We start from the raw sequence: 57,671 nt of genomic DNA on the forward strand, positions 1-57,671 counted from the left end.
CTCTTTTGACACAAGCGGCTTCAGCCGCGACGAACGCAGCGGCAGGCTTTGACGGGTTCGGACACGATCAGGGCCGACACCCCGCTCGCAACACCTCTGCGCGTTGGCCACACATTCCGCTTGTAACGACCACGCACCCGCTACCCGCTACCCGCTACCCGCTCAGAACTCCAGGTTGTCGATCAACCTGGTGCGGCCCAGTCGCGCGGCGATCAGCGCCACGCGCGGGCCCGCGTCGTCCTGCGGCTCGCTCAGGTCCGGCATGCGCAGCACGGTGTAGTCCACATCGAAACCGGCCGCCTGCAACTGCGCGGTCGCCGCCGCCTCCACCTCGGCGCGCGGGCGCCCGGCGCTGTGCCCTTCGCGCATCGCCAGCAGCGTCTGCCGGATCTGCGCCGCGCGCGGCCGCTCCTCGGCCGACAGGTACTGATTGCGCGAGCTCATCGCCAGGCCGTCGGCCTCGCGCACGATGCTGCCGCCGAGGATCTCGATCGGGAACGCCAGGTCGGCCACCATCTGCCGGATCACCGCCAACTGCTGGTAATCCTTCTTGCCGAACGCGGCCAGGTCCGGCTGCACCTGGTTGAACAGGCGCGCGACCACGGTGCAGACGCCGTCGAAATGGCCCGGCCGGCAGGCGCCCTCCAGCACTTCGCTGACGCCCGGGGTGTGCATGCGCAGCGCCAGCTCCACGCCCAGCGGATACATGCTCTCCACCGTCGGCAGCCACAGCACGTCGCAGCCGGCGCCTTCCAGGCCGCTGGTGTCGGCCTCGGGCGTGCGCGGGTAGCGGGTGAAATCCTCGTTCGGGCCGAACTGGGTCGGATTGACGAACACGCTGGAGACCACCCGGTCGGCGTACTGCCGCGCCAGCATCACCAGCGAGAAATGCCCGGCGTGCAGGTTGCCCATGGTCGGCACGAAGGCCACGCGCAGGCCCTGCCGCTTCCAGCCGGAAACGACGGCGCGCAGCCGCGCCAGGTCGGTGATGGTCTCGATCATTTGGCGTAGGCGTGTTCGGCGTCGGGGAAGGTGCCGGCGCGCACGGCATCGGCATAGGCGCGCGTGGCGCCGGCGATGGAGCCGCCTTCGGCCAGGAAGTCCTTGACGAAGCGCGGGCGGCGATGGCCGCTGTCCAGGCCCAGGAAGTCGTGCAGCACCAGCACCTGGCCATCGCAGTCGGGGCCGGCGCCGATGCCGATGGTGGGGATCTCGATCTCGGCGGTGATCCGCGCCGCCAGCGGCGACGGCACGCACTCCAGCACCAGCAGCGCGGCGCCGGCCGCGGCCACCGCCTTGGCGTCGGCCAGCAGCTTGGCCGCGGCGGCCTCCTCGCGGCCCTGGATCTTGTAGCCGCCGAAGGTCAGCACCGACTGCGGGGTCAGGCCCAGGTGCGAGCACACCGGGATGTCGCGTTCGCTGAGGAAGCGGATCACCTCCAGCTTGTGCCCGGCACCCTCCAGCTTGACCATCTCCGCGCCGGCCTGCAGCAGGCGGGTCGACGCATCCAGGGCCCGCTCGGGGGTGGCATCGGACTGGAACGGCAGGTCGGCCACCAGCAGCGCCCGCTGCAGCACCCGCGCCACCGCGGCGGTGTGATAGACGATGTCGTCCACGGTCACCGGCAGGGTCGAGTCGTGGCCCTGCACCACCATGCCCAGCGAATCGCCGATCAGGATCAGGTCCACGCCGTTGGCGTCGAAGGTGCGCGCGAAGCCGGCGTCGTAGGCGGTCAGCATCACCAGCTTCTGCTGGCGGCGCTTGGCCTCGGCCAGGGCGGGGACGGTCCAGGGCTTGCTGTCGGCGTGGCTGCTCATTAGCTCATGCGGTACGGTGATAAGCCTTGCATTATCTACCGATTGGCGCGATTCCGTCGGTTTCGATGCGGTCGCGTATGTCACGCACCGTTCCATGGCCGGGAATCGTCGCCTCCGCGGCGATCTCGGCCAGCGGCAGCAGGGCGAATGCGCGCTCGTGCAGGTGGGGATGCGGCACCTGCAGCCCGGGCAGGTCGATCACCGCGTCGGCGTACAGCAGCAGGTCCAGGTCCAGAGTGCGCGGACCCCAGCGTTCCCCGGGCGTGCGTTGGCGGCCATGGCGGGCTTCCAGCGCCAGCAGCGCCTGCAGCAGGTCCAGCGGCGCCAGCGTGGTCGCCACCAGCGCGGCGGCGTTGATGAAGTCCGGCTGCGCCTGGTTGCCCCAGGCCGGGCTGCGGTACAACTGCGAGGCGCGCAGCAGGCGCGTGTGCGGCAGCGTGTCCAGCGCGGCGATGGCCGCGCGCAGGGTCGCCGCCGCCTCGCCGAGGTTGCCGCCCAGGCCGATGCAGGCCTGCACCGGCGCGGGCACGTCCATCGCGCTCACTCGGCCGGGGCGGCGGCATCCGGACGCCGGCGCCGGCGCCGGCGGCGCTTGGGGGTTTCCTCGCTGTCGGCCGGGGCCATCGCCACCTCGTCGCCGACGTAGTCGATCTCCGGATCGAAGCCGCGCGGCGGCGGCGCGTAGCCGGGCTGCTGCTGCAGCTCGCGCCAGTAGGCGATGTCGGCCGCGTGCTCGTCCGAAGCGGATTGGCGCACGATCAGGAAATCGAACGCGGCGCGGAAGCGCGGATGCGACAGCGTGCGCACCACCCGCTTCTTCTGGCGCGAGGTGAAGCGCGACTGCAGCAGCCAGATCTCCTGCATCGGCAGCGAGAAGCGCCGCGGCAACGCCACCGTGCTCAACTGGTGCAGGGTCACCCGGTCGGCGGCGCGGCGCTGCGCCTCCTCCTGCTGCATGCCCTGCTTCTGCAGCGCCATCAGCGCGCGGCAGTAGGCCGGCCACAGCAGCAGCGCGAACAGGAACGCCGGCGACACCGGCTCGTCGTTGGCCACGCGCGTATCGGTGTTGCGCAGGCCCTCGATCAGCATCCGCCGCAACGCGCCGCTGCGGTTGGCCTTGAGCGCCGCGGCGCTTTCCGGAAACAGCGCCGCGAACAGGCCGTAGCGCTCCAGGCCTTCGAAGCTGGCCACGCCGTTGCCGGACAGGAACAACTTGAGCACTTCCTCGAACAGCCGCGCCGGCGCGGCCTCGGCCAGCAACCCGGCCAGGCGCGGGATCGGTTCGGCGGTCGCCGCTTCGATCTCGAAGTCCAGCTTGGCGGCCAGACGCACCGCGCGCAGCATGCGCACCGGGTCTTCGCGGTAGCGCTGCTCGGGGTCGCCGATCAGGCGCATCAGCCGCGCCTGCACGTCGGCGAAGCCGCCGGTGTAGTCGCGCACCGAGAAGTCCTCGATGGCGTAGTACAGCGCGTTGCAGGTGAAGTCGCGGCGCACCGCGTCGTCCTCGATGCTGCCGTAGACGTTGTCGCGGACCAGGCGGCCGTTGTCCAGCTCGCGGTCGCCGCTGCCGTCGTCGACGTTGGCGCGGAAGGTCGCGACCTCGATGATCTCGCGGCCGTAGACCACGTGCGCCAGGCGGAAGCGGCGACCGATCAGGCGGCAGTTGCGGAACAGCTGCTTGACCTGCTCGGGGGTGGCGTCGGTGGCGACGTCGAAGTCCTTGGGGCGCAGGTCGACCAGCAGGTCGCGCACCGCGCCGCCGACCAGGTAGGCACCGAAGCCGGCTTCGCGCAGCCGGTACAGCACGCGCAGCGCATTGGGGCTGATGTCCTTGCGCGAGACGTTGTGCTGGTCGCGCGGGATCGTTTGCAGGGTGAACGGCAATGGAACTGGCGGATTGATGATGGCGCTTCCGTATCGAGTTGCGGGATTGCCGACAGGCGGCGAAGCCCCATATACTAGCGCTCTGCAATCGACGCGACCAATACGCTCCCTTCGTCTAGTGGTTAGGACGTGGCCCTCTCAAGGCTAAAACAGGGGTTCGAGTCCCCTAGGGAGCGCCACCATCGGGTCGCCTGCAGCGAGTAAAGCAAGAAAGCCCCGCGCATGCGGGGCTTTTGCGTTGTGGGGCCGCCATCGCGCGCTGCCGCTGGATGGGAACGCCGCAGGCCGGAGGCCGAGCCGGAGCACGGCCCGACATGCCCCCCCCCGGGAGTCGCGGCGCCCCCGGAGCCCGCTCCACCGCGAACCCCGGGCAGGCGCCCCGCCCCGCCGACCCTGTCTCCAGGCCCGGCGGGTGCGCAGGACGCGCTCAGCCTTGCATCTGTTCCAGTTCGCGGCCCTTGGTCTCGTAGACGTACTTGAGCACGAAGAACACCGAGATGAAGGCAGCCACGGTGTAGATGCCGTAGGCGCCGGCCAGGCCGATGCTGGTGAGCAGGATCGGGAACGAGACGGTGATGAGGAAGTTGGAGGTCCACTGCGCCGCGCCCGCCACCGCCAGGCCGGAGCCGCGGATCTGGTTGGGGAACATCTCGCCCAGCATCACCCACATCACCGGGCCCCAGGACATGTTGAAGAAGATCACGTAGACATTGGCCGCGATCAGCGCCAGCCGGCCCATGCCCGGCGACATCGCCAGCTTGCCGGCGGCGTCCAGCGAGGCGCTGGCGAAGGCCAGCGTGACCAGCGCCAGCGACACCGCCATGCCGGCCGAGCCGACCCACAGCAGCGGCTTGCGCCCGATCTTGTCGATCAACATCACCGTGACCAGGCAGGCGCCGATGCTCAGCCCGCCGGACAGCACGTTGATCAGCAGCGAGTCGCTTTCCGAGAAGCCCACCGCCTGCCACAGCACCGCGCCGTAGTAGAACACCACGTTGATGCCGACCAGTTGCTGGAAAGTGGCCAGGCCGATGCCGATCCACACGATCGGGCGCACCTTGCCGGTGACCTTGCTGACCAGGTCCGACAGCTTGGGCTTGTGCTGGTCGGCGGCCAGCGAGGCGGAGATCTCGGTCAGCTTGGCCTGCGCCTCGCGCGGGCCGTACAGCCTGGTCAGCACCGCCAGCGCGTCCTCGCGACGGCCCTTGACCACCAGGTAGCGCGGACTCTCCGGGATCGCCAGCAACAGCAGCAGGAACAGCAGCGACGGGAACGCCTGCATCCAGAACATCCAGCGCCACGCGGCCTGGCCCAGCCACAGCGGCTCGGTCGAGGCGCTGGCCAGCTTGACCAGCACGTAGTTGCTCAGGAACGCGGTGAACAGCCCGCTGATGATGGCGATCTGCTGCACCGTGGCCAGGCGCCCGCGATAGCGCGCCGGCGCGACCTCGGCGATGTAGGCCGGCGACATCACGCTGGCCGCGCCGACCGCGAACCCGCCCATCACCCGGGCGAAGATGAAGATGCCGGAATTGTGCGCGGCGCCGGCGCCCAGCGCCGACAGCAGGAACAGCACCGCGGAGATGATCAGCACCGCGCGCCGGCCCAGGCGGTCGGCCAGCCAGCCGGCGAAGAAGGCGCCGACCGCGCAGCCCAGCAGCATCGAGGCGACCTCGAAGCCGGTGCCGGCGGCGCTGGAGTGGAAGGTCTGCTTGAGGCCGTCGACGGTGCCGTTGATCACGCCGCTGTCGAAGCCGAACAGGAAGCCGCCGATGGTGGCGACGCAACTGATGAGGATGATGAGGCGCGTGTTCTCGCCTGCGCCATCGGCGCGGTCTAGGGAGACGCTGGACATGGAGTCACCTGGTGTCGTGCGGAAAGGAAGGCGGCCATCGGAGGAGGACAGCACGGCCGGCGGCAACGCGGCCGCCGGCCGTCGCGCGCCTCAGCGGATCAGGTATTGGTTGATCAGGTTCTCGTAGGCTTCCTGGCGGCCGCTGCGTTGCTGGGGTTCGCCGTTGCCCGCCGCGTACTTGGCCAGGTCGGCCAGGGTGCTGGTGCCGTTGGCGAAGGCCGCGCCGGCGCCGCTGTCGAAGCTGGCGTAGCGCTCGGCGCGCCACTGCTCCAGCGGCGAGGCCGTCAGCAGCGCGTGCGCCACTTCCAGGCCGCGCGCGAATGCGTCCATGCCGCCGATGTGCGCCAGGAACAGATCCTGCGGATCGGACGACTCGCGCCGCACCTTGGCGTCGAAGTTCAGCCCGCCCGGCGCCAGCCCGCCCTGCCGCAGCACCACCAGCATCGCCCCCACCGTGTCGTACAGGTCGGTCGGGAACTGGTCGGTGTCCCAGCCGTTCTGCGGGTTGCCGCGGTTGGCGTCGATGCTGCCCAGCAGCCCGGCATCGCTGGCCACCTGCAGGTCGTGCTCGAAGCTGTGCCCGGACAGCGTGGCGTGGTTGGCCTCGATGTTGAGCTTGAAGTCCTGGTCCAGGCCATGCTGGCGCAGGAAGCCGATAACGGTGGCGCTGTCGAAGTCGTACTGATGCTTCATCGGCTCCATCGGCTTGGGCTCGATCAGGAAGTTGCCCTTGAAGCCGATGCTGCGGCCGTAGTCGCGGGCGATGGTCAGAAAGCGCGCCATGTGGTCCTGCTCGCGCTTCATCTGCGTGTTGTGCAGGCTGGCGTAGCCTTCGCGGCCGCCCCAGAACACGTAGTTCTCACCGCCCAGCGCCACCGTCGCGTCCAGCGCGGCCTTGACCTGCACCGCGGCGCGCGCGACCACGTCGAAGTCCGGGTTGGTCGAGGCGCCGTTCATGTAGCGCGGATGCGAGAACAGGTTGGCCGTGCCCCACAGCAGCTTGATGCCGGTGTCGGCCTGGCGCTGCTTGGCGATGCCGACCATGTGCTGCAGGTTCTTCTCGTACTGGCCGACGTCGTCGGCGTCCGGCGCCAGGTCGATATCGTGGAAGCAGTAGTACGGCACGCCGAGCTTGGTGAAGAACTCGAACGCCGCGTCGGCCTTGGCCTCGGCGCGGCCCAGCGCGTCGCTGCCGGCATCCCACGGATAGGCGCGCGTGCCCGGGCCGAACGGATCGGCGCCGTTGCCGCAGAAGCTGTGCCAGTACGCCACCGCGAAGCGCAGGTGCTCGGCCATGGTCTTGTCGCCGATGCGCTTGTTCGCGTCGTAGACCTTGAACGCCAGCGGGTTGTCCGAGGCCTTGCCTTCGAACGGAATGCGGCCGATGCCCGGGAAGTATTCCTTGGCGCCGATGTAGACGGAGTTGCTCATGAAGAATCCTGCTCTGCGTTTGCGGGGGAAAGTGGGGGATCAGCCGGCGTAGAGCGGGCCGATGGCATGCAAGTGGTTCAGGAAGGTCTGGTAGTGCGCCTGGTACTGCGCCCCACGTTGCCGATCCGGCTGCGCGGACAGCGCGGCGTCGTCCTGCTGGTGCTGCAGCACCACCTCGGCCAGGCTGGCGCGGTCGCCCCGCGCGTGGCCGTCGGCCCACAGCGCCTGCAGCGCGGCGCCGAACGCGGCGCCCTCGGCCTGCGCCGGCACATGCACCGGCAAGCCGAACAGGTCGGCGATCAGTTGCCGCCAGCCCGCGCTCTTGCTGCCGCCGCCGGTGACGTAGATGGAATCGAACACCAGCCCGGCATCGACGAAGGCGTCGAAGCCATTGCGCAGGCTGTAGGTCGCGCCTTCCATCGCCGCGCGGTAGAAGTGCGCCGGGGTGGTGTTGTGCAGGTCCATGCCGGTCATGCAGCCGCGCGCGGCCGGCAGGTTCGGGGTGCGTTCGCCGTTGAAGAACGGCAGCAGCACCAGTCCGCCGGCGCCGGGCGCAGTGGCGTCCAGCAGCGCCTCGCCCTCGCCGGTCTTGATCCCGAACAGGCGCGAGATGGTCTCGGTGGCCACGGTGCAGTTCATCGTGCAGATCAGCGGCAGCCAGCCGCCGCTGGAGGAGCAGAACGCGGCCCAGCGCGCGGCGTCGTCCACCACCGGCCGGTCGGCGTACGCGAACAGCGTGCCGGAGGTGCCCAGGCTCATCGTCAGCCGCCCCGGCACCACGTTGCCGGTGCCGATCGCGGCCATCATGTTGTCGCCGCCGCCGGTGGCCACGCGCACGTCGCGCGGCAGGCCCAGGGTCTGCGCCGCGGCCGCTGACAGGACGAAGGTGGTCTCGGTCGGCACCAGCGGCGGCAGCGCCGCGGCCAGGTCGCGCTGCGGATCGATCGCCTGCAGCAGCGGCGCCGACCACTGCCGGGTGCGCACGTCCAGCCAGCCGCTGCCGGAGGCGTCGCCGACTTCGGTATAACGCTCGCCGGTGAGCCAGAAATTGACGTAGTCGTGCGGCAGCAGCACCGAGGTCATGCTGGCGTACGCCGCACCGCGATGCTTGCGCGTCCACGGCAGCTTGGAGGCGGTGTAGCCGGCCAGGATCGGGTTGCCGGCCAGTTCCACGCAGCGCTGCTCGCCGCCAACCGCCTGCATGATCTCCTCGCATTCGCGCTGGGTGCTGGTGTCGCACCACAGCTTGACCGGCGCGGTCACCTGCCCGTGCGCATCCACCGGCACGAAGCCGTGCTGCTGCCCGGACACCGAGATCGCGCGCACCTGCGCGCGCTGCTCCGCAGTCAGTGCGGCGAAGCAGGCGACGATGCCGTCGATCCACCACTGCGCCTGCTGCTCGCGGGTGCCGTCGTCGCGGCTGATCAGTTCCAGCGCATGGCCGTGCGTGGCGACCACGCGGCGGCTGTCCGCATCGTAGGCCAGCAGCTTGACGCTCTGCGTGCCCACGTCCAGGCCGATGTACAGACTCATTGCCGCACCAGCCGATCGTCGCGCAAACCCAGGTCCATCGTCGCTCCAGGAGAAAGGTCGGCAGTCACGGACTGCCCGCCGTAAACCAAAGTGTAGTGCCCGCCCCGCTCGCTGCTCAGCCGCGCATGCCGCAGGCGACCGTCGCGCCAGGACAGGTCCACGCCGGCCGCGCCGCGCACGCGCAGGCCGCGCACCTGCCCGTGCGGCCAGGCCTGCGGCAGCGCCGGCAACAGCCAGATGCTGTCGCCCCAACTCTGCAGCAGCATTTCGGTGATGCCCGCGGTGCCGCCGAAGTTGCCGTCGATCTGGAACGGCGGATGCGCGTCGAACAGGTTGGGATAGGTGCGCTCGGGCGACAGCAGCATCGCCAGAATGCGATGCGCATGCTCGCCATCGCGCAACCGCGCCCACAGGTTCAGGCGCCATCCTAGCCCCCAACCGGTAGCGCTATCACCCCGGCGCTGCAACGAGCGCCGCGCGGCTTCGGCGAGCGCCGGCGTGTCACGCAGGTTGATCTGGCTGGAGGGGTGCAAGGCGTAAAGATGCGAGACGTGACGATGATGCGGTTCCGGCGCCTGCAGGTCCCAGTCCTGCTGCCATTCCTGCAGTTGCCCGGCAGCGCCGATCCGGTCCGGCGGCAGTTGCGCGCGCAGTGCGGCCAGGCGTTCGCCCAAGGCCGCATCCACGCCCAGCAGCCGGCCCATTTTGATGCACTGCGCAAAAATATCGCGCAACAACTGTGCATCCATCGCCGGGCCGGCGCACACCGCGGCGCCGAAGGGATGCCGGTTCTCCGGCGACAGCGACGGGTTGGTCACCATCGCCCCGCTGTGCGGGTCGCGCTGCAAGGTGGCGACGAAGAACTCGGCCGCGCCCTTGAACAACGGATAGATGCGCTGCAGGTAGGCGCGATCGCGGCCGTAGTCCCAGCGGTCCCACAGCTGCTGCAGCAGCCACACGCCGCCCATCGGCCACAGGCTCCACTTCGCGCCGTCGATCGGCCCGGCCTGGCGCCACAGGTCGGTGTTGTTGTGCACCACCCAGCCCGGCGCGGCGTACATGGCCCGCGCGGTGCGGGCACCGGTTTCGGCCAGATCGAACAGCATGGCTTCCAGCGGTTCCACGCACTCGTGCAAGGCGTTGGCCTCGCTGGGCCAGTAGTTCATCTGGGTGTTGACGTTGACCGTGTACTTGCTCTCCCACGGCGGCTGCATCAGGTCGTTCCAGATGCCCTGCAGGTTGGCCGGCTGGCTGCCCGGCCGCGAGCTGCAGATCAGCAGATAGCGCCCGTACTGGTGATAGAGCGCGGCCAGGGCCGGATCGTGGCCGCGGGAGAAGCCCTGCACGCGTTCGTCGGTGGGCAGTTGCGCGGCGGCGCTGCTGCCCAGGTCGATCGCGACCCGGCGGAACAGGCGCCGGTGCTCTGCCAGATGCCGCTCCAGCAGTTGCGGATAGGACAGCGCCGCTGCCTTGCGCAGCTGCGCGGCGCTGATCGCCAGCGGATCGCCGCTCACGTCGTCGTAGCGCCGGTAGCTGGTGGCCGCGGTCAGCAGCAGCACCACCTCGTCGGCGGCTTCGATGCGCAGGCGTCCGCGCTCGAAGCGGGTCTGGCCGCCGCGCACCCGCGGCAGCACGCGCAGGGCGAAGCGCAGTCCGCCCTCGATGCCGGCGAAGCCGGCGTTGCGGCCGGCGAACAGCAGCGCGCCCTGCTCCTCGCTCAGCTCGCCCGCCTGCGGGCTGTCGATGCCGATGCGCAGCGCGATGCGGCCCGGCATGTCGCAGGACAGGCGCACCACGATGCACTGCTCGGTCGGCGAGACGAACACCTCGCGCAGATGGGTCGCGCCGCCGGAGGCGAAGCGGGTCGTGGCCAGCGCGGTGTCCAGGTCCAGCTCGCGCCGGTAGCCATCGATGCCGTCGGCGCGGTCGTAGTCGAGCAGCAGGTCGGCCAGCGGCTGGTACGGCATCTGCTTGGGCGGACGCGACAGCAGCTTGGCGTCGGCCAGCGCCTCGGCCTCGGCGTAGCGGCCGGCGAAGATCAGTGCGCGCACCTGCGGCAGCGCCGCCAACGCGTCCGGCGAGGTCGCATCGTAGGGCTGGCCGGCATACAGGGTGTCTTCGTTCAACTGCAGGCGTTCGTGGGCGATGCCGCCCCACACCATCGCGCCGAGCCGGCCATTGCCGACCGGCAAGGCCTCCACCCATTGCGTGGCCGGCCGCCGGTACCACAGGGTCAACGCGGCCGGATCGGCGACGGGCGCGGCGTCGCTGGCAGGCGCCGCGGCGGCGGTGCGCGCCGCGACCGGGGGCGCGAGCCCGGCCACCATGCCGGCGCCGATCGCCTTGCACAGCGCGCGGCGGGTCAGTTCGATGCTCATTCGCCCGATTCCGCCCTACGCGACTGGCGTGCACCCAGGGCCGTGCGGCGAACGGCTCCTGCCGCCGCGCAACAGCGCATGTGCGCAGCGAGGCGCGAGGGCACCGAATCGCCCACGCGATCGCGACGCGGCGTCGCGCGCGCTGCGTCGCCCTCACCGCCCACGGCGCCACGCCGTCCAGCCATCACCTGGCCTTGGCGCCCTTGCCGCGCTTGGCGCCCTTCGCCGCCTTGCGCGCCACGCTCAGGGCCTTGCCGCTGTACTGCACGGTGGTGTCGGCCTTGGGCTCCAGCGCACCGGTCTCCGCGCGCACGCCGTCGACGAAACGCACATTGATGGTGCGCTTGGCCTGCATGCCCGGCCAGCTGCCTTCGCGCGCGCCGATGCTCAGCACGCCCTTGGCCTCGTCCCAGCGCAGCGGGATGCGGCTGAACTCGCCCTTCTCGTAGCCGTAGCCCTTGCCGTCGTCCTCGTACAGCGAGAACTGGCCGTCGGCGCCGGTGTAGACGACCACGGTCAGCGGCGCGTTCGGCACTTCGTCCACGTACTGCTGCACGGTGGTGGTGGGCACGATGGCGCCGGCGCGCACGAACAGCGGCATGCGCTCCAGCGGCGCGGCGGCCTCGATGCTCTGCCCGCCTTCGTAGCGCTTGCCGCTGTTGAAGTCGATCCACGAGGTGCCGGCCGGCAGGTAGACCTGGCGCGAGGTGGCGCCGAAGCGGGTCACCGGCGCGACCAGGAACGCCGGCCCGAACAGGTACTCGTCGTTGAGGTCGGCGACCTTGGGATCGTGCGGGAAGTCCATCGGCAGGCCGCGCATCATGCTGCCGTCGCGATGGTAGGTGTCGCCGGCCAGGGTGTAGACGTACGGCAGCAGGGCATAGCGCAGGCGGCTGTAGTAGGCCATGCTGGCGTAGTACGGCGTGCCTTCCGGGGCGATGTTCCAGATCTCGCGGAACGGGAACTGGCCGTGCGAGCGGAACAGCGGCACGAACGCGCCGAACTGGAACCAGCGCGTGTTGAGCTCGCGCCATTCGGCCTGGTGCGCCGGATCCTGGTCCTCGTAGCGCTTCTCCACCGCGAAACCGCCGATGTCGAAGGTCCAGTTCGGCAGGCCGGACATGGAGACGTTGACGCCGGCGGAGATCTGGTCGCGCATGTCGTCCCAGCGCGAGACGATGTCCCCGCTCCACACCGCCACCGCATTGCGCTGCGTACCCGCATAGCCCTTGCGCGAGAGGATGAACACGCGCTTGCCGTCGGCGGCACGGTCGCCCGCGTAGACCCCATGGGTGTGCGGCAACGGATAGGAATTGAAGAACTCGGTGGACGGACCCAGCGCGGTCGGCGTGGTGCGCGCCTTGCGCTCGCCGATGTCAAGGTTGGAGTGCACGTCCGGCTCGTCGGCGTCCATCCACCAGGCGTCGATGCCGCGGCGGTTGAGCTTCTCGTCGATCTGCCGCCAGTAGATCGCCTGCGCCTGCGCCGAGTACGGATCGTAGAAGGAATTCTTGTAGCCCTTGCCGATCCAGTCCAGCTCGCCGACTGCGACGTTGCGCTTGTACATGTGCCCGGCGGCGTCGAGTTCCTTGTAGTTGGCGGTGGTCGGGTAGAACTTGGGCCACACCGAAATCATGATCTGCGCGTGCAGGTCGTGCACCGACTTGATCATGCCGTCGGGATCGGGGAAATGCGCCGGGTCGAACTCGTGCGAGCCCCACGCGTTCTCCGGCCAGTACGACCAGTCGAGCACGATATTGTCGATCGGCAGCTTGCGCTTGCGGTACTCGGCCAGCACGCCGACCAGCTCGTCCTGGCTCTTGTAGCGCTCGCGGCTCTGCCAGAAGCCATAGGCCCACTTCGGCAGCAGCACCGCCTTGCCGGTCAGTTCGCGGTAGCCGGCGATGACCTGGTCGGCGTCGGCGCCGGCCACGACGTAGTAATCGATCATCTGCCCGGCCTCGGACCACAGCGACAGTTCCTTGGCTTCGGCCGCCGGCAGCGGGTCGCGGTGCAGCAGCGCGATGTAGCTCGGGTCGATCAGGTCCCACTCGACCTTGATCTTGTGCCGCTGGCCCGGCTGCAGCGCGAGGGTGAATTCGTTGTGCCAGGGGTTCCAGTTCTGGCGCCAGCGGTCGACCACCAGCTTGCCGTCCACCCACAGCTTGGCGTACTCGCTGGCGTACAGCGAGAAGCTGTGCTCGCCGCCGCTCCTGGCCTCGATCTCGCCTTCCCAGCTCACCTGCATGCGGCTCTTGTCGCTGGGCTTGGCCTTGGCCGGGAACTTGGCCAGATCCTTGATGTACTGGTAGTTGAGTTCCTTCTCGCGGCGCTCGACCACCTGCTTGCCGTTGACCGAATAGCGCGCGGTCAGCGCGCCCGGCTTGCCCTTGGCGTCGTACAGCTTCAGCGAGGCCGGCAGCGGCTGCAGGCCGCGCGGGTCGCCCATGCGGGTGATGGAGTTGTTGTCCCAGAGGATGCCGTAGTTGCGGCTGGACACCAGGTACGGCACCGCCATGTCGATATTGCTCTGCAGCAGCTCGACGTTGCGCCCCTTCTGGTTCATCCAGCCCTGCTGGTGCTGGCCGAAGCCGTAGAAGGCCTCGTCGTCGGGCGAGGCGAAGCGCTGGCGGGTGCTCAGGTAGGACTTGCCCTCCACCTTGAGCGGCGAGAAGCTGCGCCCGCCCGCCACTTCCGACAGCAAGGGCTTGCCCGCCGCATCGGCGAAGCTGACATGGCCATCGACGGTGGACACCTGCGCGGTGAGCTTGGCGGTCTTGACCCGCACCGTGTCGCCCTGCGTCTCGAACTGGTAGGCGGTGTCGCCCTGCACCGGCACCCGCATCAGGCTGGGCGTGCGCTTGAAATCGCCGTCCGGGTCTGCGCTGACGCGGATGATGCCGCTGTCCACCACCTGCAGCCGCACCGCCGCCGCGCCCTTGGCGCTGGGCTGCACGGTGACGCCATCGGCGTCCTTCTTCACTTCCTGCGCGTGGGCGCCGACGGCGAGCAGCGCCAGCGACAAGGCCAGCAGACGCGGCAGCGGTTTCATCGCCAGGCGCACGGGACGGTTCGAGGTGTGCATGTTCTCTCCCTTTTGTAGCCGGTGGGGCGCCGCGCGCGGGCGGCGCCGGAATCTCAGTAGGTGGCCAGCGTGATCTTCAGCAATTGCGGCATGTCGGCGAAGTTGACGCCGTAGTCGGTCTGGTCGCCGTTCCAGTTGCGCTGGAACCGCCACTGCGCGCCATCGTAGAAGCCTTCCTCGACGCGGTCGTAGACCATGTTGGCGGTCGCCGCGCTGGCCGGATGCAAGGTGACGCGCGCGTGGTAACCGGTGACCAGGAACTCGTCCGGCCCCAGTTCGGCGATCAGTGCCGCGCCGATCGGCTCGGGGTTGCCGGGCGGCTCGCCCTTGAACCAGAACTGCGGCACGCCGTAGGTGATGGTCGCGCTCCAGCGTTCGTTGAGGCGCAGTTCCTGCACCGGCTGGCCGGGCTCTTCGGCGGTGCCGTGCAGCTTGCCTTCGGAGGCGGCCTTGGCGAACGGGCGCATGCCCATCGCCACCGCCTTGAAGCCCAGCGCGAACGGCGCCAGGGTCGCCTCGTCCACCTTCTTGGCGCCCAGCGGCCAGTTGGAATAGCCGCTGTAGTCGATGCCGAAGGTGGACCAGCCGATGCCGTCGTGGCCCAGCGTGGGATACAGGTAGCGCGCGTATTCCGGGCGGTTGCCGGTCTCGGCGACGAACAGCGCGTTGTCCGCGCGCGCGTAGCGCTCCAGCACCGTGGTGTACATGCGGTACTCGGGCATGTAGATGTCCGGCGCCAGCAGGTCGATGTGCGGCGCGGCCGCCTTCCACACGTCCAGGACGTTGTCGGTGGGGCCGCCGCTGGCGTACTGGCCGGGCTGGCCGGGATTGAACGGGCCGCGCAGCGCCGCGTTGACGTACATCGGCAGCGGATACTCGGCCTTGCCGGCCTGGGCGACCTGGTCGATGAAGCGGCCGATGTGCCAGGCGTGGAAGAACTCGTCGGCATCGGCGCCGAACACCTGCGCCCAGGTGCCCGGTTGCTTGCCGAGCTTCTGCAGCAGCGCCGCCGGCACCGGGCCGTCGAATGCCCGCTGCGCCAGCGGCGAGAAGTCGCGCACGCTGCCGTAGGTGCCCGGCTCGTTTTCCGGCTGCACCATGATCACGGTGCGCTGCGGATCGGCCTGCTTGAGGTGCTTCATGAAGGCGACGAAGGCCTTGCGATCGGCCTCCAGCGTCGCCGGCGCCAACGGCGACAGCGAACCGAGCGTCTTGCCGTCGCGGGTCAGCACCCGCGGGAAGCGCGCGTTGTCGGTCTTGAGCCAATGCGGCGTGTAGGCCGGGCCGTTGTTCTTCCAGGTGCCGAACCACAGCAGCACCAGCCGCACCTTGCGTTCGCGCGCCTGCGCCAGCAGCGTGTCGACGAAGGAGAAATCGAACGTGCCCTCCTCCGGCTCGACCTGCTCCCAGGCGATCGGCACCTGCACCGTGTTCGGGCCGAGGAACTGCATCGCCGGCCATACCTTGTCCAGCGCCGCCGGGTAGTTGCTGGAATTGTTGACCTGCGCGCCGAGGATCAGGAACGGCGCGCCGTCCACCAACAGCGCGTGCTTGCCGTCCTTGCTGACGAACTGCGGGATCGGCTGCTGCGCGGATGGCGAAGCGGCGGTGCCCGCCGGCGTCGACGCGGGCGTTGCGGCTGGCGCGCCGCCGGCGGCCGGTGGTGCGGGCGGATCGGGCTGGCAGGCGGCCAGGGCCAGCAGCAGCGTGGAAGCCAGCAGCGGGCGCCGCCGTGCCGTCGCGGCGCGTGCGCGCATTGCGGGAAGCATCATGGGGTTCGCACTCCGTCTCACCAGGTGTCGGTCCGGAACGGGGAAACAGGCAACTGCTCGCGGTTGACCAGATTGGCCTGCGCCGGGTTCTCGCTCCAGGCGTAGCGCACCGCCTGCGGCTGCGCCACCTCGGCGCTCTCCACCAGCACGCTGTCGCCCTCGATGCGCGCCTGCGCCGGATGGAAGCGGCGATCGGCGCCGGCGACGCTGAAGCCACGCAACGGGCCGCCGCCGCGCACCGCCAACGCGCTGCCCATCGGATCGAAGCGCAGCCGCGCGGCATGCGCGGCGAACTCGGCGCCCTGGAACGTCGGCGCGCTGTACACCAGCGTTTCGCCGTAGGCAACGTGCCGCGCGGCCAGCGCCAGGCGGTGGCCGACGTCCTGCTTGTTGGTCGGATGGATGTCGGTGGGATTGCCGATGTCGATGGTCACCGCTTGCGCGGTCGCCGGCAGCGCCAGAGTCTTGGACTGCGATTCGCGCAGTTGCGCCCATGGGCTCAGATCGCCCTTGTCCGAACCGGCCTGGAAGTTGGCCAACTGCACCCACAGGAACGGCAGTTGCGGCTGGCCGCGCTCCTGCCGCCAACTGCGGATCAGTGCCGCGAACTGGTCGCGGTAGCGCAGCGCGCCGTACTCGTAGGCATTGCTCTCGCCCTGGTACCAGATCACGCCCTTGACCGCGAACGGCTGCAACGGATGGATCATGCGGTTGTACAGCAGCGTCGGCTGCTGGTTGCGGCCGTCGTCGAGCGTCACGCTGACCTTGGCGGGGCGGAACTTCCATTCCTGCAACGGCAGCTTGCTGCCGTCGGCCAGTTGCACGAAGCGCTCGCTGGCGTCGCCATGCAGGCCGCCGCCGCCGCTGAGATCGGTGACCTGCACCGCGATCTGGTTGCGCCCCGGCTTCAGCACGGCCGCGGGAACGGCATACACGCGCGGCAGGTTCCAGCGGTTCTCGGTGCGCCCGACCGCCTGGCCGTTGACGTAGGTGACGTCCGAATCGTCGACCTGGCCCACGCCCAGGGTGATGCCGGCCTTGGCCTGCGCGGCGCTGAGGGTGAAGCTGGTGCGGTACCAGGCGATGCCGTCCATGCCGTCGTAGCCGCTGGATTCCCAGTTGCGGTCGACCGGAATGCGGTCCCAGTCGCTATCGTCCAGGTCCGGCGCGCGCCATTGCTCGGCGCCATCCTGCACCGCCGGCCAGCGCGCGATGCGCTGCTTCACCGCGGCCAGGGTCTGCGCGTCCTTGGCCTGCATCTCAGCGATGCCGCGTTCGGTCTGCGCGGTGTCCATGCCCTGCGAGGCGGCGTCCATCCACGCCTGGATCGCGCTGCCGCCCCAACTGCTGTCGATGATGCCGATCGGCACGCCGGTGGTCCGCCGCAACTCGCGCGCGAAGAAATAGCCGACCGCGGAGAACGCGCCGGCGTTGTCGGGCGTGGCGGCTTTCCATTCGCCACCGGCCAGGCGCTGCTCGGGCTGCAGCGCCCACGACTTGGGCACCTTGAAGTGGCGCAGTTGCGGATCGTTCGCCGCGGCCACCTCGCGCGCGCCGTCGCGCGCCTGCGCCAGCGGCCACTCCATGTTGGACTGGCCGCTGGCCAGCCACACGTCGCCGACCAGCACGTCGCCGATGCGCCGCCGCGTGCCGTCGCCCTCCACCTCCAGCACATACGGGCCGCCGGCCGCATGCGCCGGCAACTGCGCCTGCCAGCGGCCGTCGGCGGCCGCGGTCGCGCTCGCCGCGGCGCCGTCCAGGCGCACCTGGATGCGGGCGCCAGGCGTGGCCCAGCCCCACACGCGCATCGGCATGTCGCGTTGCAGGACCGCGCCGTCGGCGAACAGCAACGGCACTTGCAGCGCCGCCCACGCCGAGGCAGGCAGGGTCGTCAGCGACAGCACGGCCAGCCAACGTAGACACCGGGACGACAGTGGATTCATCGGAGCGATCCTGGGTTGAGCGCCGCCAGCGGCGATGCCGCAAGGCGACGGGAAGCGCGGCGCGACGATCGCGCTCGCACGCGGAAGCAAAGCACGGATGCGGCGAGGCCGCGGGAACTAGCGCGGATCGCCATAGAAGATGCCTCGGCCGCCGGTGGCGAAGTAGACGCGGCCGACCACGCGCGGATCGCCGGTGACAGCGTAGGGGCGGCCGAAGCGGTGCGCCGCGTCGTCGATGCGCTGCCAGTGCCGGCCCTCGTCCGCTGAACGGAACAGCCCGCCGACGCCGTCGACGGTGCCGGCCAGGAACAGCATCGGCGGCGCGCCGTCGCGCGGGGCGCGGCCCAGGCCCAGCGAGCGCGCTTCCTGCACCTTGGCCAGCGTCGCGAGCCTGCCGTCCTGCCAGCGCATCACGCCGTGGCTGGGACTGGCCAGGTAGACCACGCCGGCGCGCAGCGGGTCCGGGCGCAGCTGCGGGCGGGTGCGCTCGGCCGGCGCCGGCACGCCGACCTCGACGCCGCTGTCGCGGAACCGGCGGCCGCCGTCGTCGCTGAGATAGAAGCGGCCGCTGGCCGCGTCCACCGCATACCAGCGCTGCGGATCGACCCGGTCGGCTTCGATCGACCAACTGCCGGTCGCGGCCTCGACCCGCTGCCAGCGCCGGCCCCAATCGTCGCTGGCCCAGGCGCCGCCGCCATCGCGCGGCGACCAGATCACGCGGCGGCCATCGGCGCCGATGGCGATGTGGCCCGCGCCCTCGCCCGCCGGCGGTTCGCTGGCGAAGGCCTGCCAACTGGCGCCGCCGTCGCGCGACCACGCGGCGCGCACCTCGTTGCCGCGACGCTCGCGCAGGGTGCCGCTGCGTACCGCCAGTTGCGGCGCCTGGCCGGCGGCGTCGATGCTCTCGCCGTTGGTCAGCCGCGGCCCAGCGAACTGCAGTTGCGCGCGCTCCAGACTGTCGTGGCGGAAGCCGTCGATGTCGCCGAGCGCACTGAGCAGCGGCGCGCCCTGGGGTGGGCTGAGCAGGTCCAGCGGCACGGTTTCCTCCAGGCCGGCGTCGGCGAACCACCATTGCACCGTGCCCTCGGCCGCGTCGGCCGCGCGCAGGTTGCGCGAAGCCCACACGCCGTAGCCGGTGACGAACCAGGCGCGATCGCTGTCGAAGGGATCGATGGCCAGCGCCGCCATCCAGTGCGGCCGCGCCTGCGCGGTCCACGGCGCGGTGTCGTGCGCGAAGCGCGAGCGCGGGAACAGCGGCGCCCAACTGCGCCCGCCATCGGTGCTGCGATAGATATCGTCGCCCGGCACGTAGCGGCGGAAGGTGCTGGCGATCAGCGTCTGTGGCTGGCGCGGATCCACCGCCACCGCGCCCCAGCCGAAGCCCGGCCAGGTGCCCGGCTGCGGCACTGGCGTGATGTCGGTCCAGCGCCGCGCGGCGGGTGCGTAAGCCCACACCGCGCCGTCGGCCATCAGATCCGGGCCCGGTTGGTCGCCATAGCTGAGGTAATAGACGCCGGAGCTGGACCGCACCATGTGGCTGGGGCGCAGGCCGGTCGGTTGCCCAGGCACCGGCTGCCAGCTGCGCCCAGCGTCTTCGGAGACGAACACGCTGCGCTCCTGCGTGGACACGCCGACGTAGATGCGTTGCGAAGCGCCGCCGTTGCCGCCGGCACTGTCGGGGTCGAACAGCACGAAGGCGATGCCGACCTGCTGGCGCCGCCCGGCATGGTTGACCGCGCTGGCGGCGGCGCTGGTCGCCACCGCCGGGAACGAGGCCACCGCCTGCCAATGCTGGCCGCGGTCGTCGCTGCGCCACAGTCCGGCGTCGCGCGACCCGAGCAGCAGCACGCGGCCATCGCTGGGATCCACCGCCAGCCGCTCGCCATTGCCGCGACCGAGCTCGTTGCCGCCCAGTTTGAACGGCAGGTCGGTGCGCGCGAAACTGCGGCCCTGGTCGTGCGAGCGCAGCAACGCGGCATTGCCGGCGCGTTCGTGCAGATAGGTGCCCGCGGCCAGGTACAGGGCCTGCGGATCGTGCGGATCGATCGCGAACGCGTCGATGCCCATCAGGTTCTGGTCGTCGGCGCCGAGCCAGTCGGTCAGCGCGACCCAGCGCGCGTCCGCGGCGTCCCAGCGGTACGCACCACCGACATCGGTGCGTGCATACAGCAGCCCCTGCTGCGCCGGATGGAAAAGCAGGCCGGAAACGAAGCCGCCGCCGCCGATGGCGACGCTGCGGAACTGGTAGGGCGTGGCCGGTGCCGCGCAGGCTGCGCCCACGCAGCACAGCAGCACCAGCAGCACGGCAGGCCAGGCCAGGCGCGCAGGCACGCCGCGCCGGAACCGGTCGGTCTGTCGCTCAGGTCTCAGCACGCGAGGTTGCCGCATCGTGCGATGTGCTCCGATTGCAGCCGACGGCCAGGCCATCGGCAGGAATCCCCGCCCCGGCGCAGCACGCGCGTCGGGGCCAGGGACCGCGCCCACGCCATGCTCAGAAGCTGGCGCGCAGGGTCAGGCCGTAGCGACGGTCGTTGATGACGAAGTCGCGGTAGCGCGATTCCACGCCGAGGTAACTCTCGTTGCGCGTATCCAGCAGGTTGACCCCGTCCACCGATACCGACCACACGTCGTCGATATTGAACCGCACCGACGCGTCCAACTGGCCGAAGCCCTTGTTGTAGACCGGCAGGTTGCCGGTGCCGTTGCCGGCCGTGGTCACCAGCCAGTCGCTGCGCCAGTTGTAGGCCACGCGCGCCTGGAAGCGCGACATCTCGTAGCTGAGGATCAGGTTGTAGCTGTTCTTGGACAAGCCCTGCAACGGCACCGTCAGCGCCTGGCCGTTGGTGTCGGTGGCGGTCGGGCTCGGCGCCTCGCTGTCCACGTAGGTGTAGTTGGCCTGTAGGCCGAAGCCGCTCAGCCAGCCCGGCAGGAAGTCGAAGAACTGGGTATAGCCCAGCTCCGCGCCCTTGATCTTGCCGTCCTTGCCGTTGACCGGGCGGGTGATCTCCCAGGTCTGGCCGCCATAGACCTCCTCGAACACGGCATCGGCGATGAAGCCGTCGACCTTCTTGTAGAAGATCGTGCCGTACATCATCGAGCCCTTGCCGAAGTACCACTCCAGCGCGGTGTCGAACTGATCGGCCTTCATCGGCCGCAGGTCCGGATTGCCGGCCGCGCCGGTGCGGCGGGTGGTGCCGTCGGTGCCGGTGGCGGTGCCCAGGCTCAGGTTCGGATTGAGCTTGTTGAGATCCGGACGCGAGATGCCGCGCGAGGCGGCGAAGCGCCACTGCAGCGTGTCGGTGAGCATCCAGCGCAGGTTCAAGCTCGGCAGCACGTCGGTGTAGGTCTGCTGCACGTCCACCGGCAGCAGGCCGCCGCCCTCGGCATCGGTGCCGGTGCGCACGCCCTGCGAATCGACCTTGGTGCGCACGATGCGCAGGCCGATGTTGCCGTCGAACGGGACCGTGCCACCGTCCGTGCCGAAGCGCAGCACGCCGTAGGCGGCATAGGTCTTCTCGCCCTGGTCGTTGATGTTGTTCGGCGCGAAGGTCAGCGGCGAGGCGCCGAACACCTTCAACGCTTCGGCGTAGTTGTCGACCAAGGTGTCCGACGGGGTCAGCCTGGGGCCGAAGGTCTGCGAATCGCCGCGGAAGAAATCGGTGATCGGATTCTGCATCACCTGCGCGTCCGGGTACTGCGCGAACGGCGCGCCCAGGTACATGTAGCGCCACACGTTGCCCTTGTTCTGTGCATCGCGGTCGGTATAGCGCACGCCGGCCTTGAAGCTGCGCGCGAAGCTGTCGTCGAAGGCCAGGTCCATGTCGCTGCGCCAGGCGAACTCGGTGGCCTTGTTGTCGTCCTTGTTGTCCAGGTGGAACTTCCAGCCGCTGTAGTTGGCCTGGTCGGCCAGATAGCCCGGATTGCCGGCGGCATCGCTCACCGACAGGCGCGGCAGGTCGCCGCGGAAGTCGATGGTGTACAGCGGCGTGGTGTCCATGCCGGTGCCGAGGATGTAGCGCGTGCCCTTGGTGGTGGCATCGATGTACTGGACATCGGTGCTCAGGGTCAGGTTCGGCGACACCGTCCACTTGGCGCCCAGCGAGTAGTCGGTGGTCACCGAATGGCGCTCGGTCAGGCTGGTGTTGGAATCGGCCGGAGTGTTCTGGAACGTGCCGCTGACGAACTCGTTGCGGTCGTTGACCACGATGTCGTCGTAGCCCTGCATCGGGTCCTGCCCGCTGTAGGCGAAGAACGAGTAATCGTGCCAGCGGAAATCGTAGTCCGAGCGCAGCACCTGCGCGGTGACCTCGACGTCGTCGCTGGGCCGCCACTGCAGCGCGAACGCACCGGTCTTGCGCTTGCGCTCGCCGACCGTGGTGTTGGTGCCGGCGCCGTGCGGCACCGAGATGGCCTGGCCTTCGTAGCCCGGCAGATCGGTCTGCGTGTACCACGGCTCGATGGAGATGGTGTCCTGGCGGAACGGGCTGGTCTGCTGCGAATAGTTCAGCAGCAGGCCGATCTCGCCGATGCCGGTCTGCCAGCGGTCGCTGTACATGCCCGAGAACGCCGGCTTGCTGTCGTCGGCCAGGTCGTAGTGGTTGTACTGCACGCTGCCGGCGATCTTGCGCCCGTCGTAGTCGAACGGCAGGCGCGTGCGCAGGTCCACGGTGCCGCCGAGGCCGCCCTCGATCATGTCCGCGGACGGGTTCTTGTACACGTTGACACCGGCCAGCAATTCCGCCGACACGTCCTCGAAACTCAGGCCGCGGCCGTCGTTGGCGGTGAAGATGTCGCGGCCGTTGAGCTCGGTGCGGACCTGGGTCAGGCCACGGATGGCGATGCTGCTGCCCTCGCCGTAGTTGCGCGCGATCTGCACCCCGGAGATGCGCTGCAGCGCTTCGGCGACGTTGTTGTCCGGCAGCTTGCCGATGTCCTCGGCCACGATCGAATCGACGATCTGCTCGGCGTTCTGCTTGACCATCTGCGCCTTGGTCACGCTGCTGCGGGTGCCGCTGACCTGCACCGTGTCCAGTTGCGTGGTGGTATCGCTTGGCGCGGACGATTCGGCTTGCTGGGCATGCGCGGCGGACGTCGCGAGCAGCGCGGCGACGGCCAGGGCGATGGTGGAGCGGCGCGGGCCGCGCGCGGAAACGGCGCGGGTAGAACGGAGCACCACGGTCCGCGCGCGCGGACGATGGGAATGAGGCGCTGACATGGTGTTTCCCTCCCAGGACACATGTACATACGGGTTCGGCGATCGCGCCAAGGGCGCATCGCCATGTCGGTTGTGCGGGCGCACCTGCTGACGGGTGCTGGCCGCAAGTCCGGCGCGGCGGAGTGCCGCTGCGCGCATGCGATCGAAGACATCGCGACTCGACCGTGAGAATAGGTGGCCGTAGACATGCCATCCAATGAAATATTCACGGTTAGCTATACTTTTTCCACATACGAACGCCGACGCGACGCCGCAGCGTCATGGGCCAGCGGCATCGCCGGCCCGCATCGTCGCCGCGCTGCGGGTGCGCGCACAAAAAAGCCCGCCTGCGCAACGCAGGCGGGCCAGGGAAACGGGAAGTGGTCGCGGCCGCTTACCAGTTGCCGCGCAGCACCAGCGAGTAGCGGCGGTCGTTGACGAACCAGCTGCGCGTGTACAGATGGTTGTCGACCTCGCCGCCGGTGTAGGAGGTCGGCCCCATCAGCACCTTTGTTACGGTGTTGGTCAGGTTGTTGGCCTGGATGCCGAGCTGCAGGTGCGGCGTGAAGCGATAGAACACCGAGGCGTCGAGCTGGCCGTAATCGTCCGACCAGGTCGGCAGCTTGGTCGAGACGTCGCTGGCGGTCAGCAGATAGCGCGAGCGCCAGTTGTAGGCCAGGCGCACCGACAGCGGCCCCTTCTCGTAGATGCCGGCCAGGTTGTAGCTGCGCCGCGACAGGCCCTCCAGCGGCAGGCTCACGCCGGTGACGGTGGTCTGCGTGTACGGATCGGTCGCCGAATTCACGCCACCGCTGCTGTCCACGAAGGTGAAGTTGGCATTGACGCCGAACCCGCTCATCCATCCCGGCAGCGAGTCGAAGAACTGCGTGTAGCCGTATTCGAAGCCGCGGATGCGGCCCTTGGACATGTTGTACGGCCGCGTCACCAGCCAGTCCTGGCCACCGTAGTTCTCGGTGACGGTCTGGTTGGAGAAGTAGTCCTTGACGCTCTTGTAGAACAGCGTCAGGTACATCATGTCGCTGGTATCGAAGTACCACTCCAGCGCGGTGTCGTACTGGTTGGCCTTCATCGGCTTGAGGTTGGGATTGCCGGCGGTGCCGGTCCACTTGGAGACGCTGCCGTCGTCCTCGGTGGTCGCCGCCAGCAGCAGGTACGGCTGCAACTGCGTGTAGTCCGGCCGCGCCATCGCCTTGGACGCGGCGATGCGCCACTGCAGGGCATCGGAGAACTTGAAGCGCAGGTTGAAGCTGGGCAGCACGTTGGTGTAGCTGCCCTGCGCGCTATTGGGGAAATACTGACCCGTGTACTGGTCGCGCAGCGCCTGCGATCCCGCGCTGCCCGACAGATCCGGGAACTGGCCGTAGCCGTTGGCCTCGGTCTTGGTCTGCACCACGCGGATGCCGATGTTGCCGTCCACCGGCACGCCCAGCGCCTCGTCGTTGCCGAAGTACAGCACCGCGTAGGCGGCCTGGGTGCGTTCGAACTGGCGATTGGTGTCCTGCAACTGGTACTGGTCCGGCGCCCAGCCCGAGCCGCGCAGCGCGACGATCTGCTCGATCATCCGCGAGGTGCCGGCATAGTCCTTGACCGCCGCGTTGCTGGGGAAGTACAGCCGGTTGGGCACGTCGATCTTGCCGCGGAACAGGTTGGAGAACGAGGACAGCTGCGCGGCCGAGGTCATGTAGGTGGCCAGGTCGGCCAGGCCGGTGCCGTTCGCGGTGCCGGGAATGGTCGCCCAGTTGTCGCTGATCACGCCCCAGTTGTAGCCGGAGTTCTTGTTGGTCTGGGTGCGATCGGTGGCGCGGATGCCGGCGCGGAAGGTGCGCAGCCACGGATTGTCGTCGTAGGTGTATTCCAGGTCGAAGCGCGTGGCCAGCTCGCGGCCGCGGTTCTTCGCCAGGTGATCCATCGCCGCGCTCCAGAAATAGTTGGAGGGGTTGGTGGTGTAGCTCGGGTCGGCGATCGACACCGACGGGTACTTGTTGCTCAGGTCGAAGGTCAGGCCAGGCAGGTAGATCGAACTGAACAGGGTGAAGTCCAGTGCGTCGCTTTCCGAGCGCACCAGTTGCATGTCGCCGCGCACGGTGAGGTTGCTGGTGAGCTTGTGGCTGAAGCCGCCGGACAGGTCCGAGGTGGTGGTGCTCTGCTGCGCGTAGCGGTTGTCGGTATAGAAGCGCACGCCATCGTTGCCGGTGACGTTGCCGCGCCAGGAACTGGAGGCCGGCGAGCCGCTGACGAAGCGGCCGTCGGCGTCGTAGGTGAAGGTGGTGCCGGGCGCCGGGCCGATCGCGTTGGTGTCGTCGTTGAAGAACGCCGCGCGCTCCTGCCAGTTCATGTCGTAGGTGGAGCGCAGGTACTGCACGTAGAGCTCGGTGTCGTCGCTGGGCCGCCACTGGAACGCGCCGGCCACGCCCTTGCGCTTGCGTTCGAAGTCCAGCTGCCGCCAGTTGACGCCGCCGGGCACGTAGACCTTGTCGAAGGTGGTGCCGGCCAGCAGCGCCGGGTCGGTGCGGCGCACGAACGGCTCGACCTGGATGCCGTCGCTGCGCGTGGCCAGTTCCGAATAGGCCACGTCCAGCATCAGGCCCATTTCGCCGACGCCGGTCTCCCAGCGATCGCTGAACAGGAACGAGCCGGACGGCTTGTAGGTCTTGCTGAAATCGCCGTAGTTCTCGTCGGCGGTGAAGCCGATCACCCGCCCCGGCTGGTCGAACGGCATGCGCGTGCGCAGGTTGACCGTGCCGCCGAGGCCGCCTTCGATGATCTCGGCCGACGGATTCTTGTACACGTCCACGCCGGCCATCAGTTCGGCCGGCACGTCCTCGAAGCTGAGCCCGCGGCCGCTGGCGGCGCTGAAGCTGTCGCGGCCGTTGAGTTCGCCGCGCACCTGGGTCATGCCGCGGATCATCACGCCGCTGCCTTCGGCGGAGAAATGGTCGGGGTCGTTGCGCGCCATGAAGTGGTCGATGGTGACGCCGCTGACCCGCTGCAGGGTCTCGGTGACGCTGCGGTCGGGCAGCGCGCCGATGTCCTCGGCGCTGACCGAATCGACGATCTGCTCGGCATCGTGCTTGATCGACTGCGACTTGATCAGGCTGGCGCGCACGCCCTTGACCTCGATCGCGTCGAGCTGGGTCACCGGATCGGCGCTCTTGGCCTTGGCGGCGTCGCTGGCGTCCTGCGCCATCGCCGATGCGCTCAACAGCAAGCCGATGCTCAAGGCCATGGCCGAACGACGCAACACGCGGGTACCACGAACCGTTGCGGTCGGCGACGACGCCGGACCACGGTAATGACGCGATGACATGATGCTTCCCTCCCAGGAGACATGACGCACGGTGGCGGTCGCGCGGGGCGCCGCCCTGCTGGTTGTAACGGCGATGAACCGGGGTCCGTGGCCGTATCGCTGACGTGGCGGCGCGCACTGTGGAAAGCGGCACGTCTTCGGTCAGGATGGACGGAGCCTAGAAGTCAACTTCACGTTCAGCAAATGAAAAATTCACGCCGAGCTATATTTTTTCCGACTAGCTCATTCAGCTGACCGCATAGCCCTGGCAACGAGTGGTCCTGGTGCCCATCGCGACCGCATGGACACGGCGACGACCAGCAACGCATGTGGGGCCGCGCCGCGTAGCGCAGCGCCATGCAGCGCCGCGCTATGCCAGCGCGGCGCTCAACCCGGCGCGCGCTCCGGATACAGGCGCCGGGCCGCGTTGCGCAACGCCAGCAGGACGCGTTCGGCGCCCGGCGGCAGCAGGTAATCGCGACGGCGGATGATGCCGAACGATTCCATCCGCACGCCCAGCGCGATCGGCAGCACGGTCAGCAGCTTGGCCTGCACGTACGGCGCCACCGCTTCGGCCGGCAATGCCGCGAGCAGGTCGCTCCCGCGCAGCAGGCTGGTCATCACCGGCAACGACGAGGTCTCGATGACGTTCTGCGGCGTGGGGATGCCGTGTTCCATGAACATGGCATCCAGCCGCGCGCGCAGCACGCTCTCCACCGGCGGCAACACCCAGCCGTAGCGCCCCAGGTCGGCATGGCGCAGGTCGGCGCGCGCCGACAGCGGATGCCCGGCGCGCGCCACCGCCGAATGCGGCTCGTCGGCCAGCGGCTCGAATTCCAGTTCGTCGCTGCCGTACGGCCCGAGGATGCGGCCGATGACGATGTCCAACTGGCCGTCCAGCAGCTTGGCCACCAACGGCCGGCTGTAGTCCATCTCCACCCGCACCAGCACGCCGGGGAACTCGCGCTTGACCTCGGCGATCGCCTGCGGGACCAGGTTGGTGCCCGGATTGACCACGGTGCCGATCGAGACCTGGCCCATGCGTCCCTCGCGCAGCGCCGCGATCTCTTCCTGCGCGCGGCCGATCTCCGACATCGCCGCGCGCGCGCGGCGGATCAGCACCTGCCCGTACCAGGTCGGCTCCACCCCGCGCGCATGGCGCTCGAACAGCCGGACCCCGAGCAGGTCCTCCATCTCCGCCAGCAGCTTGGACGCCGCCGGCTGGGTCATGCTCGCCGCCTCGGCCGCGCGCAGCACCGAGCGATGTTCGTGCAATTGCAGCAGCAACAGCAGGTGGCGGGTCTTCAGGCGGGCGGCGTTGAACCAGGGATTGGCGGAAGCGGTCATGGGGGCGAGGTCCTGAAAGGTCTGGATGCGTATTCACCGAGGGAATAGCATATGGCTAAAATTTCATTTGCCGTGCATATCTTCACACGCGCAGGCTATCGGCCAATCGCGGCTGCGGCCGCGGTCCGTCCCACTGCCACACCCCGCCTCGTACCGGCGCCGGCGCACGCCGACATCGATGGGCCGGACGCTCCGCCAGCGCGACCACCGCCGGCGCGCGCCGCGTTCGTCGCCAAACGGGACGGCCGCCCGGCACCGCGTCCCACCGCGCGCGGGCGACATCGTGGTGGACGCCTTCCGTTGCCCGCTGCCAGGTAAGCCGATGTCCGCCCTGTCCCCGTTCCAGCTTCCCCTGATCGCGATCCTGCGCGGCATCGCCCCCGACGAGGTGCTGGCGCACGTCGGCGCGCTGGCCGAGGCCGGCTACGACGCGATCGAGATCCCGCTCAACTCGCCGCGCTGGGAAACCAGCATCGGCGCCGCCGCGCAGGCCTTCGGCCAGCGCTGCTGGATCGGCGGCGGCACGGTGCTGACGATCGCCGAGGTCGACACCCTCGCCGACCTCGGCGCGCGCTTCATCGTCACCCCCAACACGCGGCCGCCGGTGATCCGCCACGCGGTCGCGCGCGGCCTGCAGGTGGTGGCCGGCTTCGCCACCGCCACCGAAGCGTTCGACGCGCTCGACGCCGGCGCGCAGATGCTCAAGCTGTTCCCCGCCGCCACCTACGGCCCCGGCCACCTGCGCGCGCTGCGCGCGGTGCTGCCGGCGACGGTGCCGCTGTTCGTGGTCGGCGGCGTCAGCACCGACACTCTGGGCAGCTATCTGGCGGCTGGCGCGCTCGGCGCCGGCATCGGCGGCGAGCTGTACCGGCCCGGCCAGGCGCTCGCACAGACCCGGGCGCAGGCCGCCGCCTTCCGCCAAGCCTATCTGGACCACGCATGAAGATCGTCCGCCTCACCACCTACCACGCCGCGCCGCGCTGGCTGTTCCTGAAGATCGAGACCGACGAGGGCATCACCGGCTGGGGCGAACCGGTCATCGAAGGCCGCGCGCGCAGCGTCGACGCCGCGGTGCACGAACTCGGCGGCTACCTGATCGGCAAGGACCCGGCGCGGATCAACGACCTGTGGCAGCTGCTGTACCGCAGCGGCTTCTACCGCGGCGGGCCGATCCTGATGAGCGCCATCGCCGGCATCGACCAGGCGCTGTGGGACATCAAGGGCAAGACCCTGGGCGTGCCGGTGTACGAACTGCTCGGCGGCCTGGTGCGCGACCGCATGAAGACCTACCGCTGGGTCGGCGGCGACCGCCCGGCGGCGACCATCGCGCAGATCCAGGGCTACCGCGAGCTGGGCTTCGACACCTTCAAGTTCAACGGCACCGAGGAGATGAAGCTGATCGACGGGCCGCGCGCGGTGGACGCGGCGCTGGCCAAGGTCGCGCAGATCCGCGAGGCGTTCGGCACCAGCATCGACTTCGGCATCGACTTCCACGGCCGCGTCGCCGCGCCGATGGCACGCGTGCTGCTGCGCGAACTGGAGCCGTTCAAGCCGCTGTTCGTCGAGGAACCGGTGCTGCCGGAACTGGCCGAGTACTACCCGCGCCTGGCCGCGTCCACGCCGATCCCGCTGGCCGCCGGCGAACGCATGTTCTCGCGCTTCGATTTCAAGCCGGTGCTGCAGGCCGGCGGCCTGTCGCTGCTGCAGCCGGACCTGTCGCACGCCGGCGGCATCACCGAATGCCTGAAGATCGCCAGCATGGCCGACGCCTACGACGTGGGCCTGGCGCCGCACTGCCCGCTCGGCCCGGTCGCGCTGGCCGCCTGCCTGCAGGTGGATTTCGTCTCGCACAACGCGGTGCTGCAGGAACAGAGCATCGGCATCCACTACAACGAAGGCGCCGACCTGCTCGACTACGTGATCAACAAGGACGACTTCGCCTGCGACGACAGCGGTAGCATTGCCGCCCTGCCCAAGCCCGGCCTGGGCGTGGAAATCGACGAGGAGCGCCTGCGCCATGCCCACCAGAACCCACCCGACTGGCACAACCCCGTCTGGCGCCACGCCGACGGCAGCATCGCCGAATGGTGAGCCGATGAGCGCGACGCCAGCGCCGGCGCACACCGCCACGCTCGCCTTGGACAGCCGCTGCACCCACGGCGAAGGCGTGGTCTGGTGCGAACGTCGGCAGGTGCTGTTCTGGGTCGACATCGACGGGCGCCAGCTGTGGCGGCACGATCCGGCCAGCGGCGCCACCCGCCACTGGGCCCTGCCCGACCGCCCCGGCTGCCTGGGCCTGTACGACGACGGCCGCCTGCTGCTGGCGCTGGCCAAGGGCGTGTACGCCGCCGATCCCGACGCCAGCCCCGACCAGGCCGGCGAACTGCCGCTGCACAAGCTGGCCGACCTGGAACCCGAGCGCGACGACACCCGCAGCAACGACGGCCGCGCCGACCGCCACGGCAACTTCGTGTTCGGCACCATGAGCGAGCGCGCCGACCAGGCGCCGGTCGGCAGCTTCTACCAGTGGTCCACGCGCCACGGCCTGCGCCGCCTGCCGCTGCCGGGCGTGGCCATTCCCAACGCGATCTGCTTCAGCGCCGACGGCCGCACCCTGTACTACTGCGACTCGGTGCGTCCGCAGATCCTGTGCTGCGACTACGACCCGATCGCTGCGCAGACCAGCAACAGCCGCGTGTTCGCCGAGCTCGACCATCCCGGCGCCGAACCCGACGGCGCCATCGTCGATGCCGAAGGCCACCTGTGGAACGCGCAATGGCGCGCCTGGCGCGTGGTCCGCTACCGGCCCGACGGCAGTATCGAGCGCCGCGTCGCGCTGCCGGTCAAGCATCCCACCTGCCCCGCGCTGGGCGGCGCCGACGGCCGCACGCTGTACCTGAGCACCTCGCGCATCGACCATGCCGACGACGAGCTGGCGCGCACCCCGCAGGCCGGCGGCCTGTTCGTCGCGGCGGTCGGCATCGCCGGCCTGCCGGAAGGACGCATCGCCAGCGCATGATCGCCATCGATTGGGGCACCAGCAGCCTGCGCGGCTACCGCCTGGCGGCCGACGGCCGCGTGCTCGCGCAACGCCGCAGCGACCAGGGCATCGGTGCCAGCCAGGGCCGTTTCGCCGCCACCCTGGCGGCGTTGATCGACGGCTGGCCGGGCGACGTCGTGCTGTGCGGCATGATCGGCAGCCGCAACGGCTGGATCGAACTGCCGTACGTGCCCTGCCCGGCCGACGCCGCGGCGCTGGCCGCGGCGATGCAGCCGCTGCAGGACCCCGCCCTGCCCGGGCGCACGCTGTGGTTCGTGCCCGGCGTGGCCAGCAGCGCCGAGGCGGTCCCGGACGTGATGCGCGGCGAGGAGACCCAACTGATCGGGCTGCTCGACGTCCTCGCGCAGGAGGCGCAGGGCGTCGGCCGCCACAGCGTGTGCCTGCCCGGCACCCACAGCAAATGGGTCGATCTGCAACACGGCCGCATCGCCGCCCTGGCGACGATGATGACCGGCGAGTTGTACGCGCTGCTGCGCCAGCACAGCCTGCTGGCGCGGCTGATGGAGGCCGACGACGCGCACTTCGACAGCGCCGGCTTCGACGCCGGCCTGCAGCGCAGCGGCGAACCCGGCGGGCTGCTGCACCACCTGTTCGGCGTGCGCAGCCTGGGCCTGTTCGAGCGCCTGAGCGCGGCCGCGGCGCCGTCCTACCTGTCCGGCCTGCTGATCGGCCACGAACTGCGCGCGCGCCTGCCACTGGCGCCGCAGGTGCACCTGATCGGTGGCAGCGGCCTGCTGGACCGCTACGCGCATGCGCTGCACGCGCTGGGCAGCCGGGCCCAGGCCCACCCGGAAGACCTCGCCGCGCGCGGCCTGTACCGCCTGGCGCGGCAGCGCGGCGGCATCGCCGACTGAGCGGGTGGGTGGCGGCCGACGCCCGGCGCCGCCATAGCCGCGCGCCGGTCCGTCGCTCCACCGAACCACGCCGTCTCCACGCAGCGGCGCCGACTGCTTTAGAATTGCCCGGTTAATCGCCGGATCGAACCATGCCTTTCGTCGTCACCGAAAACTGCATCAAGTGCAAATACACCGACTGCGTGGAAGTGTGCCCCGTGGATTGCTTCCACGCCGGCCCGAACTTCCTGGTGATCGATCCGGACGAATGCATCGACTGCACCCTGTGCGAGCCGGAATGCCCGGCCAACGCCATCTATCCCGAGGACGACGTGCCGGCCGGCCAGGAAGGCTTCGTCGCGCTCAACGCGGAACTGGCCAAGGCCTGGCCGGTGCTGACCACGCGTCAGGAGCCGCTGCCCGACGCCGCCGACTGGGACGGCAAGCCGAACAAGCTGCCGCTGCTGCAGAAGTAACGGGCGCGCGCCTTCGGCCCTCGGCGGCCAGCGGCTGTTGTAGGAGCGGCTTCAGCCGCGACAGGCTCCATCGGTAAAGCGGTCGCGGCTGAAGCCGCTCCTACAAAAAACTCCAGGAATGGTCGCATCGAGCGCAACGCGGCAAACCTCTGACAATCCCGCTGTTACCGAAAAGCAAAACGGGCGCCGCGAGGCGCCCGTTTCGTGTCTGTCGCCCTGGCGGCCGGCACCCACGCCGGCCACCCGCGCCGGCTCAATGGCCGAGCTTGGCCTTCAGCGCCGCGATCAGCTTGACCGGCGCTTCGCCGTTGGCCGGCATGCCCCGCGGGTCGACCGCCGACACGTAGACACCGGCATCCACCGCGACCACGCGGATCAGGAAGTTGCTGCCTTCGTAGGCCACGTCGTAGGAGCCCAGCACCTGCGCGCGGCTGGCGATGGTGACGCCCTCGATGCCGCCCAGCGCATCGCCGACCTGGCCGAACACCTGGTCACGCGCGCCCGGCACCACGAAGCCGCTACTGGACGCCGCCGGAGCCGCCTGGCCAGCCGCGGCGCCCGGGCGCTGCGCGGTCGAGGCCAGCGCCGGCACCTTCATCGCCGCCGAGGTATCCGGCGCGGTCAGGTCCGGCGGCACTTCCAGCGGACGCATTTCGGGCGCCGTCGCATAGTCGCCACGCGGCTTGCCCTTGTGGAACCAGCTGCAGCCGCTGGTGGCCGCGACCATGGTGGTCGCCAGCACGGCGGCCGACAGCACGCGGACGTAGGGAACGGAAGCACGCATCGATTCAATCTCCTGAGGTCAGGCCGCGAGCGTTTCGCGGCTGGATAGTTCTTCCAACGCCGCGGCGTCGGCGGCGAGACGGTCGGCCGTGGCCTGGTGCGCCGCGGACAGCGGCAGCAGCGGCAGCCGCAGGCCCTGGCCGATGCCGGCGCGCTGCAGCAGCGCCTTGACCGGAATCGGGTTGGACTCGACGCCGCAGAAGGCGTGGAACGGCTGCAGCCGTGCGTCCCAGGCCTGCGCCGGCTCGGCGCGCTGCGCGCGCGCCAGGTCGCACAGGCGCCGGTAGGCGGCGGGCAAGGCATTGGAGGCGACCGAGATCAGCCCGTCGTAGCCGGCCAGCATGGCCTGCGCGGCGCTGCCGTCGTCGCCGCTGAGCACGGCGAACCGCTCGCTGCGCAAGGCCGCCAGCGCGGCGATGCGCTGCGGGTCGCTGCTGGCGTCCTTGATGCCGACGATGTTGGGATGCTGCGCCAACTGCGCCACCGTCTCCGGCACCAGGTCGCAGCCGGTGCGCCCGGGCACGTTGTACAGCACCACCGGCAGGCCGCCCTGCTCGGCCACCTGCAGATAGTGCGCAAGCAGCCCGGCCTGGGTCGGACGCACGTACGGCGGGGTCACCACCAGCGCGTACTGCGCACCGTTGGCGGCGGCGCGGCGGGTCAGCGCCACGGTCTTGGCGGTGCCGGACAGGCCGGTCCCGGCCAGCACCGGCACGCGCCCGCCGATCGCCTGCACCGCCTCGCGCAGGATGCGGTCGTACTCCTCGTCCAGCAGCGTGGCCGCCTCACCGGTCGATCCGGCCACCACCACGCCCTGCACGCCGCCATCCAGCTGCCGTTTGAGCAGCCGTTGCCAGGCGTCGAGGTCGAGGTCGCCGTCGCCCTGGAAGGGCGTGGCCAGAGCGGTGATGATGCCGAAGAGGGACAAGATGCCGGGTGCTCGCTGGAAGTGAGGGCCGCGTGCGGCCTGCACGGATGGGATTCGTCCCGCATGTTACTTGCGGCCCGAAAGCGCGGGCAAGTATGCTGCGCACTGCACCGGGCGACCGCCCGGACGCCGTTCAGCCTTACGCAATGCCGGAAGCCCCTTTGACAGACACCACGCCCCGGCCCGCGCCGACCGAAAACCACCTCCTGATCAACGCCTACACGACGCATCCGGAGTCGCCGCTGCTGCCGGTGACGCGCCGCATCGCCGACAGCGGCTGCAATCTGGTCGATGCGCGCCTGGCCACGGTCGGCCGCGACGTGTCGGTGACCGCGCTGGCCACCGGCTCGTGGGATTCGGTGGCCAAGCTGGAAGCCATGCTGACCCGCCTGGACCGCGAGGAAGGCATGAAGCTGGTGTGGTACCGCACCGGCGCCAAGCAGGCGCAGTCCAACCTGCTGCCCTATATCGTCGAGGTCATCGCCGCCGACAAGCCGGGCATCCTGTTCCAGTTGGCGGATTTCTTCGATCGCCAGGGCATCACCATCGAGAACCTGCAGAGCACGCGCTACCGCGCCATGCAGACCGGCGCGGAGATGTTCTCGGCGCAGGTGACGATCGGGGTGCCGGCGAACATGCACATCGCCGCGTTGCGCGACGACTTCCTCGAGTTCTGCGACCACCTCAACCTGGACGCGATCATGGACCCGATGAAGTTCTGAGCCATGCTGGACATCGACGCACGCCAACGCCGATGATGGCGATGCACGCGGAGGACACCCGATGAAGGACGGCGACACCCTGGACCGCACCACGCTGGCCTTGCCGCTGGCGCTGTCCGGCGGCGCCAGCGCCACGCTCGGCGATTACGCCGGCCGCTGGCTGGTGCTGTATTTCTACCCCAAGGACAGCACCCCCGGCTGCACCACCGAGGGCATCGACTTCAACGCCTTGTTGCCGCAGTTCAAGCAGGCCAACGCCGCCGTGCTCGGGGTCTCGCGCGACTCGGTGAAGTCGCACGACACGTTCTGCGCCAAGCAGGGCTTCCGCTTCCCGCTGGTCAGCGACGCCGACGAGGCCCTGTGCCGCGCCTTCGACGTGATCAAGGAAAAGAACATGTACGGCCGCCAGGTGCTCGGCATCGAGCGCAGCACCTTCCTGATCTCGCCCTCGGGCCGGCTGCTGCGCAGCTGGCGCAAGGTCAAGGTTCCCGGCCACGCCCAGGCCGTGTTCGACGCACTGCAGGCCGCCGCCCAGCAGTGATCATTCGCGTTTCCCGCACGCCGCATCCCCCTGCCCCGTGCAGGCGGTGATGGTCTTTCCCTGCTCCATTTCCAGGAATCCACGATGACCCGAGGCAAGCGCATCTACGTGCTGGATACCAACGTGCTGATGCACGACCCGACCGCGCTGTTCAAGTTCGAGGAGCACGACGTGTTCCTGCCGATGCAGGTGATCGAGGAGCTGGACAACGCCAAGAAGGGCATGTCCGAAGTCAGCCGCAACGCGCGCCAGGTCAGCCGCTTCCTCAATGAACTGATCGAGGGCGCCGGCGCCGAGCAGATCGAGTCGGGCATCCCGCTCAGCCATCCGCAGGGGATCCAGCTCAAGAGCAGCGGCAGCATCGGCCGGCTGTACTTCCAGACCCGTCCGGTCGAGCCCGGACGCAGTTTCGGTACCGTGGCGCCGGACAACAAGATCCTGGCGTCGGTGCTGGCGCTGCGCGAGGAGGGCCCGGAAACGCCGGTGATCCTGGTGTCCAAGGACATCAACCTGCGGATCAAGGCGGCGATCAGCGGCCTGGTCGCCGAGGACTACGAGAACGACCGCGCGCTGGACGATTTCAGCCTGCTCTACACCGGCGCGATCGAGCTGCCGGAGGATTTCTGGCAGAAGCACAACCAGGACCTGCGCAGTTGGAGCGACAAGGGCCGCACCTGCTACGAGATCGCGCTGGCCAACGACGAGGACTGGTATCCGAACCAGTACCTGTACCTGCCCGGCGAGGACGAAGTGGAACTGCGCGTGGTCAAGGTCAACGCCGAGCGCAAGGCGACGCTGGCGCTGGTCGACGATTTCCGCAGCGGCCAGCACGCGGTGTGGGGCATCGCCGCGCGCAACCGCGAGCAGAACTTCGCGCTCAACGCGCTGATGGACCCGGAGATCGACTTCGTCACCCTGCTCGGCACCGCCGGCACCGGCAAGACCCTGCTGGCGCTGGCCGCGGGCCTGGCGCAGACCATGGACCAGCAGCGCTACCGCGAGATCATCATGACCCGCGCCACGGTCAGCGTCGGCGAGGACATCGGCTTCCTGCCCGGCACCGAGGAAGAGAAGATGACGCCGTGGATGGGCGCGCTGACCGACAACCTGGAAGTGCTGACCCACAACCAGGACGGCGGCGCCTGGGGCCGCGCGGCGACCAACGACCTGCTCGCCAGCCGGATCAAGATCCGCTCGATGAACTTCATGCGCGGGCGCACCTTCCTGTCGCGCTACCTGATCCTGGACGAAGCGCAGAACCTGACGCCCAAGCAGATGAAGACCCTGATCACCCGCGCCGGTCCCGGTACCAAGATCGTGTGCCTGGGCAACGTCGAACAGATCGACACGCCCTACCTCACCGAAACCACCTCCGGCCTGACCTACGCGGTGGACCGCTTCAAGGCCTGGCCGCACAGCGCGCACATCACCCTGCGCCGCGGCGAGCGCTCGCGCCTGGCCGACTACGCCTCGGAGGTGCTGTGAACGCCGCCGGCGCGCGCCTGGCCGGCGTGGCCCTGGCGTTGGCCCTGCTCGGCGCGTGCACCACCACGCGCGGGCCGGTCAGCGTGCCGACCGCGATCAAGGCCGGACAGTCGTGGATCGTCACCCGCAACAGCACCGCCGCGCAGGTGCTCGACACCTGTTCGCGCGACAGCCCGGCGCGCCACGACGGCGCGGTGAGCGGCTACTGGGTGCCGACCGTGGAGCAGATCGCGCAACTGGAGACCCGGCTGGCACAACTGCAACCGACCATCCCCGATCCGGCCAGCTACGACCGCCAGTACGTCGGCATCCTCTACAACGGCAAGCAGGCGATCTACGTCAACGCGTTCAAGCCGCACGACGACAGCGACCTGGATCCCAGCGTCGATGCGGTGCGCGTGTGCGGCGGCGGCAGCGGCTTCTGGGGCGCGGTGTTCGATCCGGCCAGCGGCGCCTTCTCCGAGATCGCCAGCAACGGCGCCAAGTAGGCCACCGCGCATGCGCCGCCCGCCTTCGTTCCGTCCGTCGCGCACCGCGCGCGGGCACGGCGCCGGCGCATGAACTTCGAATTGCCGCGCTGGGCCTGGGCGTTCGCCGGCGCGCTGGCCTGCGTCGCCGGCATGGTCAACGTGGTCGGCTATCTCGGCTTCGAGCACCAGGCCGTGACCCACCTGACCGGCACCACCACCCTGCTCGGCGCGGCGCTGGCGGCGGGCGACCTGCGCACGATCGGCAACCTGGTCGGCGTGGTACTGGCCTTCCTCGGCGGCGCGGTGCTCAGCGGCATCGTGATCCAGGACAGCCGCCTGCGCCTGGGCCGTCGCTACGGCGTGGCGCTTGCCCTGGAAGCATTGCTGCTGCTGGCGGCGATGCAGGCGTTCAAGCAACAGCAGATCCTCGGCGCCCTGCTCGCCGCCACCGCCTGCGGCCTGCAGAACGCGATGACCACCACCTACAGCGGCGCGGTGGTGCGCACCACCCACCTGACCGGCATGTTCACCGACCTGGGCATCGGCCTGGGCCAGGCGCTGCGCGGCCTGCCGCTGCCGCGCCGGCGCATCCGCCTGACCCTGCTGATCATCGGCGGTTTCCTCTCCGGCGGCGTGCTCGGCGCGCTGGCCTATCGCCAGGTCGGCTTCGATGCGCTGCTGGCGCCGGCGCTGCTGACCGGGGTGGTCGGCAGCGTCTACGGACTGCAGGCGCACTACCGGCGCCGCGAGCGCTGAACGCGCGGTCGCCAAGCCGCGACCGGCGCTGCACAATCGGCGCATGAGCGCACCCACCGTCGTCTCCGCACTGAGCATCGCCGGCACCGATTCGGGCGGCGGCGCCGGCATCCAGGCCGATCTGAAGACCTTCGCCGCGCACCGCGTGCATGGCCTAGCGGCCGTGGCCGCGCTGACCGCGCAGCACACCCGCGGGGTCGAGGCCGTGCACGTACCGCCGCTGCCGTTCCTGCGCGCGCAACTCGACGCCTGCTTCGCCGATTTCGACATCGCCGCGGTCAAGCTCGGCATGCTCGCCAATGCCGCGGTGATCCACCTGGTCGCCGATGCGCTGGAAGAATACCGGCCGCCGTTCGTGGTGCTGGACCCGGTGATGGTCGCCACCAGCGGCGCCAAGCTGCTCGAGGACGACGCGCTGGATGCGCTGCGCCAGCGCCTGCTGCCGCTGGCGACGCTGGTCACGCCGAACGCGCCCGAGGCGCAACTGCTGCTGGGACGCAGCATCGAGAACGCCGACGACGCCGAACACGCCACCGCCGCGCTGCTCGCGGCCGGCGCGCAGGCGGTGCTGCTCAAGGGCGGCCACCTCGCCGAAGGCGCACGGGTGATCGACCGCTACGACGATGGCGTCAGCCGCAGCGAGTTCCGCCACGCGCGGCTGCCGCTGCAGGCGCACGGCACCGGTTGCACCCTGGCCGCGGCGATCGCCGCACAGCTGTGCCAGGGCCTGGCGTTGCCGGCGGCCTGCGAGGCGGCGATCGACTATGTCGCCCGCGCACTGCAGGGCGGCTACCGCCCCGGCCGCAGCGACATCGTGGTTCTCGATCACATCGGCGCCGCACGCAGCGCATGAGCGCGCCCCCACCGCCGCACGAGGTGCTGCCAGCCAGCGCCGGCGACGGCCATCGCTGGAACGTGCTCGTGCGCATGCCTGCCGCGCCGCGGCGGGCACTGCTGTGGCTGCCCGCGCTCGGCGTCGCCGCGCGGCACTACCTGCCGTTCGCCGAGGCGCTGGCGGCACGCGACGTGGCGGTGTTCGTGCACGAGTGGCGCGGCAACGGCAGCAGCACGCTGCGGCCCTCGCGCGCCAGCGACTGGGGCTATCGGCAGTTGCTGTGCGAAGACCTGCCGGCCAGCCACGTGGCGCTCGCGCGGCACACCGCGCTGCCGCTGACCCTGGGCGGCCACAGCCTCGGCGGGCAGTTGGCCTGCTGCTACGCCGCGCTGCATCCGCAAGCCGCCGCACAGCTGTGGCTGGTCGCCAGCGGCACCCCGTACTGGCGCTGCTTCGCCCCGCCGCGCCGCTACCTGCTGCCGCTGGCATACCGCTTCCTGGCCTGGCTCGCGCAGCGTCAGGGCGTACTGCATGGACGCCGGCTCGGCTTCGGCAGCACCGAAGCGCGCTCGCTGATCGCCGACTGGGCGCGCGTGGGCCTGAGCAATCGCTATGCGGCGGCCGGCCTGGCCGTGGACCTGGAAGCGCTGCTGGCGCAACTGCAGGTGCCGGCGCGCGGCGTGCTGCTGCGGGACGACTGGATGGCGCCGGAAGCGTCGCTGCGCGCCTTGCTGCGCAAGCTCGCCTCACCGTCGCAGCTGCATGTGCTGGATGCGGCGCAGTTGGGCACCGCGGCCGATCACTTCGCCTGGATGAAGCAGCCGGCGGCGGTCGTGCAGGCACTGCTCGGCGCCGAACACTGAATTTTCTCCGCGGAGGGCATTGACGGGCCAGAGCGACTCGGACATAATTCCGCTCCTGACGACGCGCCCGTAGCTCAGTTGGATAGAGTACCTGGCTACGAACCAGGCGGTCGGGAGTTCGAATCTCTCCGGGCGCACCAGTCAGATGAAAAACGACAAGCCATCGCTTGTCGTTTTTTTTTGCCTTGCCGCTGCGCCGCGATCGCATCGAGACAGGACGCGGCAGCGCACGCGCGCCGCTGGCGTCATGCGGACGACACGCAGGTGTAGACGAATCGCCGCAAGTCGTGAATAATCCCGCGCCTGACGACGCGCCCGTAGCTCAGTTGGATAGAGTACCTGGCTACGAACCAGGCGGTCGGGAGTTCGAATCTCTCCGGGCGCACCAGTCAGATGAAAAACGACAAGCCAGCGCTTGTCGTTTTTTTTGCCTGCGCGATGGCGGCACGGCGCACCCGCCCGCCGCACGCAATCGCAGCCAGCCACTCAAAACGACAGAGCCTCACGCCCACCGACACATCGCATCGCGCGCACGATCGTGCGCTGCACCCACCGCCTCACGCGGCGATCTGGCGCTCCGCTGGCGGCGAGACCCCCGCCTCGCCCTCGCCCACCTCCACCACCTCGTAGCCGGCCGCGCGCCACGCCTCCAGGCCGCCGCGCAGCGGCAGTACGTCGGCGTAGTCGTGCTGGCGCAGCCGCGTGGCCAGCACCGCGGCCGAGACCTCGTTCGGGCAGGCGCAGTAGATGACGATCTTGCGCCCGCGCGGCAGCACCGCGAGGATCGCGTCCAGGCGTCGATCGTCCACTTCCAGCGCACCGGGAATCGCATACGGCTCGAGCGCGCGATAGCCCGGCGCGCGGATGTCCAACACCACCGGCACGGCCTCGCCCTGCATCAGCGCGTACAGTTCGTCCACGTCGATGCGCAACGTCTCCATCGACTTCAGCAGCGCATGCCGGCGCCAGGCGCGATAGCCCACGTACAGCGCCAGCAGGCCGGCCAGCAGCAGCACCGCGCGCGTGCCGAGCAGGCTCAACCAATCCAGCACGTCCTGCACCTGGTCGGCGAACAGCAGGCCGAGCAGCAAGCCGCCACCGGCCCACAGCGCCGCACCGAGCGCGTCGTAGCGCAGGAACGCGCCCGGACGCACGCGCATCGCCCCGGCCATCGGCACCGACACCATCGACAGGCCGGGCACGAACTTGGCCACCGTCAGCACACGTACGCCCCAGCGCGCGTAGAAGCGCTCGGTCTGCTTCATGCAGGTGTCGCGCGACAGCGACAGGCGGCACAGCGACTGCAAGGTGCGGTTGCCGTAGCGGCGCCCGGCGCCGAACCAGACCAGATCGCCGAGCAGGCTGGCCAGCATCGACACCGACAACGCCGCCAGCAACGCGCCCCACATCGCGGCGCCATCGAGCAGCGCATAGGTCGCGCCGACCAGGATCAGCGTCGGCAACGCCGGCACCGGCAACCCCAGCGACAGGGCCAGCACGTTGACGAAGACCAGGCCCAGGCCGTAACGCGCGATCAGATCCTGCATGGCCGTGCCTGCGCCTGGGGGAGAAAAGGGATGCGCCATTATCCTCCCGCCATCGCCGCCGGGCGCGCGCGGCGACGCACCACCGGCGGAACAGACCCGCCCACGCTCAGTCCAATCGCGCCTGCAGCCGCGCCAGCCACGCCTCGAACACCCCGGGCTTGCGCATGCGCGTGCGCCACCAGGCCAGCGCCGCGCCCTCCTCGCCGCTGCGCCAGGCCAACTGGAACACCTCGTCCGGCTTCGGTTCCTCGACCTGCTTGCGCACCAGCGCACCACGCGCCAGCGCCGCCCGCGCATAGGGCTCGGGCAGGAAACCGAAGCCGAGCCCGGCCAGTTGCAGCCGGTACTTGCTGGGCATGTCCGGCACGGTCAGCGCGTCCTGCCCGAACAACAACCCCACCGTGCGCGGCAACAACCGCCGCGCCGAATCGGCGACCGCGACCGCGCGGTGTTCGGCCAACTGGCTGCGGCCGAGCGGCTCGGCGGCCTGCGCCAGCGGATGCGTGGGCGCGACCACGAACACGAACGGCAGCGTGCCGAACGGCTCGGCGACATAACCGCCGCCGCTGGGGCCCTCCCCGGCCGCACCGATCAGCAAATCGACGCGCCGGTCCAGCAACGCCTCCCAGGTGCCGGACAGCGATTCCTGCACGATCCGCAATCGGGTCTGGTCGGCCACCGCGTAGAAGGCCGCCATGTCCTCGGCCAGGCAGTCCGGCGCGAACACCGAGTCCAGGCCCAGCGCGAATTCGGTCTCCCAACCGGAGGCGACGCGGCGCACGCGCAGCTCCAGATCGCTGGCCGCGCGCAGCAGATGCCGGCCCTCGCGCAGCAACTCCGCCCCGGCCGCGGTCAGCGCCACCTTCGGCCCGAGCCGCGTGAACAGCTGCACGCCCAGGTCCTCCTCCAGCTTGGCCACGGTGTAGGAAATGGTAGAGGGCACTTTGTACAGCGCCTTACCCGCGGCCGAGAACGAGCCCCGGCGGTCGATGGCGTCGAGGATCTGCAAGGCGTCGAGGCTGATCTTGAGCATTCGAATTTTTCGATGATAGATCCCGAATCTATCCGTTTTTCAAACCCGCGGCCAGTCTGGATACTTGTCCTCACTGCAAGGCGTCCGCGAAATACAGCAGATATCTCCGCCGCCCTGCTTTCGATCCAGTTGCACATCTCGCCACTACAGGAGCTTCTCATGCTGCAGATCCGCCCCAGCACCACCCGCGGCCGCGCCGAGCACGGCTGGCTGTCCTCGCGCCACACCTTCTCCTTCGGTCACTACCACGACCCGCGCTACATGGGCTTCGGGCCGCTGCGGGTGATCAACGAGGATCGCGTGACGCCGGGCCAGGGCTTCGGCACCCACGCGCACCGCGACATGGAGATCCTGTCCTATGTGGTCGACGGCGCGCTGGAGCACAAGGACAGCATGGGCAACGGTTCGGTGCTGCGCTACGGCGACGTGCAGCGCATGAGCGCCGGCTCCGGAGTGACCCATAGCGAGTTCAACCACTCCGCCAGCGAGCCGGTGCACTTCCTGCAGATCTGGTTGCTGCCCGAACGCGCCGGGATCGAACCCGGCTACGAGGAAAAGCACTTTGCGCCTGAGAGCAAGCGCGGCCAGTTGCGCCTGATCGCCGCCCCGCAGGGCGAGGACGGCGCGGTGAAGATCCACCAGGATGCGCGCATCTATGCGGCGATCCTGGATGGCGAGGAGCGCATCGACTACCCCCTGGCCGCCGGGCGCGGCGCCTACGTGCAGGTCATCCGCGGCACGCTGACGGTCAATGGCCAGACGCTGCAGGCCGGCGACGCGGCGCAGGCGGTGGACGAGGCGCAGTTGCGCTTCGCCGATGCGCAGGACACGGAATTCCTGCTGTTCGACCTGCCGCGCTAAGTTCCGCATCACGCAAGGACATGCGCACTGCAGAGCCCGCCAGGATGGCGGGCTCGTTCGTTTGGGCGAGGCTTGTTCGCAGGTCCGCCGCATCGCGCGGCGAGCGCTCTTCCACGCGATCTCATTCGACGCCATGTCGCATGCAGCGAGGGACCGCGTTGCGTGTGACATCTGCGGGCCTGTACCAGCCGAGGCCAGATTGCGGGAAACGGCCCGTTTCGCGGCATGGATCGCATTGGCCGATCGCCCGAAGGGAATCAGCCCGCCGCTAGTCGGCGCCGGGCCGCCGAAGCGGAGATGATCCCGACACACGCGCCATCGTCGCGCCTGCACAAGACGCGTTGGCTGCCGCGCCTTGCGGACGACCGGCTACAGACCGCTGCACCCCACTTCGGCCTGATGGACTCCGCCGCCTCCGATGGCGCCATGGGCGCAGCCACACCTCAGTACGCCACCGCGCCCACCACCTCAGGCAGATAGAACACGCGCATATCGCCCCACTCTCTGGACGTCGTCCATGGGCACCTGCACTCCATTAGAATTCGGCGACCCAGCCACCTGGACGAGGGATGCAGCATGCGGCCTCGTGAGCCAGGAAGATGGGAGGATTGCGCCGCTACTTGCCTGGCACCCCGACAATCGAGCACATGCTCGGGAATGGCGAACCGTCGAAGCAGTAGCGCACGGATCGATCGCGGAGCGGGCAACCGCTCCGTGCCAAATGGACGATGTGACACAGGGAGGCCACGGCCACATGGCGATCAAACACCAGGACGTTCTGAGGCTGCTGGCGGCCGACGGGCTTGTCGAAGCCATCGATCACGACGTGCGGTACTGCGCACTCATGGCCCGACTTCCGCCGGAAGCCGCCAGCCTCCAACCCGCGCAGATCGGCGCGGACGTGATCGACGCAGTGCTATTGCGCTGGAACTGTGCGCTGCAAGCCGATCCGTCGGACGTGCCACCGCTTTACGTGCACAAGGCCGCCCTCGCCCTCGCGGTCTGCCTGCATCGGCAGGGCTTCGGCGACACGCAGCCCACCGCCGCAGCGGTAGCCGCGGTCGAGGCCTTGAATGCAGCGGTGGCACTGAGCGATGCCTTCTATCGCCGCAGCCCCGAGATCATCGCCCTGTTGCATAGCCCCGCAGTGATGCCGGCGCGACGCCCCTCGACGCCCAAACAGCAAGCCGCTTGGCGCGCGGGCGATGTGGTGGCGATGCAAGTCGCGGGTCGCTACCACGCGTTCTATGTGCTGCAAGTCAGTCACGGTGCGCCGATCGTGGAATTCTACGACATCGAACAGGACTCGCCGTTCACCTGGGAACAACTGCGCGATGTGGCGGCCCGTGGCCAGCGCCTGAGCGATGGACGCCACTTCGTGCGTCGCTACGAAATGTTTGCCATGAGCCAGCAACCCGATCCGGCCCACCAGTTCCGCCTACTGGCCAGTGGCATTGCGCCAGGACCGGACAACCGACATCTGATCCCGACCGAAAGCCTGTGTACCGCCACCGATATCTTCTGCATGGCGCGCGAACTTCAGGCGCAGCGACAAGTCTGATTCGAGCGGACAGACAAGGGGGGACCGCGCCGCCGATCCTGCCGCTGCGCGTGCTCGTGGAGGCGACGCCTGGCCATCGGGTGAGCGTGATGAAACCGCTCACCCTGGGTCCTCGCGCGTCAATAGAGCCAGCGCGGGGACGCGGCCGTTTCCGGCCATTGGCGCACAGCACGCTCGCAGCGACACGCGAGGGACCCGCCCTCGACCGGCAGGACCCGGCGTCGCGACGCAACGCGCAGCAAGGTTCCAACTGCGCTCGCGCTTAGGCCGCGGCATCGTCCCCATAGTCGGGACAACGAAATTGAAGCGCCTACAGCGCACGGCTTCAGCCAGTTCCGCACAAGCCCCTCGCAAACTGCCCTGAGCGCAGCAGCACGGGCCTGCCGGACCGATACGAAACGCACAGCGCAACCCGTCCCGCACCTAAATGACACGGGCGCGCCTGTTCGATTTTCACTTGCGCCATACCGGCCCACGCGCAGCTTGGCGTTGCCCACTTGAGGGCTCACATACCGCGGAGTCGAGCATGGACAAGAATCGCACCGAAGGCGCCAAGAACCAGATCAAGGGCACCATCAAGGAAGTCGCCGGCAAGGTCACCGGCAACAAGATGAAGGAAGTCGAAGGCAAGATCCAAAAGGGCGCAGGCAAGGTGCAGAGCGAAGTGGGCAAGGCCCGGGATCGCGCGCGCGACTGAGCCCAGGCTTCACGGATTTCCCCGCTCTTCGAGATCGAGGAACTTCGAGTAGGACCAAGGCGAAGCATGCCCCAAGGCTGCGCATCGTCACAGACGCGCAGCCGCGCATGGCTCGGTCGTTCGATTGCATCTCACGCAGCGCCACGTTCGATGGCTGCGCGAACCAAGGCGACAGCAAACGCAACCTGCGCTGGAAGACAAATGCCTTGCTCATGCGGCGGGATGCCCTTCAACCCGCATGAGAACGCCGAGGCAAGTAGCCGGGACCAAAAAGAAAAACGCCCGCAAATTCTTGATTTGCGGGCGTTTCCTTGACACTGGCGGAGTGAGAGGGATTCGAACCCTCGATAGAGCTTTTGACCCTATACTCCCTTAGCAGGGGAGCCCCTTCAGCCGCTCGGGCATCACTCCGGATTCGTTCGCTGCGGATATTTCCGCGACCGGGCGCGAAGGATAACGGTTTGTGGTGTCTCAGGTAAACCCTTTCGATGCATCAATCGGCAGATTGGTCGCCATGGCCGCCGCCGCCGTGCGAGGTCGGCTCGTCGCCACGCTGGATGCGCTGGTAGATCTCTTCGCGGTGCACGGCGACGTCCTTCGGCGCGGTGATGCCGATGCGCACTTGATTGCCTTTGACCCCAAGCACCGTCACGGTGACCGAATCGCCGATCATCAAGGTTTCGCCTACCCGGCGAGTCAGGATCAACATTTTATAAATTCTCCAGGGAACCGGTGATTCAACCGGTATGGCGTCCCGCCAGCGGGCGCCTCAGAACGAAGGGGAAAAGAAGATCGATGTTAAGGGAAGCCGCGCCCCGCCAGCAAGGCAGGGCGGCTTCATGTTCAGGGGAGATGTTGCTTGACCCAGGCGGGTACGCCCTCGAGCGCAAGGGCAAGGGCGGGCCCGTCCTCGCCACCACCCTGGGCGAGGTCCGGGCGGCCGCCGCCCTTGCCCGAGATCTGACTGGCGATATGGGCCAACAGTTCCCCGGCCTTGACCCGCCCCATTGGGCTACCGTTCACGCCGGCCACCAGGGCCGCCTTGCCCTCGCTGGCCCCGGCCAGCACGATCACGCTGTCGCCCAACTGCTGCTTCAGACGGTCCATCGCCTCGCGCAACGCCTTGGCGTCGAAGCCTTCCAGACGCACGGCCAGGACCTTGACCCCATTCACATCCACCGCCGAGGCACCGAGATCGGCGGTGGCGCCGGACGCCAGCTTGGCCTTGAGCGCCTCCAGTTCGCGTTCCAGGCGCTTGTGCTTGTCGCCCAGCTGGCGAATCTTGTCGACCACGTCGCCAGCGCTGCCGCCAACCAGCTCGGCGGCCTCGCGCAACTTGGCCTCTTCCGCCGCGACGTGGTCCAGCGCGCCCTGCCCGGTCACCGCCTCGATGCGGCGCACGCCGGCGGACACGCCGCCTTCGCTGGTGATCTTGAACAGGCCGATATCGCCGGTCCGCGACACATGCGTGCCACCGCACAATTCGGTGGAATAGTCGCCCATCCGCAGCACGCGCACGCGTTCGCCGTACTTCTCGCCGAACAGCGCCATCGCGCCGAAATCCAGCGCTTCCTGCATGCCCATGTGGTGCACTTCGACCGCGTGGTTGGCGCGGACCTGCGCGTTGACCTTGCGCTCGATCACCGCCAGCTCCTCGGCGCTGACCGGCTGGAAATGGGAGAAATCGAAACGCAGGCGGTCGGGGGCGACCAGCGAGCCCTTCTGCTGCACGTGGGTGCCGAGCACTTCGCGCAGCGCGGCGTGCAGCAGATGGGTCGCGGAGTGGTTGAGAATGGTGGCGCCGCGGCGCGCGCTGTCGACCTGCGCCGACAGCGTGCTGCCGATCTGCAGGCGACCGCTGTGCAACTTGCCGACATGGCCGTGGAACTGGCCGGCGAACTTCTGCGTCTCCTCGACCTCGAACTGCACGCCGTCCGCGCCCAGTTGGCCCAAGTCACCGACCTGGCCGCCGGATTCGGCGTAGAACGGGGTGCGATCGAGCAGCACGATCGCCGCGTCGCCAGCCTCGACCGATTCGACCGGGCGTCCATCCTTCAACAGCGCGACCACCTTCAAGTCGTCGGCCTGCAGCGCGTCGTAGCCCAGGAACACCGTGGGCGCGAGCTGCGCCACCAGGTCCGCCGGCAGCGTGGTGCCGCCACCGAACTTGCCGGCCGCGCGCGCGGTCTCGCGCTGGCGCTCCATCGCGCTCTCGAAACCGGCCATGTCCACGTCCATGCCGCGCTCGCGGGCGATGTCGGCGGTGAGATCGACCGGGAAGCCATAGGTGTCGTACAGGCGGAAGGCGTCGGCACCGGGAATCGTGCCGCTGGCGCGCGCCGCGATCTCGTCGAAGATCTTCATGCCGGCGTCGAGGGTCTCGGCGAAACGCTCCTCCTCGGCCTGCAGCGCCCGTTGCACGGTCGACAGCGCCGCCGGCAATTCCGGGTACGCCTCGCCCATCAGGTCGGACAGGGTGGCCGCCATCTTGTGGAAGAACGGCTGGCGCACGCCAAGCATCCAGCCATGGCGCAGGGCGCGGCGGATGATCCGGCGCAACACGTAACCGCGCCCCTCGTTGGACGGCAGCACGCCGTCGACGATCAGGAACGAGCAGGCGCGGATGTGATCGGCGATCACGCGCAGCGACTTGTTCTCCAGGTCGGCCATGCCGGTCAGTTCGGAGGCGTGGCGGATCAGGGTCTGGAACAGGTCGATCTCGTAGTTGCTATGCACGTGCTGCAGGATCGCGGCCAGGCGCTCCAGGCCCATGCCGGTGTCCACGCAGGGCGCCGGCAACGGCACCAGGGTGCCATCGGGCTGGCGGTCGAACTGCATGAACACCAGGTTCCAGATTTCGATGAACCGGTCACCGTCCTCGTCCGGCGAGCCGGGAGGGCCACCGGCGATATGCGCGCCATGGTCGTAGAAGATCTCGGTGCACGGACCGCAGGGACCGGTGTCGGCCATCTGCCAGAAGTTGTCCGAGGCATACGGCGCGCCCTTGTTGTCGCCAATGCGCACGATCCGCTCCGGCGGCACGCCGATCATGTCGCGCCACAGCTCATAGGCCTGCTCGTCGGTATGGTAGACGGTGACCAGCAGGCGTTCGGCCGGCAGCTTCCAGACCTGGGTCAACAGTTCCCAGGCCCAGGCGATGGCGTCTTTCTTGAAATAGTCGCCGAACGACCAGTTGCCCAGCATTTCGAAGAAAGTGTGATGGCGTGCGGTATAGCCGACCGAATCCAGGTCGTTGTGCTTGCCGCCGGCACGCAGGCAGCGCTGCACGTCGGCCGCGCGCACGTAGCTGCGCTTCTCCGCGCCCAGGAACACGTCCTTGAACTGCACCATGCCGGAATTGGTGAACAGCAGCGTCGGATCGTTGCCCGGCACCAGGGGTGCGGACGGCACGACGGTGTGGCCCTTGCCCTTGAAGAACTCGAGGAAGTCGCTGCGGATCTGGGAGGTGGAGAATTTGGCGGGTGCGTTCATGGGCTGGCTGTAGACGAGCGGACGGATTTCCGGGCGTACCCCCTCTAGATGAGGGCGTGCGGAAACCGGACAAGACAATCCGCCAAGGTTAGCAGGCCCGGCCCGCTCAGTCCTCAGGCTCGTAACGCGTGGCTGCGCGGATGCTGTCGCCATCGAAACCGCGTCGTGCCAGCAGATCGGCGGCCTTGCGCCGTTGCGGCAGATCCACCGGCCCTGCGGCGCCGAAGCGGCGTTGCACCAGATCGCGGGCGTTTTCGGTCCAGTCGCCCTCGAATGCGGCCATCGCGGTGGCAATGGCGTCGCTGTCCAGGCCGTGCGTGCCCAGTTCGGCACGGATATGCAACGGGCCGTAGCCGGTATTGGCGCGGCTGCGCACCAGTAGCTCGGCGAAGCGGGCGTCATCCTGCCAGCCGTCTTCGGTCAGCCGGTCCACCGCCGCGGCGGCGGCATCCGGCTCGACGCCACGCACCCGCAATTTGCGGGTCAACTCCTTGCGCGAATGCTCGCGCCGCACCAGCAGGCCCAGGGCCTTCTGCAGTGGCGTCTGTTCCGGCTGCCGGCGGCGCCGGCGCGGTTCTTGTGTCTGTTCGTCGTCGCCCATGCAGGCTCACCACCACGATCCATGTGCCGTCCCTGGCACCTGCCCTCCTGGCTTGCTCAAGACTGCCGAGGGAGACGAGAGGCACTGACTCCACCGCTCCCCCGGCAGAAGACCATCACGCCTCGGCGTCGTCGTCGCCGTCCTCGGCATCGCTCGGCGCGATTTCCGTCGGCTGGAACTTCTCGCGCAGTTCGCCTTCCAGCTTGGCCGCCACCTGCGGGTTGTCGCGCAGGTAACCGCGGGCGTTGTCCTTGCCCTGGCCGATGCGCTCGCTGCCGTAGCTGTACCAGGCGCCCGCCTTCTCGACCAGCTTGGCTTCCACGCCCATGTCGATCAGTTCGCCTTCGCGGCTGATGCCCTCGCCGTACAGGATCTCGGTGATGACCTGCTTGAACGGCGGCGCCAGCTTGTTCTTGACCACCTTGATCTTTGTCTGGTTGCCGATGATCTCGTCGCCCTTCTTGATCGCGCCGATGCGGCGGATGTCCAGACGGACCGAGGCGTAGAACTTCAGCGCGTTGCCGCCGGTCGTGGTTTCAGGGCTCTGGCCCGGCATCATCACGCCGATCTTCATGCGCAACTGGTTGATGAAGACCACCAAGGTATTGGAGCGCTTGATGTTGCCGGTGAGCTTGCGCAGCGCCTGGCTCATCAGGCGCGCCTGCAGACCCGGCAACTGATCGCCCATCTCGCCTTCGATTTCGGCCTTCGGGGTCAGCGCGGCGACCGAATCGACCACCACGATGTCCACCGAACCCGAACGCACCAGCATGTCGGCGATTTCCAGGGCCTGCTCGCCGGTATCCGGCTGCGACAGCAGCAGTTCGTCGACATTGACGCCCAGCTTGGCGGCGTAGATCGGGTCCAGCGCATGCTCGGCGTCGATGAACGCGGCGGTGCCGCCCTTCTTCTGGCACTGGGCGATGGCCTGCAGCGTCAGCGTGGTCTTGCCCGAGGATTCGGGGCCGTAGATCTCCACCACGCGACCCTTCGGCAGGCCGCCGATGCCCAGCGCGATGTCCAGCATCAGCGAGCCGGTCGGAATCACTTCCACGGCTTCGATGACCCGATCGCCCATCCGCATCACCGAGCCCTTGCCGAACTGCTTCTCGATCTGGCTCAGGGCGGCAGCGAGCGCGCGCTTCTTGTTCTCGTCCATTTTGGTGTCCTTCGAAGGTGAGGGTGATTTGCGAGGTAGGTTCAATTTAGCGGCCAGGTATCGCACAGGCTGAGACGGTGTGCGGCGAAGAAAAAATAATCCGTCCGAGCCTTGGTACGACAGCGGCGAATGGCGAGGCGGCAGGTCGGAAAAATCCGGCCTGCGGTGTAGCGCATCCCTTGCTCAGGCAGGGACGTTCAACGGTTGGGACGCAGCAGGCCGCAATACAGGCCTTCGATCGCGAAATCCTGGTCCGGCAGGACCTCGATCGGTGCGTAGTCGGGGTTGCGCGGCAGCAGGCGGATGCGGTCCTTGCCGATCTTCAGCAGCTTGACCGTGATCTCCTCGTCGATCCGCGCCACCACGATCTGCCCCGAGCGGGCATCGCGGGTGCGGTGCACGCCGATCAGGTCGCCATCGAAGATGCCTTCGTCGCGCATCGAGTCGCCCTGCACCTTCAACAGATAGTCGGGCGCCGGCGAGAAGAACACCCGGTCCAGCACCACGAAATCGTCCGACCCGATGTCCGCGCCGATCGGCAGGCCGGCGGCGACCCGCCCGAGCACCGGCAGGCGCAGGACGTCGGCGCTGTCGACCTGCGCCGCCGGTGTCGGCGCCGCGGCGCCGCTTACCAACCGGATGCCGCGCGCCTGACCCGGGACGCGCCGGATCGCGCCGGCCTGCTCCAGGGCTTCCAGGTGGTACTGGGCGGCACGAACGCCCTTGAAGCCGAAGGCACGGGCGATCTCGGTCTGCGACGGCGGCGCGCCGTCGTGCTCGATGCGCTGGGCGATCAGGTCGAGGATGGCTTGCTGGGTTTCGGTCAGTTCCATGGTTAGTAGTAATACTACTAAAACCCGAGATGCGCAACCTCCGCCCGACGCGCACGGTGTGCGGCTACGGCCGCGACAACGGCGACACAAGCCATGGACGCAGCCGGCCAAGGCAGTGTGGCTGCACGGCCTGTATCGCCACGGCTGCCCTGGGCCAGAACGCGTCGCGACGACCGCCCTCCTTCGCCTGTCATCGCGGCCACGCCCGCACCGCAGCGGGCATCCTCGGCCCTACGACCGCTCCCCGCTCAGCGCCCGCTGCGCCAGATCGAGATCAGGATCCAGACGCCCGACAATGCCGCGCCGATGAAGCCGCCCACGCCGATCGCCAGCAGCCAGCGGCTGGAGACGCCACCGACGCTGTTCATCACGATCGAGGAACCGATGATCAGCGCCGCGGTGACGATGCCCATGGTCAGCCGGTTGGCGGCGCGGTTGACCTGATCGCCGAACCCTTTCAGCGACGTGGTCTCGACGTTGAGCTGCAGCCGCCCGCGCCGCGCCGCCTGCAGCAGCCGACGGGTATCGCGCGGCAGGTCGCCGAGCAACTCCAGCGCGCCGAGCACGGTGCGTCGGCCCCGCTTGGCCATCGCCCGCGGGGCGAAGCGCTGCAGCATGACCCGCTCCAGGTACGGCGCCGCGGCGCTGGCCATGTCGAAGTCCGGATCGAGCTGGCGCCCCACCCCTTCCAGGGTCAGGAAGGTCTTGATCATCAGCGCCAGGTCGGCCGGCAGCGCCAGCGCGTGCTGGCGCAGGATCGCGGTGACGTCGCCGAGCATCGCGCCGACCCGCAGTTCCTTCAGCGGCACGCCGCGGTATTGGTCGACGAACCCGGCGATCTCCAGTTGCAGCCGCGCCTCGTCGATCTCGACGTCGCCGTCGGTCCACTCCAGCAGCACGTCGGCGACCGCCTCGGCCTCCTGCGTGACCAGCCCGTGCAGCAGTTGCACGACCTGGTAGCGACGCTGCTCGGAGATGCGCCCGACCATGCCGAAGTCGATCACCGCGATGCGCTCGCCGGGCAGGTAGAAGATGTTGCCCGGGTGCGGATCGGCGTGGAAACAGCCGTCCTCGAGCACCATCTTCAGCACGATGTCGGCACCCACGCGCGCCAGTTGGCGCCGGTCCAGGCCGGCGGCATCCACGCCCGCCAGATCGCGTCCGCCGATGCCGGCGACGAAGTCCTGCACGTTGAGCGTTTCGCAGGTCCACTGCCAGTGCACGCGCGGGATGACGATCTCGTCGCGCCCCTGGAAATTGGCGGCGATGCGCTCGGCGTTGCGGCATTCGCCGGCGAAGTCCAGTTCGCGCCGCAGCGACACGGTGAACTGATGCACCACCTCCGCCGGGTGGTAGCGCTTGAGGTCGGCCGCGCGCGCCTCGACGATCTCCGCCAGCCGCGCCAGCAGCCGCAGGTCGGCCTCGATCACGTCGCGGATGCCCGGCCGGCGCACCTTCATCACCACGGCGGTGCCGTCGTGCAGCCAGGCGCGATGGGTCTGCGCCAGCGAGGCCGCGGCCAGCGCGGTTTCCTCGACGCGGGCGAAGATCGCCGACGGCGCCTCGCCCAGCGCCTCGATCAACTGCGGCAGGATCTGCTCGTAGGGCAGCGCGGGCGCGGCGTTCTGCAGTTCGCCGAGTTCGTCGATCCACTCCGGCGGCAGCAGGTCCACGCGCGTGGCCAGCACCTGGCCGAGCTTGACGAAGGTCGGGCCGAGGTCCTGCAATGCGCGCCGCACCCGCTGCGGCGCCGACATGCGCAGCATCTCCTCGGCGTTGTGCCAATGCAGCAGGCGTCCGGCGCGCTCCAGCACGTCGGCCATGCCGATGCGGCGGACCACGTCGCCGAAGCCGTAGCGGATCAGCACCGAGGCGATTTCCTGCAATCGCCCCAGGTCGCGCACCGTGCTCAGCGCTTCCCACATCGCGGTCGCCATTACGGCCGCCCGCCGATGCGATCGGGAGCAGCCACGCGCCCCCCGCTCACAGCAGCGCGCCGAGTCCGTGCAGCGCCGCGGCCACGGTCTGCCGACGCACCGCGTCGCGGTCGCCATCGAAGTGGAACAACTGCGCGCTGGCATAGCCGCCGCGCCGCTTCCAACCCACCCACACGGTGCCGACCGGCTTGTCGGGGGAACCGCCGCCGGGGCCGGCGATGCCGGTCACCGCCACCGCGATGCTGGCGCCGGAATTGACCAGCGCGCCGGACACCATCTCGATCACCGTCTCGCGGCTGACCGCGCCATGATGCTCCAGCGTCTGCGGACGCACCCCCAGCAACGCCTGCTTGGCCTCGTAGCTGTAGGCGACCATCCCGCAGTCGAACCAATCCGAGGAGCCGGAAATGTCGGTCATCGCCTTGGCGATCCAGCCGCCGCTGCAACTCTCGGCGGTGACCAGGCGCTCGCGCGCGGTGCGCAGCCGGTCGCTGAGCGCGGTGGCGAGCTGCAGGAGTTGCGGATCGGTGGGGACGTTCATGGCGCTGCTCGGGAAACCAGTGCGCTTTGTAGCCCAATTCGCCGCGGCTGTCGCGCTTGCGTGGTGGTACGCCGGAATGCGCGGTTTCGGCGATCGCCATGCGGGCCGGCGGGGTTGCATCTCGTGCGCAGGCGCACGGCATCGCGCAATGACAGCCTCGCCAAGCCGCATCCGAACACCCGACGTCGTCGGTGCGCGCCTCCTCGCTGCATGAGGCCCCGCCGGCCTCGGCCATTCGTCGCCAAGCGCGTGGGATGGTGCGTGGTTGTCGCGGTTGAAGGCGGTCGGGAGGTGTGGCGATCCGGTCGCCGCGCCATCGCTCTTCGGGAGTGAGGTCACTCCCACACGATGGCTGGCCATTCGTGATGTCAGGATGGGAGCAACTGAGGGACCGCTCCGAGAACTTCAACTTCAACGGGCTGCACCAAGGATCCGTCATGCGGTTCCATGTCTGGTCATCGGCGACAAGAACTGTTGTTTTGGTCGCTTACCCGCTACTTGCGAACGGCTTGAAGTACGCATCGAGAGCGGCTGTAGGTGCCCTTGGGTGCGCGTTTTTGCTCGTGCCGATCCGGTTGGGTTGCTTCGTGTTGCTGTCGCGGCTGAAGCCGCTCCTACAGGGGCGGCGATGGGGGCGGCGCTTAGCGCCGCTGCCACTCCTCTTCCTCGCGCGGTGGCAGCAGCGCGCGGATCTGTGCGCCGTCGGCGCTGGCGGCCAGGCGCTCGGCCTCGGTGATCGGGATGTCCACCTGCAGCAGCCAGCCGTCTTCGTCGGCCTGCTCGCTGCGGATCACCTGCAGCTGGTGCAGCTGCGAGCGCAGGCGCCCGGCGCTGGACGGCAGGCGCAGGCTGCCCTGCACGTGCTGCAGTCCCAGCCGCTGACCGAGCACGCCCTGCAGCAGATCCAGGCCACGTTCGTCGCGCGCCGAGATCCACACCCGCTCGCGGCGCGCTTCGTCCGGCACGCCGTCCTGTGCGTCGTGGCGCACCTCGGCGCCGTCGATGCGGTCGATCTTGTTGAACACCAGCAACTGCGGCAATTCGCCGGCACCGACCGCGTGCAGCACCTCGTCGACCTGGGCGATGCGCTCCTCGCGCAGCGGATCGGCGGCGTCGACCACGTGCAGCAGCAGATCGGCCTCGCGCGCCTCGGACAGGGTCGAGCGGAACGCCGCCACCAGCTCGTGCGGCAGGTTGCGCACGAAGCCGACGGTATCGGCCAGCATCGCGTTGCCGCCGGGCAGCGCGATGCGCCGCACGGTCGGGTCCAGGGTCGCGAACAACTGGTCGGCGGCGTAGGCCTCGGCGCCGGTCAGCGCGTTGAACAGGGTCGACTTGCCGGCGTTGGTGTAGCCGACCACGGCGATCCGCGGCAGTTCGCTGCGCACCCGCGCGCGGCGCATCTGGGTGTGCTGCACCTCGACTTTTTCCAGCCGCTTCTGCAACTGCTCCACGCGCTTCTGCAACAGGCGGCGGTCGGTTTCCAGCTGGGTTTCGCCGGGACCGCGCAGGCCGATCGAGCCGCCGCGCTGGCGTTCCAGGTGGGTCCAGCCGCGCACCAAACGCGTGGCCATATGCCGCAGCTGGGCCAGTTCGACCTGCAGCTTGCCTTCGTGGCTGCGCGCGCGCTGGGCGAAGATGTCCAGGATCAGCCCGGTGCGGTCGATCACGCGCCGCTCCAGGTACTTTTCCAGGTTGCGCTCCTGGCCAGGACTGAGCGCATGGTTGACAAGGATCAGGTCCGCGCCGCTGGCATCGGCGGCGGCCTTGACCTCCTCCAGCTTGCCGCTGCCGATGAACGTCGCCGGACTCGGCTTGTCGATGCGCGCGGTCACGGTGGCGGCGATGCTGGCGCCGGCCGAGCGCGCCAGGTCGGCGAACTCCTCCAGCACATCGTCTTCCAACGGACCGCCCGCGTAGGGCTGGATCAGCAGTGCGTGTTCGCCGCGGCGGGACCGATCAAACACCCGCGGCTCCGGTCTTCGCCACCGAACTACTCGACTTCGTCATCACCCGCACTGCCACCCTCGTTCTGCTGCACATAACCACCGCCCGGCCCGACGCGCACGTTGCGTGCCGGCACCACGGTGGAAATGGCGTGTTTGTAGACCATCTGGCTCACGGTATTGCGCAACAGCACCACGAACTGGTCGAAGGACTCGATGGTACCTTGCAGCTTGATGCCGTTGACCAGGTACACCGACACCGGCACCCGTTCGCGACGCAGCGCGTTCAGGAAAGGATCCTGCAAGGATTGCCCCTTGGACATGCTTCACTCCCGATTATTGTTTTTATGTGCCCGGGTCGGCACTGCAGCTCCCCTGCCGTGGCCCGGACCGTCGATGTTACACAACCGCGGGCCCAAGCACAGCGCGGGGCGTAGCCAAATCAGCCAAGAAAGTCCGCCACAGCGCCCTCCAGCCCGGCGCCGTCGCGCTGCGGATCGAACCAGCGCGCGCCCAGTTCGCCGCGCAGCCAGGTCAGCTGGCGCTTGGCCAACTGGCGGGTGGCGGCGATGGCGCGGTCGCGGAACGTCGCCGCATCGCTGGCGCTATCCAGGTGCTCCCAGGCCTGCCGATAGCCGACTGCGCGCACGGCCGGCAGCTCCAGCGGCCGCGCCACCTGGCGCAGCGCCGGCAGCGCGCGCAGCGCCCGCACCTCGTCCAGGAAGCCCTGTTCCAGCATCGCGTCGAAGCGCAGCGCGATGCGCCCGTGCAGGACGGCGCGCTCGGCCGGCGCCAGCACCAGCTTGAGCACCCGCAGCGGCAGCCGCGGCGGCGCGGGCTGCGCCTGCCAGGCGCTGATCGGGAGGCCGCTGAGCTGGAACACCTCCAGCGCGCGCTGGATGCGCTGCGCGTCGCCCGGCCGGATCCGCCGCGCGGCCTGCGGATCGACCCGCTGCAACTGCGCGTGCAGCGCCGCCCAGCCCTCGGCCTCGGCCTGCAGCGCCAGGCGTGCGCGCAGGTGCGGATCGGCGGGCGGCATCGGCGCCAGGCCTTCCAGCAAGGCCTGGAAATACAACCCGGTCCCGCCGGCCAGGATCGGCAGGCGGCCGCGGGCGACGATCGCCTCCAGCACGGCGCGCGCGTCGGTGGCGAACTCGGCGGCCGAATAGGTCTGCCAGGGATCGCGCAGGTCCAGCAGGTGGTGCGGCACCCGCGCGCGCTCGGTCGCATCGGGCTTGGCCGCACCGATGTCCAGGCCGCGGTAGACCAGCGCCGAATCGACGCTGACGATCTCGCCACCGTAGCGCTCGGCCAACGCGATCGCCGCGGCGGTCTTGCCCGACGCGGTCGGCCCCATCAGCGCGATCGCGCGCGGGCGCCGGTCGGCCGCCATCAGTCCTCGTCCGGCCAGCGGATCGTGTTCGCCGTTGCGCCACTGCGCGGCAGCGGGACCGCCATCAACGCCTGCCAGACCTTCAGCGCATCCACGGTGGCGGCGACGTCGTGCACACGGAGCAACGCCGCGCCGCGTTGCGCGGCCAGCAAGTGCGCGGCCACCGACCCGGCCACGCGCTGTTCCGGCACCTCGCGCCCGGTCAGTTCGCCGATGCTGCGCTTGCGCGAGAGGCCGGCCAGCACGGGCACGCCCAGTTCGACGAACCGCTCCAATTGCGCCAGCAGTTGCAGGTTCTCGGCGGTGCTCTTGCCGAAGCCGAAGCCCGGATCGACCAGCAGGCGACGCTTGTCGATGCCGGCCATTTCGGCGGCGAAGATGCGTTCGGCCAGGAACCGGTGCACCTCGCCGACCACGTCGTCGTAGCCCGGCGCGCTGCCCGCGGCGTAGGCGTCCGCGGGCATGTGCATCAGCACCACCGGCACCTGCAACTGGGCCGCCGCGTCCAGCGCGCCAGGCTGGCGAAGGGCCTGCACGTCGTTGATCATGCCGGCGCCGGCGGCCACCGCCGCGCGCATCACCTCCGGCTTGAAGGTATCCACGCTCAGCGGCAGCGTGGTCTGCGCCGCCAGCCGTTCGATCACCGGGACGACCCGGCGCACCTCTTCCTCGACCGGCACCGGCGCGGCGCCGGGGCGGGTCGATTCGCCACCGATGTCGAGCAGGTCGGCGCCCTCCTCGGCCAGGCGCAGGCCGTGCGCGACGGCCGCT

45 protein-coding genes and 4 tRNA genes (1 of these 49 running past the window's edge) are annotated in these 57,671 nt (G+C 69.3%); 18 read left to right on the plus strand and 31 right to left on the minus strand.

Going from position 1 to position 57,671, the window contains the following annotated elements:
- Positions 1-162: 162 nt before the first annotated feature.
- The 4 genes from panC to pcnB are packed head-to-tail and all read right to left on the minus strand — an operon-like array spanning position 163 to position 3,803.
- Positions 163-1,002: a pantoate--beta-alanine ligase gene (gene panC, locus AB3X07_RS12370; protein ID WP_369938909.1), complete on the minus strand. Its 840-nt coding sequence runs from the start codon at positions 1,000-1,002 to the stop codon at positions 163-165.
- A complete protein-coding gene (panB, locus tag AB3X07_RS12375; protein ID WP_369938910.1) occupies positions 999-1,817 on the minus strand; it encodes a 3-methyl-2-oxobutanoate hydroxymethyltransferase in 819 nt (272 codons plus the stop codon). The genes panC and panB overlap by 4 nt, the downstream gene beginning before the upstream one ends.
- A gap of 31 nt (positions 1,818-1,848) precedes the next feature.
- Complete coding sequence (folK, locus tag AB3X07_RS12380; RefSeq protein WP_369938911.1) at positions 1,849-2,352, minus strand: 2-amino-4-hydroxy-6-hydroxymethyldihydropteridine diphosphokinase; 504 nt, start codon at positions 2,350-2,352, stop codon at positions 1,849-1,851.
- 5 nt (positions 2,353-2,357) lie between these two features.
- A complete protein-coding gene (pcnB, locus tag AB3X07_RS12385; protein ID WP_369944744.1) occupies positions 2,358-3,803 on the minus strand; it encodes a polynucleotide adenylyltransferase PcnB in 1,446 nt (481 codons plus the stop codon).
- 2 nt (positions 3,804-3,805) lie between these two features.
- On the opposite strand from pcnB, the gene AB3X07_RS12390 reads away from it, so the two are divergent.
- Positions 3,806-3,880: transfer RNA gene (locus AB3X07_RS12390), tRNA-Glu, on the plus strand.
- 248 nt (positions 3,881-4,128) lie between these two features.
- On the opposite strand, the gene AB3X07_RS12395 is transcribed toward AB3X07_RS12390, so the two are convergent.
- From AB3X07_RS12395 to AB3X07_RS12445, 11 genes are all read right to left on the minus strand, one after another.
- Positions 4,129-5,556, minus strand: a complete 1,428-nt coding sequence (locus tag AB3X07_RS12395) for a sugar porter family MFS transporter (protein WP_369938912.1) — start codon at positions 5,554-5,556, stop codon at positions 4,129-4,131.
- Positions 5,557-5,646: 90 nt separating this feature from the next.
- A complete protein-coding gene (xylA, locus tag AB3X07_RS12400; protein WP_369938913.1) occupies positions 5,647-6,987 on the minus strand; it encodes a xylose isomerase in 1,341 nt (446 codons plus the stop codon).
- A 39-nt stretch (positions 6,988-7,026) separates the two neighbouring features.
- Positions 7,027-8,520, minus strand: coding sequence for a xylulokinase (xylB, locus tag AB3X07_RS12405; RefSeq protein WP_369938914.1), 1,494 nt, complete (start codon positions 8,518-8,520; stop codon positions 7,027-7,029).
- The gene (locus AB3X07_RS12410; RefSeq protein ID WP_369938915.1) at positions 8,517-10,898 is read right to left on the minus strand and encodes a glycosyl hydrolase family 95 catalytic domain-containing protein; all 2,382 of its coding nucleotides are present in this window, start codon (positions 10,896-10,898) and stop codon (positions 8,517-8,519) included. The genes xylB and AB3X07_RS12410 overlap by 4 nt, the downstream gene beginning before the upstream one ends.
- A 184-nt stretch (positions 10,899-11,082) precedes the next feature.
- On the minus strand, positions 11,083-13,983 hold the full coding sequence (locus AB3X07_RS12415) for a TIM-barrel domain-containing protein (RefSeq protein ID WP_369938916.1): 2,901 nt from the start codon (positions 13,981-13,983) through the stop codon (positions 11,083-11,085).
- 53 nt (positions 13,984-14,036) lie between these two features.
- Entirely contained in the window at positions 14,037-15,755 is a 1,719-nt protein-coding gene (locus AB3X07_RS12420) for a DUF5597 domain-containing protein (protein WP_369938917.1), read from the minus strand.
- Between the two features lie 17 nt (positions 15,756-15,772).
- Positions 15,773-17,689 carry a sialate O-acetylesterase gene (locus AB3X07_RS12425; protein ID WP_369944746.1) on the minus strand — a complete coding sequence of 639 codons (1,917 nt, stop codon included), beginning with the start codon at positions 17,687-17,689 and terminating at the stop codon, positions 15,773-15,775.
- 126 nt (positions 17,690-17,815) lie between these two features.
- Positions 17,816-20,086, minus strand: a complete 2,271-nt coding sequence (locus tag AB3X07_RS12430; protein WP_369944748.1) for a cellulase — start codon at positions 20,084-20,086, stop codon at positions 17,816-17,818.
- Between the two features lie 103 nt (positions 20,087-20,189).
- A complete protein-coding gene (locus AB3X07_RS12435; protein ID WP_369938918.1) occupies positions 20,190-22,913 on the minus strand; it encodes a TonB-dependent receptor in 2,724 nt (907 codons plus the stop codon).
- A 373-nt stretch (positions 22,914-23,286) separates the two neighbouring features.
- On the minus strand, positions 23,287-26,139 hold the full coding sequence (locus tag AB3X07_RS12440; RefSeq protein ID WP_369938919.1) for a TonB-dependent receptor: 2,853 nt from the start codon (positions 26,137-26,139) through the stop codon (positions 23,287-23,289).
- A gap of 447 nt (positions 26,140-26,586) precedes the next feature.
- Positions 26,587-27,546, minus strand: coding sequence for a LysR substrate-binding domain-containing protein (locus AB3X07_RS12445; protein ID WP_369938920.1), 960 nt, complete (start codon positions 27,544-27,546; stop codon positions 26,587-26,589).
- Positions 27,547-27,868: 322 nt separating this feature from the next.
- Between AB3X07_RS12445 and AB3X07_RS12450 the strand changes: the two genes are divergently transcribed.
- The 5 genes from AB3X07_RS12450 (at position 27,869) to fdxA (ending at position 31,916) form a co-directional block, all read left to right on the plus strand.
- Positions 27,869-28,489: a 2-dehydro-3-deoxy-6-phosphogalactonate aldolase gene (locus tag AB3X07_RS12450; protein ID WP_369938921.1), complete on the plus strand. Its 621-nt coding sequence runs from the start codon at positions 27,869-27,871 to the stop codon at positions 28,487-28,489.
- Positions 28,486-29,637 carry a galactonate dehydratase gene (gene dgoD, locus AB3X07_RS12455; RefSeq protein ID WP_369938922.1) on the plus strand — a complete coding sequence of 384 codons (1,152 nt, stop codon included), beginning with the start codon at positions 28,486-28,488 and terminating at the stop codon, positions 29,635-29,637. Before AB3X07_RS12450 ends, dgoD begins: the two co-directional genes overlap by 4 nt.
- A gap of 4 nt (positions 29,638-29,641) precedes the next feature.
- Positions 29,642-30,565 (plus strand): SMP-30/gluconolactonase/LRE family protein, encoded by a 924-nt coding sequence (locus AB3X07_RS12460; RefSeq protein ID WP_369938923.1) that lies wholly within the window; start codon positions 29,642-29,644, stop codon positions 30,563-30,565.
- Positions 30,562-31,461 carry a 2-dehydro-3-deoxygalactonokinase gene (locus AB3X07_RS12465; RefSeq protein WP_369938924.1) on the plus strand — a complete coding sequence of 300 codons (900 nt, stop codon included), beginning with the start codon at positions 30,562-30,564 and terminating at the stop codon, positions 31,459-31,461. The genes AB3X07_RS12460 and AB3X07_RS12465 overlap by 4 nt, the downstream gene beginning before the upstream one ends.
- A 131-nt stretch (positions 31,462-31,592) precedes the next feature.
- The gene (gene fdxA, locus AB3X07_RS12470; protein WP_369938925.1) at positions 31,593-31,916 is read left to right on the plus strand and encodes a ferredoxin FdxA; all 324 of its coding nucleotides are present in this window, start codon (positions 31,593-31,595) and stop codon (positions 31,914-31,916) included.
- A gap of 253 nt (positions 31,917-32,169) precedes the next feature.
- On the opposite strand, the gene AB3X07_RS12475 is transcribed toward fdxA, so the two are convergent.
- Together AB3X07_RS12475 and dapA are read right to left on the minus strand one after the other, a co-directional pair.
- Positions 32,170-32,700, minus strand: a complete 531-nt coding sequence (locus AB3X07_RS12475; protein ID WP_369938926.1) for a hypothetical protein — start codon at positions 32,698-32,700, stop codon at positions 32,170-32,172.
- Between the two features lie 18 nt (positions 32,701-32,718).
- Complete coding sequence (dapA, locus tag AB3X07_RS12480; protein ID WP_369938927.1) at positions 32,719-33,627, minus strand: 4-hydroxy-tetrahydrodipicolinate synthase; 909 nt, start codon at positions 33,625-33,627, stop codon at positions 32,719-32,721.
- A gap of 146 nt (positions 33,628-33,773) precedes the next feature.
- Between dapA and AB3X07_RS12485 the strand changes: the two genes are divergently transcribed.
- From AB3X07_RS12485 to AB3X07_RS12525, 9 genes are all read left to right on the plus strand, one after another.
- Entirely contained in the window at positions 33,774-34,349 is a 576-nt protein-coding gene (locus tag AB3X07_RS12485; protein WP_087943489.1) for a glycine cleavage system protein R, read from the plus strand.
- A gap of 61 nt (positions 34,350-34,410) precedes the next feature.
- A complete protein-coding gene (locus AB3X07_RS12490) occupies positions 34,411-34,890 on the plus strand; it encodes a peroxiredoxin (RefSeq protein WP_369938928.1) in 480 nt (159 codons plus the stop codon).
- An 84-nt stretch (positions 34,891-34,974) separates the two neighbouring features.
- Positions 34,975-36,375: a PhoH family protein gene (locus AB3X07_RS12495; protein ID WP_369938929.1), complete on the plus strand. Its 1,401-nt coding sequence runs from the start codon at positions 34,975-34,977 to the stop codon at positions 36,373-36,375.
- A complete protein-coding gene (locus AB3X07_RS12500; RefSeq protein WP_369938930.1) occupies positions 36,372-36,863 on the plus strand; it encodes a hypothetical protein in 492 nt (163 codons plus the stop codon). Before AB3X07_RS12495 ends, AB3X07_RS12500 begins: the two co-directional genes overlap by 4 nt.
- Positions 36,864-36,932: 69 nt before the next feature.
- The gene (locus tag AB3X07_RS12505) at positions 36,933-37,601 is read left to right on the plus strand and encodes a YoaK family protein (RefSeq protein ID WP_369938931.1); all 669 of its coding nucleotides are present in this window, start codon (positions 36,933-36,935) and stop codon (positions 37,599-37,601) included.
- Positions 37,602-37,644: 43 nt separating this feature from the next.
- Positions 37,645-38,454: a bifunctional hydroxymethylpyrimidine kinase/phosphomethylpyrimidine kinase gene (gene thiD / locus AB3X07_RS12510; protein ID WP_369938932.1), complete on the plus strand. Its 810-nt coding sequence runs from the start codon at positions 37,645-37,647 to the stop codon at positions 38,452-38,454.
- On the plus strand, positions 38,451-39,299 hold the full coding sequence (locus AB3X07_RS12515; RefSeq protein WP_369938933.1) for an alpha/beta fold hydrolase: 849 nt from the start codon (positions 38,451-38,453) through the stop codon (positions 39,297-39,299). The genes thiD and AB3X07_RS12515 overlap by 4 nt, the downstream gene beginning before the upstream one ends.
- Positions 39,300-39,362: 63 nt before the next feature.
- Positions 39,363-39,439, plus strand: a tRNA-Arg gene (locus AB3X07_RS12520).
- Positions 39,440-39,610: 171 nt separating this feature from the next.
- Positions 39,611-39,687 (plus strand) — tRNA-Arg (locus AB3X07_RS12525).
- 169 nt (positions 39,688-39,856) lie between these two features.
- On the opposite strand, the gene AB3X07_RS12530 is transcribed toward AB3X07_RS12525, so the two are convergent.
- Together AB3X07_RS12530 and AB3X07_RS12535 are read right to left on the minus strand one after the other, a co-directional pair.
- Positions 39,857-40,846, minus strand: a complete 990-nt coding sequence (locus AB3X07_RS12530) for a DedA family protein/thiosulfate sulfurtransferase GlpE (RefSeq protein WP_369938934.1) — start codon at positions 40,844-40,846, stop codon at positions 39,857-39,859.
- 106 nt (positions 40,847-40,952) lie between these two features.
- Positions 40,953-41,879 carry a LysR substrate-binding domain-containing protein gene (locus tag AB3X07_RS12535; RefSeq protein ID WP_369938935.1) on the minus strand — a complete coding sequence of 309 codons (927 nt, stop codon included), beginning with the start codon at positions 41,877-41,879 and terminating at the stop codon, positions 40,953-40,955.
- Positions 41,880-42,038: 159 nt separating this feature from the next.
- On the opposite strand from AB3X07_RS12535, the gene AB3X07_RS12540 reads away from it, so the two are divergent.
- The 3 genes from AB3X07_RS12540 to AB3X07_RS12550 all read left to right on the plus strand — a co-directional run bounded on the left by AB3X07_RS12540 (position 42,039) and on the right by AB3X07_RS12550 (position 44,998).
- Entirely contained in the window at positions 42,039-42,740 is a 702-nt protein-coding gene (locus AB3X07_RS12540) for a pirin family protein (protein ID WP_369938936.1), read from the plus strand.
- Between the two features lie 754 nt (positions 42,741-43,494).
- Positions 43,495-44,301 carry a hypothetical protein gene (locus tag AB3X07_RS12545; RefSeq protein WP_369938937.1) on the plus strand — a complete coding sequence of 269 codons (807 nt, stop codon included), beginning with the start codon at positions 43,495-43,497 and terminating at the stop codon, positions 44,299-44,301.
- Between the two features lie 526 nt (positions 44,302-44,827).
- Complete coding sequence (locus AB3X07_RS12550; RefSeq protein WP_369938938.1) at positions 44,828-44,998, plus strand: CsbD family protein; 171 nt, start codon at positions 44,828-44,830, stop codon at positions 44,996-44,998.
- 318 nt (positions 44,999-45,316) lie between these two features.
- Here AB3X07_RS12550 and AB3X07_RS12555 read toward each other — a convergent pair.
- The 12 genes from AB3X07_RS12555 to folP form a co-directional block, all read right to left on the minus strand.
- Positions 45,317-45,409: transfer RNA gene (locus AB3X07_RS12555), tRNA-Ser, on the minus strand.
- Positions 45,410-45,491: 82 nt separating this feature from the next.
- Positions 45,492-45,707, minus strand: a complete 216-nt coding sequence (gene csrA / locus AB3X07_RS12560) for a carbon storage regulator CsrA (protein ID WP_369938939.1) — start codon at positions 45,705-45,707, stop codon at positions 45,492-45,494.
- A 134-nt stretch (positions 45,708-45,841) separates the two neighbouring features.
- A complete protein-coding gene (gene alaS, locus AB3X07_RS12565; protein ID WP_369938940.1) occupies positions 45,842-48,490 on the minus strand; it encodes an alanine--tRNA ligase in 2,649 nt (882 codons plus the stop codon).
- A gap of 106 nt (positions 48,491-48,596) precedes the next feature.
- Complete coding sequence (gene recX, locus AB3X07_RS12570) at positions 48,597-49,091, minus strand: recombination regulator RecX (RefSeq protein WP_369938941.1); 495 nt, start codon at positions 49,089-49,091, stop codon at positions 48,597-48,599.
- A gap of 115 nt (positions 49,092-49,206) precedes the next feature.
- Positions 49,207-50,250, minus strand: a complete 1,044-nt coding sequence (recA, locus tag AB3X07_RS12575) for a recombinase RecA (RefSeq protein ID WP_369938942.1) — start codon at positions 50,248-50,250, stop codon at positions 49,207-49,209.
- Positions 50,251-50,447: 197 nt separating this feature from the next.
- Positions 50,448-51,083 carry a transcriptional repressor LexA gene (gene lexA / locus AB3X07_RS12580; RefSeq protein WP_369938943.1) on the minus strand — a complete coding sequence of 212 codons (636 nt, stop codon included), beginning with the start codon at positions 51,081-51,083 and terminating at the stop codon, positions 50,448-50,450.
- Between the two features lie 248 nt (positions 51,084-51,331).
- On the minus strand, positions 51,332-53,008 hold the full coding sequence (locus tag AB3X07_RS12585) for an ABC1 kinase family protein (RefSeq protein WP_369944749.1): 1,677 nt from the start codon (positions 53,006-53,008) through the stop codon (positions 51,332-51,334).
- Positions 53,009-53,066: 58 nt separating this feature from the next.
- Complete coding sequence (locus tag AB3X07_RS12590; RefSeq protein WP_369938944.1) at positions 53,067-53,561, minus strand: CinA family protein; 495 nt, start codon at positions 53,559-53,561, stop codon at positions 53,067-53,069.
- A 641-nt stretch (positions 53,562-54,202) separates the two neighbouring features.
- Positions 54,203-55,528, minus strand: coding sequence for a ribosome rescue GTPase HflX (hflX, locus tag AB3X07_RS12595; protein ID WP_369938945.1), 1,326 nt, complete (start codon positions 55,526-55,528; stop codon positions 54,203-54,205).
- Positions 55,529-55,554: 26 nt separating this feature from the next.
- Complete coding sequence (gene hfq, locus AB3X07_RS12600; RefSeq protein ID WP_010341316.1) at positions 55,555-55,830, minus strand: RNA chaperone Hfq; 276 nt, start codon at positions 55,828-55,830, stop codon at positions 55,555-55,557.
- A 119-nt stretch (positions 55,831-55,949) separates the two neighbouring features.
- Complete coding sequence (gene miaA / locus AB3X07_RS12605; RefSeq protein WP_369938946.1) at positions 55,950-56,900, minus strand: tRNA (adenosine(37)-N6)-dimethylallyltransferase MiaA; 951 nt, start codon at positions 56,898-56,900, stop codon at positions 55,950-55,952.
- On the minus strand, positions 56,900-57,671 hold the 3' portion of the coding sequence (gene folP, locus AB3X07_RS12610) for a dihydropteroate synthase (RefSeq protein ID WP_369938947.1). 128 nt of this gene lie beyond the right edge of the window; only the last 772 of its 900 coding nucleotides appear in the window; the start codon falls outside the window, past its right edge; the stop codon is at positions 56,900-56,902. Before folP ends, miaA begins: the two co-directional genes overlap by 1 nt.

This window comes from Xanthomonas sp. DAR 35659, from assembly GCF_041242975.1.
Taxonomy (GTDB): Bacteria; Pseudomonadota; Gammaproteobacteria; order Xanthomonadales; family Xanthomonadaceae; genus Xanthomonas_A; species Xanthomonas_A medicagonis.

What these genes read in the sequence shown, in the direction of transcription:
- panB (WP_369938910.1), bottom strand. Translation starts at nt 1,817, where the DNA reads ATGAGCAGCCACGCCGACAGCAAGCCCTGGACCGTCCCCGCCCTGGCC.
- panC (WP_369938909.1), bottom strand. Translation starts at nt 1,002, where the DNA reads ATGATCGAGACCATCACCGACCTGGCGCGGCTGCGCGCCGTCGTTTCC.
- AB3X07_RS12585 (WP_369944749.1), bottom strand. Translation starts at nt 53,008, where the DNA reads ATGTGGGAAGCGCTGAGCACGGTGCGCGACCTGGGGCGATTGCAGGAA.
- AB3X07_RS12515 (WP_369938933.1), top strand. Translation starts at nt 38,451, where the DNA reads ATGAGCGCGCCCCCACCGCCGCACGAGGTGCTGCCAGCCAGCGCCGGC.
- AB3X07_RS12445 (WP_369938920.1), bottom strand. Translation starts at nt 27,546, where the DNA reads ATGACCGCTTCCGCCAATCCCTGGTTCAACGCCGCCCGCCTGAAGACC.
- AB3X07_RS12475 (WP_369938926.1), bottom strand. Translation starts at nt 32,700, where the DNA reads ATGCGTGCTTCCGTTCCCTACGTCCGCGTGCTGTCGGCCGCCGTGCTG.
- recX (WP_369938941.1), bottom strand. Translation starts at nt 49,091, where the DNA reads ATGGGCGACGACGAACAGACACAAGAACCGCGCCGGCGCCGCCGGCAG.
- AB3X07_RS12495 (WP_369938929.1), top strand. Translation starts at nt 34,975, where the DNA reads ATGACCCGAGGCAAGCGCATCTACGTGCTGGATACCAACGTGCTGATG.
- recA (WP_369938942.1), bottom strand. Translation starts at nt 50,250, where the DNA reads ATGGACGAGAACAAGAAGCGCGCGCTCGCTGCCGCCCTGAGCCAGATC.
- AB3X07_RS12430 (WP_369944748.1), bottom strand. Translation starts at nt 20,086, where the DNA reads ATGCGGCAACCTCGCGTGCTGAGACCTGAGCGACAGACCGACCGGTTC.
- AB3X07_RS12465 (WP_369938924.1), top strand. Translation starts at nt 30,562, where the DNA reads ATGATCGCCATCGATTGGGGCACCAGCAGCCTGCGCGGCTACCGCCTG.
- alaS (WP_369938940.1), bottom strand. Translation starts at nt 48,490, where the DNA reads ATGAACGCACCCGCCAAATTCTCCACCTCCCAGATCCGCAGCGACTTC.
- AB3X07_RS12530 (WP_369938934.1), bottom strand. Translation starts at nt 40,846, where the DNA reads ATGCAGGATCTGATCGCGCGTTACGGCCTGGGCCTGGTCTTCGTCAAC.
- thiD (WP_369938932.1), top strand. Translation starts at nt 37,645, where the DNA reads ATGAGCGCACCCACCGTCGTCTCCGCACTGAGCATCGCCGGCACCGAT.
- AB3X07_RS12420 (WP_369938917.1), bottom strand. Translation starts at nt 15,755, where the DNA reads ATGATGCTTCCCGCAATGCGCGCACGCGCCGCGACGGCACGGCGGCGC.
- AB3X07_RS12545 (WP_369938937.1), top strand. Translation starts at nt 43,495, where the DNA reads ATGGCGATCAAACACCAGGACGTTCTGAGGCTGCTGGCGGCCGACGGG.
- fdxA (WP_369938925.1), top strand. Translation starts at nt 31,593, where the DNA reads ATGCCTTTCGTCGTCACCGAAAACTGCATCAAGTGCAAATACACCGAC.
- AB3X07_RS12450 (WP_369938921.1), top strand. Translation starts at nt 27,869, where the DNA reads ATGTCCGCCCTGTCCCCGTTCCAGCTTCCCCTGATCGCGATCCTGCGC.
- AB3X07_RS12540 (WP_369938936.1), top strand. Translation starts at nt 42,039, where the DNA reads ATGCTGCAGATCCGCCCCAGCACCACCCGCGGCCGCGCCGAGCACGGC.
- lexA (WP_369938943.1), bottom strand. Translation starts at nt 51,083, where the DNA reads ATGGAACTGACCGAAACCCAGCAAGCCATCCTCGACCTGATCGCCCAG.
- hfq (WP_010341316.1), bottom strand. Translation starts at nt 55,830, where the DNA reads ATGTCCAAGGGGCAATCCTTGCAGGATCCTTTCCTGAACGCGCTGCGT.
- AB3X07_RS12535 (WP_369938935.1), bottom strand. Translation starts at nt 41,879, where the DNA reads ATGCTCAAGATCAGCCTCGACGCCTTGCAGATCCTCGACGCCATCGAC.
- miaA (WP_369938946.1), bottom strand. Translation starts at nt 56,900, where the DNA reads ATGGCGGCCGACCGGCGCCCGCGCGCGATCGCGCTGATGGGGCCGACC.
- AB3X07_RS12395 (WP_369938912.1), bottom strand. Translation starts at nt 5,556, where the DNA reads ATGTCCAGCGTCTCCCTAGACCGCGCCGATGGCGCAGGCGAGAACACG.
- AB3X07_RS12435 (WP_369938918.1), bottom strand. Translation starts at nt 22,913, where the DNA reads ATGTCAGCGCCTCATTCCCATCGTCCGCGCGCGCGGACCGTGGTGCTC.
- xylB (WP_369938914.1), bottom strand. Translation starts at nt 8,520, where the DNA reads ATGAGTCTGTACATCGGCCTGGACGTGGGCACGCAGAGCGTCAAGCTG.
- AB3X07_RS12485 (WP_087943489.1), top strand. Translation starts at nt 33,774, where the DNA reads ATGCCGGAAGCCCCTTTGACAGACACCACGCCCCGGCCCGCGCCGACC.
- AB3X07_RS12460 (WP_369938923.1), top strand. Translation starts at nt 29,642, where the DNA reads ATGAGCGCGACGCCAGCGCCGGCGCACACCGCCACGCTCGCCTTGGAC.
- AB3X07_RS12440 (WP_369938919.1), bottom strand. Translation starts at nt 26,139, where the DNA reads ATGGCCTTGAGCATCGGCTTGCTGTTGAGCGCATCGGCGATGGCGCAG.
- AB3X07_RS12410 (WP_369938915.1), bottom strand. Translation starts at nt 10,898, where the DNA reads ATGAGCATCGAACTGACCCGCCGCGCGCTGTGCAAGGCGATCGGCGCC.
- csrA (WP_369938939.1), bottom strand. Translation starts at nt 45,707, where the DNA reads ATGTTGATCCTGACTCGCCGGGTAGGCGAAACCTTGATGATCGGCGAT.
- AB3X07_RS12415 (WP_369938916.1), bottom strand. Translation starts at nt 13,983, where the DNA reads ATGCACACCTCGAACCGTCCCGTGCGCCTGGCGATGAAACCGCTGCCG.
- AB3X07_RS12590 (WP_369938944.1), bottom strand. Translation starts at nt 53,561, where the DNA reads ATGAACGTCCCCACCGATCCGCAACTCCTGCAGCTCGCCACCGCGCTC.
- AB3X07_RS12550 (WP_369938938.1), top strand. Translation starts at nt 44,828, where the DNA reads ATGGACAAGAATCGCACCGAAGGCGCCAAGAACCAGATCAAGGGCACC.
- dgoD (WP_369938922.1), top strand. Translation starts at nt 28,486, where the DNA reads ATGAAGATCGTCCGCCTCACCACCTACCACGCCGCGCCGCGCTGGCTG.
- xylA (WP_369938913.1), bottom strand. Translation starts at nt 6,987, where the DNA reads ATGAGCAACTCCGTCTACATCGGCGCCAAGGAATACTTCCCGGGCATC.
- folK (WP_369938911.1), bottom strand. Translation starts at nt 2,352, where the DNA reads ATGGACGTGCCCGCGCCGGTGCAGGCCTGCATCGGCCTGGGCGGCAAC.
- AB3X07_RS12490 (WP_369938928.1), top strand. Translation starts at nt 34,411, where the DNA reads ATGAAGGACGGCGACACCCTGGACCGCACCACGCTGGCCTTGCCGCTG.
- AB3X07_RS12505 (WP_369938931.1), top strand. Translation starts at nt 36,933, where the DNA reads ATGAACTTCGAATTGCCGCGCTGGGCCTGGGCGTTCGCCGGCGCGCTG.